Origin of the sequence: Rhizobium sp. BIGb0125 (assembly GCF_024810055.1) — a bacterium.
In the GTDB taxonomy this organism is placed as follows: Bacteria; Pseudomonadota; Alphaproteobacteria; order Rhizobiales; family Rhizobiaceae; genus Agrobacterium.
The window spans coordinates 230686-287536 of sequence record NZ_JANUDV010000001.1 but is presented as its reverse complement, the minus strand read 5'-3'; the positions used below and the strand labels follow the sequence as shown (position 1 = coordinate 287536).

Genomic DNA, 56851 nt, shown 5'->3' with positions numbered 1-56851 from the left:
GGTAATTGGCCAGCGCATTGTTAAAGGCAAGTTTACGAAAGCCGCGGACAGGATCGTAAATGTTCATGGTCTCTCCTTCAAACGAGCCTCAGTCATCCTCCAGTGTCAGGCGGAACTGTGCCGCCTCCATATCCTTCGGTGGCTGCAGCCCCAGATGTTTCCATGCCGTTGCCGTCAACACGCGGCCGCGTGGCGTGCGCTGAATGAACCCCTGCTGGATCATGTAGGGCTCGATAATATCCTCAATCGCATCACGTGGTTCTGACAATCCGGCGGCAATAGTTTCAATACCCACCGGACCGCCACCAAAGTTGACGGCAATCATCGTCAGATAACGCATGTCGAGCTGGTCGAGCCCCATATTGTCAACCAGAAGACGGGTCAGTGCCTGATCTGCGATTTCCCGCGTAACGGCTTCCGCCTTGGCAACCTCGGCAAAGTCACGCACTCGCCGCAACAAGCGGCCGGCAATACGTGGCGTACCACGTGCACGACGGGCAATTTCGCGCGCGCCTTCATCGGTCATGCCGAGGCCCATCAGTCGCGCACCACGGCGAACGATCAGCTCCAGCTCTTCGACCGTATAAAAGGACAGACGGACTGGAATGCCAAAGCGGTCACGCAATGGCGTGGTCAGCAGGCCAAGTCGGGTTGTCGCGGCAACGAGCGTAAACTTGGACAGGTCAATCTTGACCGAACGCGCAGCTGGCCCTTCACCGATAATCAGATCGAGCTGAAAATCTTCCATCGCAGGGTAAAGGATTTCTTCGACGGCCGGGTTCAACCGGTGAATTTCGTCGATGAACAGAACGTCGCGTTCTTCCAGATTGGTCAGCAAGGCGGCAAGATCTCCGGCCTTGGCGATCACCGGACCGGATGTCGAACGGAAATTGACGCCCAGTTCCTTGGCCATGATCTGGGCGAGTGTCGTTTTGCCAAGTCCGGGTGGTCCCACGAACAGTACGTGGTCCAAAGCCTCACCACGGTTCTTGGCTGCCTCGATAAAGATCTTCAGATTGGCGCGCGCCTCTGCCTGCCCGGTAAACTCGTCGAGCGATTGCGGGCGTAAGGTTGTGTCGATATCCTCGCCACGCTTGTCCGCCGATATCAGTCTTGTGGCATCGCTCATTCAGCGCATTCCATCTTCATTGCAGAGAATAGACGGCACCGGGTCAAAACAGATGCCTTTGATGTTGTTCTTTTGCCTTACCGGGACAGTTCCTTCAACCCGAGGCGAATAAGCTTGGCACTGTCGGCGTCTTCACCGCCATTTTTAAGCGCCGCCGCCACCGCATTGGCAGCCTGATCGCGCGAATAGCCCAGATTGGTCAAAGCCGATACGGCATCGGCAACCGGCGCAGGCGCTGCCCCCTCACCCAGTTCCTGTTTCAGACCAATCGAACCGGATGCCTCACCAGCAAAGGCAGGCGCCTTGTTGCGAAGCTCGGTCATGATGCGAATGGCAACCTTTGGTCCCACGCCGGGTGCACGCGACACAACGGTCTTATCCTGCAGCGCAATGGCATTGGCCAGTTCCGAAGGTGACAGCGTCGACAACACTGCAAGCGCCACCTTGGAGCCCACTCCCTGCACGCTTTGCAGCAGGTTGAACCATTCCCGCTCCAGCGCAGACATGAAGCCAAACAGTTTCAACTGGTCTTCGCGCACATAGGTCTCGATGAACAGCACAATGGCTTCACCCACCGAGCCAAGCCTGGACAGTGTGCGCGCTGAACAATGCGCGACGTAACAGACACCATGCACGTCAACGAGGACATAGTCATCGCCGATTTCTTCAATTGTGCCCTTGAGTTTACCGATCATGACAACGCCCGTTTAAACAGTGAAAAATATCAACCCGCCGCCAGCGCGCGACGCATGCGGTCGCCACCGCGATTATGTGCGTGGCAGATGGCAATGGCCAGCGCATCCGCCGCATCGTTACCCTTGAACTCAGCTTTCGGCATCAGGATTTTCAGCATCATGTGAATTTGCTGTTTGTCACCATGTCCGACACCTATCACCGATTTCTTGACGGCATTCGGCGCATATTCGGAGACGGGCAACCCGGCGCGTGCCGGAACGAGCATGGCAATACCACGCGCCTGTCCCAGTTTCAGCGTCGCCACAGCGTCCTTGTTGACGAAGGTCTGTTCAACCGCCGCCTCATCCGGTGTGTAGGAATGCACCACCTCGGCAAGTCCGTCATGCAACTGGCAAAGGCGCGAAGCCAGATCCATATCGCCGTCAGATGTCACTGTTCCAGAGGCGACGAAACGCAGGCTGTTGCCCAGTGTTTCGATAATCCCCCACCCCGTGCGGCGAAGGCCGGGGTCTATTCCTATGATGCGAATCGTCTGTTGCATGGTCTCACTCTATCGTCAGCAACAAATACCTGCCAGCGAGAAGTGAACAAAACGACAACATTGATAAATTTGCACTGCAGCATTTACCAACACTTAAATTCCTGTCCGCATGCTGCGCATCAAAAATAGAGGGGAATTCCGGGCACCGCCTGTCGTTCCAAATAAAACAAGAAGCATAAACTTCACTTGGCACTGGCAACCCTGTGGCCTGTTGGTCTGCGGTTGTTCCAGACAGGCATAGGCTCGTATTGATGTTAAACAGGTTTCATTCAATCTCATCAAAAGTGCTGGTCATTTTTTTGGCACTGATGTTCGTCTCCATCTCGCTCATGACCCTGCTGGCTTACCGAAGCAGCAGTAGCGTTCTACAAGAGCAGGCCCAGAACGCCATGGAAAGTGTGCTGACCTTCCGTGGCGACATGCTGAAAGAGAGGTTGGAGCAACTGCAAAACCAGGCCGATTCCATCGCAAAAATCGAAGCCCTGCAAATGGCTGTGGTTTCTATGCGTAGTGGCTGGGGAACGGTCCAGAAAAACTCCGGAGATGCCAAGGCTGAATTGAAACGGGTATTCATCTCGGAAAATCCCAACCCTGCGGATCAACGCGAAAAGCTGATCAAACCGGAAAATCCGAGTGGTTTTTATTACTCCACCCACGAAAAAACCCAGACTGACATTGCCACCTACCTGAAAGGCACACCTTTCAGCGATATCCTTTTTGCCGACACATCAGGCACCGTCTATTACTCCTATAAAAAGGACGCGTCCTTCGCGGAAAACACCACGGATGCGGCCTGGAAGGATACCGGATTGGGGGTCGCCTTTGCGCGTGCGGCAGAAAACGCCAGCAAAGCGGTTGGTGATATCGCAGCCTCCAGCTTCTCCGGCTGGAAGGTAGAACAGGCAACCGGTCAATCCGATATTTATTTTGCCGTACCAGTCATGAAGTTCGAAGCCTTCAAGGGTGTCGTCCTTTTCCGTGTTCACAGCGATGTTTTCGTACAGTTGCTTGCTAAGGGTATTGCACCGGCAAGTTCTGAACAGTCTGCCGTTTTGTCTGCTGACGGTTCGGCAATCGGCCTTGATCAGGGCAAGCTGACCAATCTCGATCCTGCACCATTTACCTTCCAGTCAAAGGCAATGGCTGAAAAGAGTATGACGGTCGCCGAAATCCAACGCGGCAATGCCAAGGCCAACGCCTATGCGCGGCCGATCGAGTTTAATGGCCAGACCTATCTTGCCGTTGAAAGCATCCTGCAAAGCGAACTGGATGCAGGCTCGTTCTCTATTGCCAGCGCTTTGGCAGTCATAGGCATATGTGTACTGATCGCCATGTGCCTGATCACGGCCGTGTTCTCCAGACGGCTGTTTGCACCGCTGTCGAAACTCGCCAACCTCACGCGCGAGGTTGCCAATGGCAACCTGCAAACTGAAATCACCGCGCAGGACAGAAAAGACGAAATCGGCACCATGGCCAAGGCGCTCGGCAGTTTTCGGGAAAAGCTGATTCAGCAGCGCGAATTGGAAGACACTACGTCCCGCACCCGTGCCGAAGCCGAGGAAACCCGCAGGCAGAACCTGGTGGAACGTGAGGCTGAGGCCGCAACATTGCAAATGGTAGTCCACTCTCTTGATCAGGGGCTGGACCGCCTTGCCAAGTGTGACCTCTCCTACCGTATTGAAAAGCCCTTCCCACAGGAGCTTGAAAGCCTGCGGCTGAACTTCAATCAGGCTTTGGCAACCCTCAGCGACACCTTGCACTCAATCGGTGGCAATTCGCAGGCTGTGCGCAGCGGCTCAGAAGAAATGCGTGTTGGATCAGACCAGTTGGCCGAACGCACGGAACGACAGGCCGCTTCGATTACGCAAACGGCAAGTGCCATCAACGCCATTACCGATGCCGTCAAACACCAGATCGCGCGCGCCGAGCAGGCAAGCAAGATCGCCAAGGATGCCAACGCCGAAACGCAATCCTCCGGGAAGATCATGGGGCAGACGATAGCGGCCATGGAAGCCATTCAGGCCTCGTCACGACAGATCAACCAGATCATCGGTGTGATCGATGAAATTGCCTTTCAAACCAACCTTCTCGCACTGAATGCCGGTGTGGAAGCTGCCCGTGCGGGCGAAGCAGGCAAAGGCTTTGCCGTGGTAGCCCAGGAGGTGCGTGAATTGGCGCAACGCTCTGCCACCGCAGCCAAGGAGATCACGGCTCTCCTGAAGAAATCGACCGACGAAGTCTCAAGCGGTGTTTCACTGGTGGAACAGGCCAGCAATTCGCTTTCCGGCATCGGCAGCCATGTTGAAACAATCAACAGCCGTATCCACGACATCATGGAATCCACCCGCGATGAGGCAACCACACTGCTTGAAATCAACCGGGCTGTTTCCAGCCTTGATTCTATGACGCAGCAGAATGCCGCTATGGTGGAAGAAACCACAGCTGCCATTCACAATCTTGCAGCGGAGGCCGGAGAAATGGACAGCAAGCTCAGCCAATTCGTGCTGGCACCTTCGACCGATGCATTCGCTGGCAACCACAGCCAACATTTGCGACGCGCCGGATAAAGTGGGTTCCCCGCTCTGATCAGAAACCGGATTGGGGCTTCAATTGAAGCCCCAATTTTTTTGATCCTTCATACAATTACGCTTTCACACTCTGGCAATAGTGTCCACGCACCTTACATCCTGCACAACAACAATTCGCATATGCAGGAGCCGCCGATGATCCCCTTTTCAATTTTAGATCTTTCCCCCATCGGCGAGGGAGAAACGGCAAGCGATGCCTTGCGCAACTCCCGTCATCTGGCCGTCAAGGCTGAGGAACTGGGTTACAAACGTATATGGCTGGCCGAACACCACGGCATGCCAGGTATCGCAAGCGCGGCAACATCGCTGGTTATCTCACATGTCGGTGCTGCTACCTCACGCATCCGCATCGGGTCTGGCGGTATCATGTTGCCAAACCATTCGCCGCTGGTCATTGCAGAACAGTTCGGCACACTAGCGGCGCTATACCCCGACCGTGTCGATCTGGGCCTTGGCCGTGCACCGGGTACCGACATGCGCACCGCGCGTGCCCTGCGTCGCAACATGGACAATGGCGTAGACACCTTCCCGCACGACATCATTGAATTGCAGCGCTATCTTGGACCAGAACGCGAGGATCAGGCGATCTTTTCCGTGCCGGGCACCGATACCAACGTGCCGATCTGGCTTCTGGGCTCCAGCCTCTACAGCGCCCATTTGGCGGCGGCCCTCGGCCTGCCCTATTCCTTCGCGTCACACTTTGCGCCTGACATGTTGATGGACGCAATTGCCATTTATCGTGAACGCTTCCAGCCATCGGCAACACTCGACAAACCCTATGTCATGGTGGGTGTCATGGCATCTGCGGCCGATACTGATGAAGAGGCGAAATATCACTTCACCTCGGCGCAACAGCAATTCATCAATCTGCGCCGTAATGTACGCAAACGTTTCCCAAGGCCAGTGGCCGATATGGATGAGTTGTGGAATGAAATGGAGCGCATCAATGTCGATCACACGTTGCAATATGCAATGGTCGGCTCGCCGCAAACTGTCCACCGTCAGCTTGAAGAATTCCTTCGGGTGACCGCTGCCGATGAATTGATTATCTCGACACCAATCCACGATGTGGATGCCCGACTGCGATCGATCGAAGTGTTCGCCGGGCTGGACGGCCTGTTCTCTAAATCCTGATAAAACCAAAAAAGCCCCGGTCGAACCGGGGCTTTTTTTAAAAAAACTCTGATGGCGGAAAAATCAGGCCGACAGCTTGGCCAGAATTTCTTCTGACACTTCGAAGTTCGAATAAACGCTTTGAACATCATCATCGTCTTCAAGGTTGCCGATAAGCTTCATCAACGACTCGGCCTTGTCTTCGTCAACAGGAACCGTGTTCTGTGGCTTCCAGATTGACTTGACGCTTTCAGCTTCGCCGAGCACGCCTTCCAGCGCCTTGGAAACTTCGTTCATCGCTTCAAAACCGCAGATGATCGTGTGACCATCTTCCGTGGTTTCCACATCGTCAGCGCCAGCTTCGATAGCAGCTTCCATTACCTTGTCAGCATCGCCAACCGATGCCTTGTAGGTGATTTCGCCAACGCGGTCGAAGGAGAAGGACACCGAACCGGTTTCGCCGAGCGCGCCGCCAGCCTTGGTGAAGATCGAACGAACATTCGATGCCGTGCGGTTACGATTGTCCGTCAGAGCTTCAACAATGACAGCCGTGCCGCCTGGACCGTAACCTTCGTAGCGAACATAATCGTAGTTCTCAGCATCAGCGCCCGATGCCTTTTTGATGGCGCGGTCGATGTTGTCTTTCGGCATCGACTGGGCCTTGGCGTTCTGAACGGCCAGACGCAAAGCAGCGTTCATGGTCGGATCTGGCAGACCGGTCTTGGCCGCGACGGTAATTTCACGGGCGAGCTTGGAAAATATCTTCGAACGAATCGAATCCTGTTTTCCTTTGCGATGCATGATGTTTTTGAACTGTGAATGGCCAGCCATGGCACCCCTGATCCGATAATTTGTTTGGAATGCGGCCTTATAAGTGTGAAGCGCCTTTCATTCAAGCCTGTTGGCAAACTGAAATGCCATCACGTACTGGAACGGAACGCAATGTTCGTTCGTTTTCTGACCGGAAACAAAAAAATGCGGCATTAACGCCCATTTGGGAAAAGGCAGAAAGGACAACAGAATGGTAAGTCTTAGCGAAGCTCGTGAGGCACCGGCCCAACAGCTGTGGGACGAGATCAACTCCGTTCATGCTGGCATGCTCGGCCTAGAAGGTCTTCACGCGCATATGCAGCCAATGGCACCCCATGCCGACCCGAAAACAAACACGATCTGGTTTTTTACCAAAACCAATACGGATTTGGTCAACCAGCTTAAACCGGGCTCGAGAGCGCATTTTTGTCTCGTTGGCAAAGACCACGACTACCACGCCTGCCTTTCAGGGAAGCTTGAACAGCGCAAGGATCTCGGCAAGATCGACGAATATTGGAATTCTGTTGTCGCTGCCTGGTATGAACACGGCAAGCAAGACCCGGAACTGACCATGCTGGCCATGCACATTGATGACGCAGATATCTGGGCATCGACCGACAGCACGTTGAAATTCGGATGGGAAATCGCCAAGGCTAATTTGACCGATAACAAAATGCCGGATGTCGGCGTTCGCCAGCATCTCGCATTTGCATAACAAGACGCAGACAAGCGACATCAATCAAGGGCATGCGGTTTCCGACCTGCATGCCTTTTTCATATCTCCTCACATACCCTGAGGCACAAGTATGGTCGGCTTTTTCGGTAGCGAACGCATGGAAACCGTAATGACGGGATCCGTTGCATAGGCAATATCAAACGACGCGCTGAACATGCTGACGAACTGTTCAAGCGGTGGCCCAGTGCGATGCATGGGCAGGATCAGCGCTGAACGCAATCGTTTGACCACCCGGCTCATACTATCCGCGCCCATGGTCAAACCGCCGTCCACCGGCACCATCAGAATATCGAGACGGCCGATTTCGGCGTAATGTGTGTTGGTTAGCTCATGGTGCAGATGCCCAAGATGGCCGATGCACAGGCCGGCAACCTCAAAGATGAAGATCGAATTGCCGTTCTTCTGAAAGGACTCGTAGTCCGCCCAACCGCTGCGAATATCCGTCGTGACGTTTCTGATATAAACGTCATCCACCATCACCTGATGTTCAGCCTTTTCACCCGCCTTATCGCTCCAGCCATGCAGGACATATTCAATGCCCGGGTCCGGTTTCAGTGTGTAATGGGTGGTGTGGGCACGGTTCATCGTCGCAACGGTTGGCGTACGCTGCGGCCTATAGACCCCGTTATAATCGGTTGCGATCCGCACACCGGCCGGTGTCTCAATTTCATAGGTCGAATGGCCGATAAAGGTGATTTTCACCTCTTCCTTGGCCGACTGTTGCACAAGTTTCACGTCTGGAAGTTTGAAGCTGGCGAAGGTCACGCCAGGAATGTTCTGTGCGATTGCCTGACATTGGCTGACAGGTAATCTTGCTGCCTGTTGGGCGAATGATGGTCCCGCCACTGACAGAAGTCCGGTGAATGCACTTAAAAGCACGCGCAGCATCATGCCGCTCTCCTGAACTGGTTTCCCGTCAGAAAGATGCGGCAGAACAGGCAAACCGTCCAGCGGCAAGCCAGAACTGCCTTTCACAATCTCGTCATCGAGACGCTATTGCAAATGCTATCGACGTTTAGAGGATCAGGCCCAGAAGGACGGAATGGTTTCTGCCAAACGTGGTCCGAGACGCAGAGGTGCAATCTTTTCAGCCAGACCTGTACTGTCTGAGATTTCCACACCAACGCCGCAAATCGTGGCAGGCCCACTCGCCGCCTCAAAACGACCCTTTGGCATCTTGGAAATGAACCGGTTGATCGGCTCTTCTTTTTCCATGCCAAGCGAGGAATCGTAGTCACCGCACATGCCGGCATCCGACATATAGGCTGTTCCGCCATTCAGGATCTGCGCGTCAGCAGTCGGAACATGCGTATGCGTTCCAACCACGAAGCTGGCACGGCCATCGACGAAATGTCCGAAGCACTGCTTTTCACTGGTCGCTTCGGCATGGAAGTCGAAGATAATGGCATCCGCCTGCTCTTTCAGCGGGCAGGCAGCCAGAATGTTTTCTGCTGACTTGAAGGGGTCATCCAATTCAGGGTGCATGAAAACGCGCCCCATAATATTGGCCACCAGCACGCGCGCGCCATTGCGAGCATAAAAAATTCCGGAACCTTTACCTGGTGTGCCATCAGGATAATTTGCCGGGCGCAAAAACTGGTCATGGCGCTCACAGAAAGATACGGCTTCCTTTTGGTCCCAGACGTGATTTCCGGTTGTCACCACATCGGCACCGGCATTGATCGTTTCGAGGTAGATATCCTCGGTGATACCGAAACCACCGGCCGCATTCTCACCATTCACGATCACAAAATCGAGCTTCAGATCAGAAACCAAACCCGGCAGTCGGTCCCAAACCGCTGTCCGACCTGTTTTTCCAACCATGTCACCCAAAAACAAAAGCCGCATGCAAACATCCACTACTCGAAATATCGGAAGCCGTTTTCAGTCAGAACGGCATGAAGGCGCACATCATGCGGCTCCGCTGGCACTGATGGCACTTCCTGGCAGGCAAATGCAACGCCCACGAGCACGGGATTCAGGCCTTTTTTGTGCAATTTATCGATGGCACGGTCATAATGACCAGCACCATAGCCAATGCGATTGCCCTGACCGTCAAAAACCGCAAGCGGCACCAGAAGAATATCCGGATCCAGCACAACAGAATTTTCCCCCGGCCCACGCGTGCCGAAACCGGTATCAACGAGCGGAATGTCGGGATGAAATTCACGAAACACGATAGTCTGGCGATCCAGAACCACTGGCAGACACAGTCGAACATCCTTTTTTGCCAATGCAGTCAGCAGCGGTAAAAGGTCGACTTCGGAACGGATTGGCAAAAACCCTGAAATGATCGCACCGGGCTTGAAAGCAAGCCCGGCCAGGCCGTGCCTGGCAATCAAAAGGCTTTTCTCAACGCGCTCATCTTTTCCAAGCGCATCGCGCGTGGCAAGTCTTTCGCCGCGCAGCCTTGCTTTTACCAGTGGATCGCCGGACATCAGGCAGCCCGGCTCACGAGCACCTTATCGATACGATGACCATCAAGGTCGATAACTTCAAAGCGCCAGCCGTTGCGGGTGACGTGCTCACCCAATTGCGGCAGACGACGGAATTCGCCCAGCACTAGACCGGCAACGGTCTCAAACTCGGCATCGTCATCAATCTGGAAGCCCATGAGATCGGCAAACTCGTCGGCAGGCATCCAGCCGGCAACGAGGAAGGATCCATCTTCACGTTCAACCATTGCAGGCTCTTCGTCGTCCTCTTCCTGAAACGCACCTGTGATGGCTTCAAGAATGTCACCGGAACTGATGATACCTTCGAAATGGCCGTATTCGTCATAGACCAGCACCATATGCACCGTGGAGCGGCGCAGCGACTGGATGACATCAACAGCACTCGTCAGGTCGGAGACGACGGGAACTTCACGCATCGCTTCACGAACATTGAGTTCTTTGCCGGATGCAAAAGCGTCGAACGCGTCTTTAACAAACAGCACGCCAAGGATTTCATCCGACGAGCCGTTACGGACCGGCAGACGGGATCTCTGCGTGCTGCGAAGCTGCTCACGAATTTCCTCAGCGGTGTCTTCAATGTCGATAACCTCGACATCGCGACGTGGTGTCATCAGACCACGGGCGTTACGGTCCGCCAGTCGCATAACACCCGATATCATCGCCGATTCCTCGGTTTCGATAACACCGGCACTGTGGGCTTCGGCAAGAACAGTACGGATTTCATCATCGGTGACAGATGCGCCAGTATCGCCGCTATGACCCAGCAGGCCGAGGATCAGCTTGCCGGACTTGTCCAGCAGCCAAACCAGCGGCGCACCGATTTTGGACAGCAGCATCATGGCCGGAGCGACGCGTGCTGCAACCCGCTCCGGGTCGCGCAAAGCGATCTGCTTGGGCACCAACTCACCAACAATCAGCGAAAGATAGGTAATGGCAACAACGACAGTACCAACACCAAGCGCATCGGCGAGCCTGTCGGAAACGCCCTGTGCCAACAACCAGGCGGTAAAGCGCGCACCTAGTGTTGCACCAGAGAAGGCACCGGACAGAATACCGACAAGGGTAATACCGATCTGTACCGTGGAAAGAAATCGGCCGGGATTTTCCGACAGACTAATGGCGATTGCGGCTCCCTTACTACCCTGAGCGGCAAGCACCTTCAGCCTCGCCGGTCTGGAGGAAACCACGGCGAGTTCTGACATGGCAAGCACACCGTTCAGGACGGTGAGCAGAACCACGATAATAATTTCAGTAAACAAGTTTAGCTCTTTGGGCTGTTGAACGTCGCATCACGGCTGGAAACAGCAGAAACCCTAGGGGATTAAACGGATACGCCATGTCGGATAATAAGGAATAAAATTATCAATGCAATGACCGCCAATATAAAATATCAGCGTAAACTCATGATTATTTCTACATTGACGATAATATTTATCGTTCGCAACCTGTGGGAAAGACGCCGCAACAGGCGATTGATCCAAATGCCTGAACAGGTATCGCGCCATCAAAGCATCAACATCCCGGAAAGAGCCGAAGATGAAGGACCGAAAACGGTCTTGCGCCGCCAAGCGACGACTGTAGCAAACATCACTGAGAGAGGAGTGAAGCGCGATCCACGGCGACCGATGGAGGTTTACGATCCTGGGTGCCTACAAACGTAGGTGGGCGCCGTGTGTCCAGTCCCACGGGACTGGTCAGGGACAGCTCCCTTTGGATCGAGTATGGCCCCAGGGATTGTGATTCCTGTCGAGAAGCGCAGACCGCACATCAGATATAGAGTGTATCAAATCGCTTTGCCAGAGGCAGACGTAATTGAGGCACGGAAAATTGTCTGCGGATCAGTTCGGCTGGGCCTGCGGCTTTGGCCGCGACAACAGTTTTTCGGTAACACCGTTAAGCCGCGACGTCAGATCGCCAATGGCCTGCACCAGCAAGGCATCGGTCTGGGCGCGGTTTTCTGCAGCACCATCGCGGTGTTGCTTGAGGTTATCGACCTGCTCCTGCAGCGATGCCAGTTTGCGGTTCACTTCCGACAACTCGTCCGTCACCATGATGCCAGCCATCACGGTCAGGCGCAGATCGCCAATTTCGCCAAACTGGTTCTTCAAATGGCCAACATATTGATCGAACCGCGAGGCGAGTTCGGTCAAATGACCCTCCTGCCCTTCTTCGCAGGCCATGCGATAGGCCTTGCCATCGATCATAACGGTCACTTGCGCCATTCGATTACCTTTTTACCTCAGCGATCCAGAACCGCACGTATGGTTTCCATCGCCGTCACCAATCGACGCGACACTTCGCGATTGACTTCCTCGAGCCTATTGGCACGGAACTCGGATTGGTCCAGTTCTTGAGCCAGCCGAGAGCGATCCGTGTGTACACGGCGCACTTCGCTATCGATATCGCCCTGCTCACGTTGACGCTCGATACGCATGTCGATTGCGTTTTCAAGGCCTGTAATCGCGGAGCCAAGCTCCGACAGCGCCAGTTGTAGTGTCTTGTCCGCCGCCATTTTCTTATCCGGTTTGACGCAGCCGCGACGAATCGTCCGATTGCGTCCTCTTCAGCCAGGATACGATATTCCCAGAGTAACAAGCACGTCAATCAAACGTGGGATAATGCTATAATATAGCCTGTGGACGGAGATTTATGCCGCCCTGCCAATCGTCAATCACGCTCAAGTCTAAAGCACAGTGTTTTTTTATAGCATCGACGACGGCAAACGCGCGTGCTTTTATTGACTTGGCTGTACCACCTGCTATGGATCAGCCGCTTTCTGGATAGTATCTCGAAACTATCACCTTTCACCCGAAACAAAGCGGAAAAGCCATGATCTCTCGCGACAAACATAACCGGATGGCGAATGCGATCCGCTTCCTTGCCATGGATGCTGTGGAAAAGGCCAATTCCGGCCACCCCGGCCTGCCGATGGGAGCCGCAGACGTAGCAACGGTCCTGTTCAGCCGTTATTTGAAATTCGATCCCAAAAATCCTTTGTGGCCAGATCGCGACCGCTTCGTGCTGTCTGCCGGTCATGGCTCCATGTTGCTGTACGCCCTGTTGTACCTGACAGGCTACGAAGACATGACGATCGATGAGATCAAGCGTTTCCGCCAGTTGGGCTCCAAGACCGCCGGTCACCCGGAATATGGTCATGCCACCGGCATCGAAACCACCACCGGCCCGCTCGGCCAGGGCATTGCCAACGCCGTTGGTATGGCAATCGCCGAAAAGAAGCTCGAGCAGGAATTCGGCACCGACCTGCAGAGCCACTTCACCTACGCCCTGTGCGGTGATGGTTGCCTTATGGAAGGCATCAGCCACGAAGCCATCGCTCTTGCTGGCCACTTGAAGCTGAACAAGCTGGTCCTGTTCTGGGACAACAACAACATCACCATCGACGGTGAAGTTGGCCTGTCTGATTCCACAGACCAGATCGCACGCTTTAAATCCGTTCACTGGAACACCATCGAAATCGACGGTCATGATCCAGACGCGATTGCCGCGGCCATTGAAGCTGCCCAGAAGTCGGACCGTCCGACCTTCATCGCCTGCAAGACCGTGATCGGTTTTGGCGCGCCGAACAAGCAGGGCACACACAAGGTCCACGGCAACCCGCTGGGAGCTGAAGAAATCGCCGCTGCCCGCAAGCACCTCAACTGGGAAGCTGAAGCGTTTGTCGTGCCGGAAGATGTTCTGGATGCATGGCGCCTCACCGGCCTGCGCTCCACCAAGGCACGCCAGGAATGGGAAGGTCGCCTTTCCGCCACTGAAAATGCCAAGAAGGCTGAATTCACTCGCCGTTTCGCGGGCGACCTGCCGGGCAACTTCAACAGCGCCATCGACGCCTTCAAGAAGAAGGTCGCCGAGAACAACCCAACTGTTGCGACCCGTAAGGCTTCGGAAGACGCTCTTGAAGTCATTAACGGCATCCTGGCCGAAACGCTGGGCGGCTCTGCCGACCTGACGCCGTCGAACAACACCAAGACCAGCCAGATGAAGTCCATCACGCCTTCGGACTTCTCGGGCCGTTACATGCACTACGGTATCCGCGAACACGGTATGGCTGCTGCCATGAACGGTATCGCCCTTCACGGCGGTCTCATTCCTTACTCCGGCGGCTTCCTGATCTTCTCGGATTATTGCCGTCCGTCCATTCGTCTTGCTGCTCTCATGGGCATCCGCGTCGTTCACGTTCTGACACATGATTCCATCGGTGTTGGCGAAGACGGTCCAACCCACCAGCCGGTCGAACATGTTGCAGCACTGCGCGCCATTCCAAACCTGCTGGTCTTCCGCCCTGCGGATGAAACCGAAACCGCGGAATGCTGGCAGATTGCTCTGGAGCATAAAGACCGCCCATCGGCACTTGCGCTGACCCGTCAGAACCTGACGCCAGCCCGCAAGGAATATGAAGAAAAGAACCTTTGCGCTTACGGTGCCTATGAACTGGTTTCCGCAAGCGACGCCAAGGTTTCGATCTTCGCGTCCGGTTCTGAAGTCGAACTGGCACTCAAGGCCGCAGAAACATTGAAGCAGAAGGGTGTTTCCACCCGCGTTGTTTCGGTTCCTTGCTTTGAGTTGTTCGCTGAGCAGCCAGAAACCTACCGCAACTCAGTGATCGGCAAGGCACCTGTCAAGATTGCCGTCGAAGCTGCAATCCGTCAGGGCTGGGATTACTTCATCGGTTCGGATGGCGCATTTGTCGGCATGAACTCCTTCGGCGCATCCGCACCGGCCAAGGATCTCTTCAAGCATTTCGGCATCACGGTGGAAGCCGTTGTTGCTGCAGCCGAAGCAAAGCTAGCGTGAGGGCCCCAAGCCCTCACTATTTCCCACTACAAGCATTTTTTGATCGGGAGTATGTAAATGACTGTAAAAGTAGCCATTAACGGCTTTGGCCGTATCGGCCGTAATGTCCTTCGCGCTATCGTTGAATCCGGCCGCACTGACATTGAAGTTGTCGCAATTAACGACCTTGGACCAGTAGAGACCAACGCGCACCTGCTGCGTTACGATTCGATCCACGGCAAGTTCCCAGCCGAGGTAAAGGTCGAAGGCGACACCATCACCGTTGCCGGTGGCAAGCCAATCAAGGTTACCGCAGTTCGTGACCCAGCCCAGTTGCCGCACAAGGAACTCGGCGTCGACATCGCTCTGGAATGCACAGGCATTTTCGTTGCACGCGACAAGGCTGCTGCTCACCTGACAGCTGGCGCAAAGCGCGTTATCGTTTCGGCCCCTGCTGAAGGTGCTGACCTGACCGTCGTATTCGGCGTCAACCATGACCAGTTGACCAAGGACCACCTGGTCATTTCCAACGCGTCATGCACCACGAACTGCCTCGTGCCAGTCGTGAAGGTTCTCGATGACGCCGTTGGTATCGACCATGGCTTCATGACCACCATCCACTCTTACACGGGCGACCAGCCAACGCTGGACACCATGCACAAGGACCTGTACCGCGCTCGCGCTGCTGCCCTGTCCATGATCCCGACCTCGACCGGTGCTGCCAAGGCTGTTGGCCTCGTGCTGCCTCACCTCAAGGGCAAGCTGGACGGTACGTCGATCCGCGTTCCGACACCAAACGTTTCGGTTGTCGACTTCAAGTTCGTTGCAAAGCGTGACACGACAGCTGCAGAAATCAACGAAGCCATCAAGGCAGCCTCCAATGGCGCCCTGAAGGGCATCCTCGGCTACACCGAAGAGCCGCTGGTTTCGCGTGACTTCAACCACGACAGCCACTCCTCGATCTTCGCAATCGACCAGACCAAGGTTCTGGAAGGCAAGTTCGTCCGCATCCTGACCTGGTACGACAACGAGTGGGGTTTCTCCAACCGTATGTCCGACACGGCTGTTGCCTTCGCAAAGACCATCTAATCAGCTTTCACTCTGATGATGAGAACCCGGTAGAAGCAATTCTGCCGGGTTTTTCTTTTTCCAACATCAACGCGTCGACACACACGCTTCGACAACCCCGCAAACATAAATTTATTGCAGTGCAAAATTTTTTACGAAATGGACACTAACTTTCCGTCTTCCTGCCTTGCTGTGGTCCATTTTGCTGCAGAAAAAAGAAGGCAGGGATTGGTTGCGCATCATGTGCTTCATGCCCTGCCCGTATCAATCGATACACCCCGCCTTGCCCTGCCTTGACCAGTAAACCCTGCTGTCAGAAGGCCGTCCAACCCGTGGCGCATTGACTGCTGACGTGCACGGCATGCCTGATGACACAGCACTGCTGAAGGATTAGGGCATTGGAATCATTTTATATTCTTCTTTTGGCAGCAACCGTTCTTGTTCTTGTCGCTGCGTTTTCCAGTCTCATTGCTTTCCGCTTCGGCGCACCCTTGCTGTTTCTCTTCCTGCTTATCGGTCTTCTGGCTGGATCAGATGGGCTCGGCATTCACTTCGAAAACAACCCGCTCGCCTACATGCTCGGGTCCGTGGCGCTTGCCGTCATCCTGTTCGACTCAGGCTTCGGAACCAACCTGCAATCCTTCAAGCTATCGGCAGCCCCCGCCATAACTCTCGCCTCCGTCGGCGTGGTCCTGACGGCAATCTTTTTTGCCGGCGCGGCTTCACTGCTGCTCGGGCTCTCATGGATCGAAGGGCTGTTGCTCGGCGCCATCGTTGCTTCCACGGATGCAGCTGCAGTTTTTTTCCTGCTGCGCATTGGCGGCATACATATTCGCGATCAGGTCCGCTCCACACTGGAAGTCGAATCCGGCACAAACGATCCCATGGCGATCTTCCTGACGCTTATGCTGGTTGAGGTTATTTCCAGCGGTCGCGGCATGTCGGGTCTCGATAGCAGCATCCTCCTGCTGTTCATCGAAGAAATGGGCCTCGGTGTGCTGGTCGGACTTGCCGGCGGTTACATGATCGTTGCCGTCGTCAATCGTTTTGCCGTGGATCGTGGGCTCGCACCGATCTTTGTGCTGGCTCTGGCGATGCTGGTGTTTTCATTCACCGGCACGATTGGCGGCAGCGGCTTCCTTGCCGTCTATGTCGCCGGCATCGTGGCCGGTAATCGCAAGATTTTCGCCAAACATGCTATCCGGCGCTTCCACGAAGGCATGACCTGGCTTTCACAGATCATCATGTTCCTGATGCTCGGACTTCTGGCCACGCCGTCGCAATTTCCCGCCATCATCGTTCCAGCCATACTCCTGGCCTTGTTCCTGATCTTCATAGCCCGCCCGCTGGCCGTGTGGCTGAGCCTGATGCCGTTCAATTATACGCAGCAGGAAACCTCCTTCATCGCCTGGGTTGGCCTGCGCGGTGCGGTTTCCATCCTGCTTGCCATCATGCCAATTCTAGGCGGGCTGGAAAACGGCCAGATATTCTTCAATGCAGCCTTCATCATCGTTCTTGTGTCTTTGATGCTGCAGGGTTGGACCATCAAACCCGTCGCCATGCGTCTCGGACTGATCGTGCCGCCACGCATGGGCGAGGTCGATAAGCTGGAGGTCGATTTGCCCGGCACAGCCAATCATGAACTGATTTCATACCGTGTGACCAAAGAAAGCCCTGTGCTACACGGAGAGCGCATTCCACGCTGGGCAATGCCGTCGTTGGTCATTCGCGATGGCAAGTCCATCCGTTACCAATATGCAGGTCGGCTACGGGAAAATGACCAGATCTATCTGTTCGTTGCCCCTGGCTACTCCCGCCTGCTCGACAGACTGTTCGCCAGCCGCATTCCGGTTGCTCCAGATGATGCCGACTTTTTCGGAACATTTTCGATCTCGCCCAACGGTTTTGCCCGCGACCTCGACACGTCCTATGGGCCAGATCTGTTGGCAACCTCTGAGCAATCGATGACCATTGTCGAACTGATTGAAAGCCGCCTTGGCGGCAAAGCGGAATATGCCGACCGTATTCGTCTGGGCTCAATCGTCCTGATCGTTCGCAATCTCGATGAAAACAACGCCATATCGAGTGTTGGTTTGTCGCTTGAGCCGGTAGAACCGGCCACGCACCTGCCGGTTTTCATCAATCTTCGCGAAATCATTCACCGCGTCCAAACCCACTTTGCCAGTCGTGAGGTGAAAGGTTCCTAGGATGTTTGGCCGCAGTATCAAAAATGACACTTGAACCGCTTGCGTCCAAAAGCAGTCATAGTATGGTCCGGCAATATTTTTCCACAACGCATAGATCAGGACCGACACATGCCCGCCTTTAAGACCCTTGACGATCTGAACGACATTTCGGGAAAACGCGTTCTTGTACGCGTCGATCTCAACGTACCGGTTGCCGACGGCAAAGTAACGGACGCTACCCGCATCGAGCGCGTTGCACCGACCATTCTCGAGCTGTCGAACAAAGGTGCCAAAGTTATTCTGCTTGCGCATTTCGGTCGTCCGAAGGGTGAGCCGGTCGCCGACATGTCGCTGGGCCTGATCGTGCCGGCCGTGCAGGACGTTCTTGGCAAGCCTGTTCAATTTGGTGCCGATTGCATTGGCGATGCCGCAGCTGAAGCCGTTGGCAAACTGGCAAATGGCGATATCCTGCTTCTGGAAAATACCCGCTTCCACAAGGGCGAAGAAAAGAACGACCCGGCATTCGTTGAGGCGCTTGCCAAAAACGGCGACATCTACGTCAACGACGCGTTTTCTGCGGCACACCGTGCGCACGCTTCGACCGAAGGCCTTGCCCACCACCTGCCATCCTATGCCGGCCGCACCATGCAGGCCGAACTTGAAGCACTGGAAAAGGGTCTCGGCAAGCCGTCGCGTCCGGTTGTTGCCATCGTTGGTGGCGCCAAGGTCTCCAGCAAGATCGACCTGCTGATGAACCTTGTCAAAAAGGTAGACGCGCTGGTGATCGGTGGTGGCATGGCCAACACCTTCATTGCAGCTCGCGGCACCAATGTCGGCAAGTCGCTGTGCGAACATGACCTGGCCGCGACCGCCAAGCAGATCATGATTGAGGCAGCAAGCTCTGGCTGCGCAATCGTTCTGCCGGAAGATGGCGTTGTTGCCCGCGAGTTCAAGGCCAATGCTGCCAACGAAACTGTCGACATCAACGCAATTCCTGAAGACGCGATGGTTCTGGACGTTGGTCCGAAATCCGTCGAAAGCATCAAGGCATGGATTTCCCGCGCTGAAACACTGGTCTGGAATGGCCCGCTTGGCGCATTTGAAATCGCTCCATTCGACACGGCAACGGTTGCGGCCGCCAAACATGCTGCTGAATGCACCAAGTCCGGCAAGCTGGTGTCGGTTGCTGGCGGTGGCGACACCGTAGCTGCCCTTAACCACGCAGGTGCTGCAGACGACTTCACCTATGTGTCGACTGCCGGTGGCGCGTTCCTCGAATGGATGGAAGGCAAGGTTCTTCCAGGCGTCGCGGTGCTCAGCAAGGCCTGAGATCAACCTATCATTTGATACTTTTGCAGCCGGACAAAATCTTTTGTCCGGCTTTTTCTTTTTGGGTGTACAATGGGCCAACAACTTTCAAACGATTGAAATGATTTCAATCGTTTCAATGAGTTAGCGTGCCATTTTCCTCGTCGTAAACATCTGTTATCGCGAAAACATTGTGCCTTGGGAGAATAGCAATGACCGAACGCCTTGAAGACATCGCAATTAAAATGGTTGCCGACGGCAAGGGTATCCTGGCTGCCGACGAATCCACATCCACAATCAAAAAGAGATTTGACACCATCAATCTGGAATCCACGGAAACCAGCCGCCGCGACTACCGCGAGATGCTGTTCCGTTCCGATGATGCCATGAAGAAGTACATCTCTGGCGTCATCCTTTACGAAGAAACCCTCTACCAGAAAGCTGCCGATGGCACGCCTTTCGTAGACCTCATCAAAGCTGCTGGCAGCATTCCAGGTATCAAGGTTGATATCGGCGCCAAGCCAATGGCTTACCACCCGCACGAATTCATCACCGAAGGCCTCGACAACCTGTATGAACGCCTGCGCAAATATCACGACGCTGGTGCACGTTTCGCCAAGTGGCGCGGCGTTATCACTATTGGTGAAGCGCGTCCGAGCTGGGGTTCGATCAAGGCCAACTCCCAGTCGCTCGCACGTTATGCAGCTCTCTGCCAGCAGGCCGATATCGTTCCGATTGTCGAGCCGGAAGTGCTGATGGACGGTGAACCTGGCACCCACGATATCGATCGTTGCGCTGAAGTAACCCAGTGGGTTCTGCAGACCGTGTTTGCAGACCTGTTCGACGCCCGCGTCAATCTCGAAGGCATGATCCTCAAGCCGAACATGATCATCGACGGCAAAAAAGCACGCAAGGCAGGCGTTGAAGAAGTTGCGGAGAAGACCGTCAAGGTTCTCAAGGCAACCGTACCGGCTCTGGTACCGGGCATTGCATTCCTCTCTGGCGGCCAGTCTTCGGAAGAAGCAACGGCGCACCTGTCGGCCATGAACTCCGGTTACGACCTGCCTTGGGGACTGACCTACTCTTATGGTCGTGCCCTGCAGGACACCGCGCTCAAGACCTGGGCCGGCAAGTCGGAAAACGTTGCTGCTGGCCAGCGCGCATTCACGCACCGTGCAGAAATGAACAGCCTTGCCGCCACCGGCAGCTGGAAAAAGGAACTGGAAAAGGCTGCCTGATAAAGGCATGTTTCCAAAACCATCAAAGCCGCCCTCCGGGGCGGCTTTTTTGTTGCCATACAGAACCCTTGAGGCTGGAAATGGCAATATGCACGGAAAGGCGTTTCAAATAGCCTGGGTCCTGTACCCTCGTGACCACCCACCCGTCAGCAACACGACAGTCGTGTGTCTGACGTGGTCTTGGCCCGCGAAATTGCACATCAATCCGCCGTCGAACCTGGAGAGACAGTATGCTGATACAGAAACTCAGGCTTCAGCGCGGATGGTCACAGGAGCAATTGGCAACCATAAGCGGGTTGAGCACACGCACCATTCAACGGTTGGAGCGCGGCCAGCCCGCCAGTCTCGAAACCATGAATACTCTGGCAGCAGTCTTCGAAGTCGATTTGTCCCAACTGACAGATCAGAAGGAAGCCGAAATGCCGAATTATGTCGCAAGTCACACCGAGGCAGAGGAAGCGATTGCCTTTGCTAAGGTTCGCCGCATCAAGAAATTCTATCTGCACCTCATTCAATATGTCGTCGTTCTGTGCGTATTGACCGTGATCAATCTGCTTACCAACCCCGGATATTTCTGGGTGATCTGGCCGGCTCTCGGCTGGGGTATTGCGCTTGCGTCCCATGCCCTCAAGACCTTTGAACTTATTCCCTTCCTGAATGCGGACTGGGAAAAGAAACAGGTCGAAAACCACCTCGGGCGTAAGCTTTAATCGACAATCGGAAAAGTCCGACGCGATGGCTGGTCCATAACGAAGATTGCAATTTTGCAATTCGCTTTCCTGCCTTCAATGGGCAGGAGAGCGGCCCGTTACGGCCTGATCAACAAAACAATTGACCAGATAACGAAGGCTGCGACAGCAATCTTCCAACAGTCGCTACGCTTTTTCAGGCCCGGATATCCAAGCGGCCTGATGATCTGCACCAACATTGCCAAAAGCAAAAAAAGACCTATCGCTTTTGTCATCGCATAAACCTTTTGTCTTTATCCATATCCCGTCACAGGGTGGACATCTTTGACGTGCAGCAGGGAAAGTGCAGTATCCCTTTCACCTACCCTTCATCAAAGACAAACGCGATAACGACGAGCGGAAAAAATGAGAGTGTTGCTATGAGCAGAAATCTTCTACCCGTATTCGCACTTTTATCCAGCACTCTGTTTTTGTTTTTAGGCAATGGTCTTCAAGGTCTTATCCTGCCCCTCCGCGGCGCAGAAGAAGGCTATTCCAACGAAATCCTTGGCTTTCTCGGCACATCCTGGGCTGCAGGTTTTGTGATTGGCTGTTTCATTGCGCCAAATATTGTCCGCAGAGTAGGCCACGTTCGGGCCTTTGATACATTTCTTGCGCTGATATGCCTTACGGTTCTGACGACCGGCCTGATCATTGACGACGTCTGGTGGATTGTTCTGCGCGCCATTACCGGTTTCTGCACCGCTGGCACCTCGATGATCATCGAAAGCTGGCTGAATGAACGCGCCACCAATGAAAGCCGTGGCACGATCTTTTCGCTGTATATCGCCATCACCTTGATGGGTGTAGTGGGTGGCCAGTTGCTGGTGCCAATTGGCGACATCAGCAACACCTCGCTGTTCATGATTTGCGGCATTGTCTACTGCATCGCCATTTTGCCCGCGACCTTGTCCAAAGCAGAAAGCCCCAAACCGTTGCAAACTGTGCGGTTGGATCTGCCTGCCCTCTATAAAAACTCACCGGTCTCATGCGTTGGAATATTGATGATCGGTATTGCCAATGGTGCCTACGGTACACTGGGCGCTGTCTTTGCCTCCCGTGCGGGATTGGAACCAACCATGATCGCTGTCATGGTCAGCGTCACGATCTTTGCCGGTGCCATTGCCCAGTTTCCGGCAGGACGCCTCTCTGACAGAATTGACCGTCGTTATGTCCTGGCCGGTCTTTCAGCCCTCGCGGCCTTTGCAGGCCTTGCCGTGGCGCTGTTCCAGCCATCCAACGTCTATGTCCTGATCAGCATGATCGCCATCTATGGCGCAGCCGCAAACGCGCTTTACCCAATCGCCGTTGCCCACGCCAACGATTACGCGTCGCCTGAAGATTTCGTCAAAGTTTCTGGCGGCCTGCTGCTGCTTTTCGGCATCGGCACGATTATCGGACCAACGATTGGCGGCCCGATCATGACCGCAGTCGGACCCTACGAACTGTTTCTGGTCACAGCCGTTTCTCACCTTCTCATCACCGCCTATGCGATGTTCAGAAGTAAGAAACGTGCAGCGCTGACCACCGAGGAGAAGGACAACTTTTCGACGATGCCAGCCGTTACCTCTGCGCTGGCAACACCGGAAAGTGCCGTACTTGACCCACGCGCCGCCCAATCTAACGATGACGACGTCGCTAAAGGAGCCGGAATATGAATATATCGGATGACGATCGCCCCAAGAGGCTTGCAGCCCATGAAATCGGCTGTGACCTCACGCTGCTCTCGGTGGATGAACTCAGCTACCGTGTAAAGTTACTTCAGGAAGAGATTGAACGTCTGGAAGAAGAGAAGAAGAAAAAGTCAGCAGGACGGCTCGCCGCCGAGAACTTCTTCCGGTCATAAATATAGAGAAAAATCCGTAAACGTTGATTTTTGGATCAGTCATTCGTTTACCATTAAGACTTTATAAACCTTTTTGAGAGATAACTATACCTATCCAGAGCTTCTGGATTTCAGGCAGCTTCTCCAACTGGCGAATTGGTCTGATTTTTCTCCCTGTTTTACCTTGAGAGCCGCTTTTGCGGCTCTTTTTTTATGGTCCGCTTTGGCCATCAAAACTGTGGGTATTAACCCTTCTTTAATAATCAACTTGCGCATTTGAGTTATTGGTATCATCCTCAAAAGCAGAAAAAAGGGAACCGTATTAAGATTTACGGATTCTATTACCTGACAAAAGTGATGCGTGAGCAGGGATATTAAGAAATGTCAGAACAGGTTTTGAATACTATCAGCTTTGCGGGGCATGCCGCAGCATCCAACCAGTTCAAGACTCTTTATGCCGAGGGCATGACGCTGGTTGAGGAAACAGCGTCCTATCTCGACGGCGCCGGACGCGCAGCGTCCAAGGTGCTGCCGCGCATGGCCTCCGTGCTTTACGCAGCAGAATCGATGCGCCTGACCACCCGTCTCATGCAGATGGCGTCTTGGCTTCTTCTGCAACGCGCCGTCAACAATGGTGAAATGAGCCGTGACCAGGTTCTGAACGAAAAGAGCAAGGTTCGCCTCGACAGCTTCAACGTTGATCGTAACGCACCAGGCTGGAATGACCTGCCAGAATCGTTCCGCGATCTCGTGGAACGTTCCCTGCGCCTCCAGAATCGCGTCGCCCTGCTCGATCGCGAAATCTATCGTCCTGCAGAAGCCGCGAAGGTGCCTGACAATGAAAACAGCGTTCAAGCCCAGCTTAACCTGCTGCGTACGGCCTTCGTGAACAACTGATCCGCTTCACATCACATGTCATGAAAAAAGCAGGCTCGTAGCCTGCTTTTTTTGTTTTTGCCATCAGAGGCAATACCAACACCTGAGACATAGCGTCTCATGCACCCCCTATTACAGGACAAACAAAAAGCCCCCGAACGATGTTCGAGGGCTTTTTGTATTCAAATCCAAACGGATTAGAGACCGAGGCCGCCAAAACGCTTGTTGAACTTGGAAACGCGGCCAGCACGGTCAACGAGCTGCTGGTTACCACCGGTCCATGCCGGATGGGACTTAGGGTCGATTTCGAGGTTCATGACCGCGCCTTCGCTGCCCCAAGTGGAACGTGTTTCGTATTCGGTGCCATCAGTCATGACCACTTTGATCACGTGATAGTCGGGATGGATTTCAGCCTTCATGACAATCTTCCTGCTGTGTGACTGCGGTCCATTTGCCGCAATTGCGTCAACGGAGCCAATTCAATAAATGGAACCGCAGCACATTTATTCCACGGCTTCCCAATTCGATGCCGTGCCTATACATGAAGGTCGTCCAGATAACAAGTGCCTGGCGATCTATCGCTAAGTGATGAAAGTGCCAAAAAACGACCTGTTTGCAAAAAGCAAACACAGACGGCGGTTGTGAGGCAAAACAGGTAGCAGGAGTGGTTACGTGGAAGCGACACAGGAACAGAAATCGGCACGGCGCAAGGGTCTGAAACCGCTTGCCAGCCTGCTGCCTTACATGAAGCGTTACCGCGGCATGGTCGCAGCAGCCCTGTTCGCACTTGTTCTTTCAGCGCTGACCACATTGGCCCTGCCACTTGCCGTCCGTCGCATCATGGACCACGGTTTCGAAAATGCCGATGGCGCCATGATCAACAACTATTTTGGCATGCTGTTCGGTCTTGCCATTGTTCTCGCTGTCGCCAGCGCCATGCGCTATTATTACGTCTCCGCCATTGGTGAGCGGGTTGTCGCGGATGTCCGCAAGGACGTTTTCAATCATATCACGACACTTTCGCCGGCGTTTTTTGATATCAACCATTCCGGTGAACTGACCTCACGCCTGACTGCCGACACCACGCTGATCAAATCCGCGTTCGGTTCTGCAGCTTCGCAGGCGCTACGCAACACCCTGCTCTGTTTAGGTGGCGTGGCAATGATGGTTTACACCAGCCCCGGCCTGTCCGGTCTGGCGCTTTGTGCCATACCACTGATCGTGTTCCCGCTGATTGCCTTTGGTCGTTCTGTTCGCAAACGCTCGCGCGCCACGCAGGACACACTGGCCGCCTCATCCGCCTTTGCAACGGAAACCATTGGTGCTGCCCGCACCATTCAGGCCTTTAATGCCGAATCGCTGGCAACTTCAAAATACGGCGCTGCCGTCGAAAGCGCCTATCGTGACGCACGCTCTTCGATCAGCGCCCGTTCGGGCCTGACCGGTTTTGCCATTGCCATGGTATTTGGCAGTGTTGTCGCCATTCTCTGGTACGGTGCCCACAGCGTGCTGAACGGCACCATGTCGGCTGGTACCCTTGGCCAATTCGTACTTTATTCTGTCATTGCCGCCAGTGCGCTTGGCCAATTATCCGAGGTCTGGGGTGAATTGTCGCAAGCCGGTGGTGCCGCAGAGCGCCTGTCCGAACTGATGCAGGAAGTTCCCGCCGTGCGTGCGCCGCAGACGGCAAGCGTCATGCCAACGCCGGCCCGAGGTGAAGCCGCATTTGAAAATGTCAGCTTCGGATATGGCACCAAGGAAATCCTGCGCGACCTGTCTTTCCACGTTGCACCGGGCGAAACGGTTGCCATCGTCGGTCCGTCAGGCGCCGGTAAGAGCACCATCTTCTCGCTGCTCCTGCGTTTCTACGATCCAGCATTCGGCCGCATCGTGATTGACGGGACAGATATTCGCACGACCTCACCACAGGATCTTCGCTCCCGTATTGCCATCGTGCCGCAGGACGTGACTATCTTCACCACCTCCATCCACGAAAACATTGCTTTTGGTCTGCCAACTGCAACCCGTGAACAGGTGCGTGCAGCAGCCGTGGCCGCACAGGCCGACAATTTCATCAGCAAGCTGGAAAACGGGTATGACACGCAGCTTGGCGAGCGTGGCATTACCCTCTCAGGCGGCCAAAGACAGCGTATTGCGATTGCCCGCGCCATCCTGCGCAACGCCTCGATTTTGCTGCTCGACGAGGCTACCTCGGCGCTGGATGCGGAAAGCGAAACACTCGTGCAGAAAGCCTTGGACGGTTTGATGCAGCAGCGCACGACGATCGTCATCGCGCATCGACTTTCCACCGTGCTGAAAGCAGATCGTATTCTGGTATTAGAGGACGGCAAGCTGGTTGAAGAGGGCACCCACCAGAGCCTGATCAATCACGGCGGACTTTATGCCAAGCTGGCGCGTCTGCAATTCCAGACCAGCGAAGTGACCCATATCGAGGTGGCAGAGTAATCCTCTGCCACACTCTTATTTTATCTCTCTGTGAGTTTCAGTTCGATGCGCCGGTTTTGCGAACGTACTTCCGGAGTATCGCCTTCGGCAATCGGCTGATATTCACCGAAGCCTGCCGCAACCAGACGGTTGGCTGGTACACCCTTTGAAATCAGGAATTTGACCACCGAGGTCGCACGGGCAGAAGAAAGCTCCCAGTTATCTGCAAACCGGCCAGTGCCAGCCAGCGGCACATTATCAGTGTGACCGTCTACGCGCAGAACCCAATTGATCTCGGCTGGAATTTCCTTTGCGAGATCAATCAGCGCCATGGCCAGCTTTTCCATTTCAGCCTGTCCTGCCGGATTGAGATCATTGCCCCCGGAAGGAAACAGCACTTCCGACTGGAACACAAAACGGTCGCCGACAATGCGGATATTCTCGCGATCGGACAGAATTTCACGCAAGCGTCCAAAAAAGTCGGAGCGATAGCGATTAAGCTCCTGTACGCGCTGCGCCAGCGCCACATTGAGGCGCCGTCCAAGATCAGCAATCCGCACCTGTGAAGACGCGTCCTTGGCCTCCGATGCCTGAAGCGCTGTCTCAACAGACGCAATCTGTGCTCTCAGTGCCGCGATTTGCTGGTTGAGAAGTTCGATCTGGCTCGCAGCCCGCGCACTGACCTGCTTCTCCGCATCCAATTCACCTGTCAGCGCGCCGATCCGCGAGTTGGCGGCAGAACTGCTGCCCGTACCGGCATCCAGCAAGGCCTGCAACCGGGTTCTCTCCTGCTCGGAAACAGCAAGGGTGGACTGCAGATTGGCCAGCGTATCTTCAATGTCCTGCTTGTTGCCCTGTTCAAGGGCTAGAAGTTCGGTCAGCTCAGATATCTGGTTGTTGAGACGGGTAAGAACTTCATCCCGGCCAGTGATTTCGCGCGAAAGCACAAATTGTGCCAGCACGAAAACGGTAAGCAGGAACATGATGGCCAACAACAGTGTGGACAAGGCATCCACAAAGCCCGGCCAATAGTCCACGCCCCGCTCACGGCGACGGTTGCGAGCAAGAGCCATATTTATTTGCTCCCGCCGTCACTAGGCCTGTCAGCCGCCGCAGAGGCGTTTAGATCAGCGTTGACGCGTGCGGTCAGCCGATCCAGCGTTCGCCGCAGCGCCTTGGCCTCATCCTGCTGTGCTTCCATCCAGTCGCGCAGCATTTGCTGTTCGCTCCGCATGGTCTTGACCAGGCCCTGCACACCTTCCGCCAGATTGGACAGCGCAGCCAGCGAGCGTTCGCCGGAGGCATTATCGCCCTGCGATGATTTCGAAAGATACTGCGCAATCTGCAGCAGCTCTTTCTTTATCTGAGCAGGCGACGACAGTGCTTCGGAACCGGTATCCGTCACCGTCGAAAGCCAGTTTTCAAGATCAGTGTAAAAGCGGTTTTGTGCCCTGCCTGCCTGCAGGTCGAGGAAACCGAGAATGAGCGAGCCGGACAGACCAAGAAGCGATGACGAAAACGCCGTGCCCATGCCAGATAGCGGCGCTGTCAAACCTGATTTCAGCGACGCCAGAACGTCATTGGCATCCCCCGCATTCGGGTCTAGCGACTGAATGACGTTGCTAATCGATCCAATCGTGCCAATCAGACCCCAGAATGTGCCAAGCAGGCCCAGAAACACCAGAAGGCCGATCAGATAACGCGATGTATCACGTGTTTCATCCAGACGGGTAGCAATCGAATCTAGAATGGACCGCTGGATGACGGGCGACAGTGTGATGTCGCCCCTGCGCCCGATCAGCGCATGCATAGGCGCCAAAAGCTTCGGAATGCGCCCGGCCTTGTCGACGCTGCCCGTCGCCTGAAAGGCGTTGAACCAGCGGACTTCCGGCCGTAGGCTCAAAATCTGCGTAAACACCAGAATGATACCGATCAGCAGCACGCCAAGGATGAAGCCGTTGAGACCCGGATTGGTCATGAACGCCTGATGCGCCTGCCGGTAGAGAATGGCGGCCAGGAAACCGACGATGATGAGGAAAATGAACATCGTCCAAAGAAACGGCGTGGGGCTGGATAGCCGATACTCAAGGCCGTGCTTAACCGGCCTCTCGACCCCCATATCGAGCATTTCAGTATTCGCCATAATACCCATTCCCTTCGGCTACAGTGTTGGCGAAGCTAGTGGAAAAATGCGACGAATTGAAGTGGAAAGCAGCAAATGCTCAAGCCGTCTGAGCGGAATAAGGCAGCCAAACGAAAATGCCCGCCAGCAGCACTAAGGCCATTGGCGGGCATCTTGCAATAATCAGACCCTGTAAAGGCTTACTTCGCGGGAACCGGACGGTTGACGACCTCGACAAGTGCCTTGTGGATATATTCGTTACCAGCCACAACGGTGGACGAGGTGAACATGTCCTGTGTGCCCTTCATGTCGCTGACAAAACCACCAGCTTCACGAATCAGCACGATACCGGCCGCAATATCCCATGGGGAAAGGTTGGCTTCCCAGAAGCCGTCAACGCGACCGGCTGCAACATAGGCCAGGTCAAGCGCTGCAGCGCCCATACGGCGAATACCCGAAACTTCACCCATGACGTGACGCAGTTCGACCAGGAACTTGCCATGGTTGCCACGGCCCAGATGCGGCACGCCGCAGGCAATGACGCAATCCGGCAGCGTCTTGCGGGCAGCAACGCGAATACGACGGTCATTGAGGAATGCACCACCGCCACGCTCTGCGGTGAACAGCTCATCGGTTGCCGGATTGAAGATCACACCGGCAACAATCTCGCCATTACGCTCCAGCGCAATCGATACTGCAAACTGCGGGATACCATGCAGGAAGTTGGTGGTGCCATCCAGGGGATCAACGATCCAGCGGTGCGCGCCATCAGTACCTTTTTCTTCGCCGCCTTCTTCACCCAGAAAGTCATAGGTGGGGCGTGCCTTCAACAGTTCGTCACGAACGATTTTTTCGGCCTTGAGATCGGCCTGCGATACGAAATCGCCTGGGCCTTTGACAGAGACCTGAAGGTTCTGCACTTCGCCGAAATCGCGCGATAGCGATTTACCCGCCTTGAGAGCGGCCTGAACCATGACATTAAGAAGGGCAGAACGGGCCATTACAATTTCCCTGAAAGCCGAGCCGAACCTAGCCACATACAAGGGCCGGAGCAGACGGTTATGAATGCTGATTGAAAGATTTGGGGTTCAAGACCACAAAATGACCGGAAATTCAAGGGTAAAGGCAAGAAAGGGCAATAGTTCAGCTGCGCCGGAACTTGTTTGCCGCATCAATTGCCTGTTTCTGCTGCTCATCTGTGAGGCCAAGATAAAAGTCCTCAAGCGCCAGATCCTTCATTCCGGCACGCCGTGACAGCACATACCACTTCGCAGCTTCAACCGGGTCTGGCCGTGTGCCAAGTGCCTGAATATAAAGGTGCGACAGCTTGTTCTGGGCGGCGACATTACCTTTCAAGGCGGCACGCTGCATCCAATTATAACCCTCATTGTAGTCACGCGGACCACCAACGCCGTTTACCAGCCACACACCCATATCAAGTTGTGCGGTATCAAAGCCGGCCTTTGCCGCACGCAGCATCCAGTCACGCGCCTGTGCCCTCTTTTCTGGGCCTATATCGCTGACCGAGACGTAAATCTGGGCGACGGCATATTGCGCATCGGCAACGCCCTGCTCAGCGGATTTTTCATAATAAGGCAAAGCCTCCGACAAACCTTTTGCGCCGGGGTTTTCCGAAACAAGGATCTGCGCCCAATTGAACTGCGCCGATGCATTGCCAGCATCTGCCGCCTTTCTCATGAACTCGTCGGCTTTCGCCTTGTCACGGGTAACGTTCCTGCCTTGCATCAACAGCAGCGCATACTGGAACATCGCAGCAGGATCGCCACCATTGGCCGCCTGACCATACCAGAAGGCTGCCGTCTTCGGGTCACTGGCAATGCCAAGCCCCCGTGACATCATTTCAGCGACCAGTGTTTGTGCCGCAGCATCACCAGCCTGTGCGCGGGTCAGCGCCTTGTCCAACGCCGTTACATATTCACCGCGCTGGAAAGCGCCGTAAGCTTCGTCAATCTTGCCCTTGAATTCTTTCTCGGGCGGCAGTGGCGGCAGATCAGCCCCCATACGGTCAAAAAGCGTTACGCCCTGCGATGGCTGGATGCCATCACCTTCCGGCGCATCCACCCTGCCCTTGCGGATGACATCGGCGTCCTTTTCCAGCGGACGCGAAACCGCATCCGGCGCGGATTGGGAAAACGCCTCGCCACCGCTGGCTATAAGCAGGGTCGATGCAACTATGCCGGTCAGAAACCGATATGAAAACTTTCGATACATGCCCCTATCAATCTTCAAACCGTGGCGCTTTTTCGTCAAGCAAGGCATTGATTTCAGCAACCGCCTGCGCAGGACCTGCGGTGTGCTCAAAAACCGCACGGCCCATTGCCACAAACTCTGCGCCGGTTTCTGCAACAGCAGCCGCAGACGCTGTGTCAGTGCCACCCATGACCATGCATGGAATTTCAATCATGGATGCCCACCATTCTGCAAGCGCCAGATTTTTAGGATGGGCTTCCGGCTTGATATCGCCGTCAAATTTGCCAAAGAAAATATAGTCCGGGCCCGGCTCGCCAATTTCCAGCGCCTTGTGACGGTCGTCCGCGTTGCCACCGCCGACAATCATCTTGGGCGTGAATTTCTCCACAGCTTCAGCGACATCGGCCACCGGCCCATTGATATGCAAACCATCCGCCTTGGCACGGCCAGCAATACGGGTGTCACCGGCGATTAGCGCCGCAGCACCAGCGCCTTGAATGACCGGCACCAATATTTCGGCAAATTTCTGAAACGCGCCCTCAGGCTGCGCATATTGCGGCACGATGACCGAGGCCACGTCACCACCACGCAGAGCTTCGCTCAGCGCAGTTTTTTGCGCTTCGGCATCAGTATTGTCGTTCAGGATCAGAACGAGGCGGCAGCGGTCGTCATGTACACTCATAAGGTCATCCATTCCGGAAACGTGCAGCCGTTTAAAATCCGCACTCGTTTTTATTTCCTAAATCCGATAAACCGGACAGAAATCAGGATCAACCCACCCTTTTCATCATGCTTGATATGTATTTCTTCGCCGCAGCGATTCCAGCCGTCGCTTTGGTTGGATTATCGAAGGGTGGATTGGGTGGCGCCTTGGCCTTGATGGGCGTACCGCTTATGGCACTTGTCATGCCACCGGTACAGGCCGCAGCGGTCTTTCTCCCCATTTTGATCGTCATGGATATGGTGGCACTATGGTCGTGGCGGCACTTTAACCATCGCCAGACACTTCTTCTTCTGCTACCCGGCGCCATAGTTGGCATCGCAATTGGTTGGGCAACCGCCGCCATCATCCCGCCGGATGCCTTGCGCCTGCTGATTGCCATCATAACCATTCTGTTTGTGCTGCGGTATTTCTATGACAGCTGGAAATCCAAGCCGGGACAAACCATACCACCCAAACCGCAAAACCGCATTCTGGCTTCCATTTTCTCAACCCTGTCGGGATATGCCAGCTTTGTGGCCCATGCTGGCGGCCCGCCATTCCAGATCTATGTGCTGCCCCTGAAACTCGACCCGAAGATCTATACTGGCATGAGTGTGCGGTTCTTCGCGATCATGAATGCAGTCAAACTGATCCCATATTTTGCACTTGGCGGACTAGACAGCACCAATCTCACTGCCTCAGCCAGCCTGCTACCTGTTGCACTGATGGCAACGCTTGCTGGCGCAAGGGTCGTCAAATACCTCAAACCACAGGTATTTTATCCGCTGATGTATGGCATGGCGCTCTGCGCTGCCTTAAAGCTTCTATGGGATAGCCTGCCGATTTAACAAAATCCTGCAGGACGGCTGAGCCCTCAGCTGCGCTGGCCAGCCAACTTTTCCGAGAGGTCCTGAAGTTCTTTTTGCGCTTCGCGATTGGAAGGATAGATATTCAGATATCGTTCCCACGCCTTTATCGCCAACTCATCACGGCCCGATGCCTCGAGAATGTCCGCCATGCTGGCCAGAGCCAGAAAATGCCGTGGCTCATCATTCAGAACCCGGTTGATATCCGCCATCGCCTTTTTTGTATCACCATCGGCGAGATGCAGCTGCGCCCGCGCAAAAATCGCCTCAAAATATTCAGGCTCAAGCAGAATGGCCTGATCGAGAAAATCATAGGCGGCAGATTTGCGCTTGTCTTCAACCGCTTCAGCGGCCCACTGCGTGAGAAGATTGACTGTTGGGCTTTCAGAATCAGCCCACTCTCCCACGATCTGCATAGCAATGCTTTTGCCCTTGTCGGCATTACGCTCTTTTTTCAAACCATCAAAAAGCGAATCGACTGTCTGGGAAACACTGTCCTGCTGTGGCGCGACAGTTGCGGGAGCAACGTCCTGCGCAAAGGCAACAGAACCAATCGCGGTTACAAAAACCGCAGGAAGGACAAATAGGCTGTAAAAATGAAATCGGCGCATTGGGATATGGTAATCCCGTCGCGCCGAATATCAAATCATAATTTATGCAGTATCAACAATGTGAACCGGCCTGTTTGACAAGGACGGATCAACCTCGCAGCAATCAGCCCTGACGAGCTTTGAAGCGTGGGTTCTGCTTGTTGATGATGTATACGCGGCCCTTGCGGCGAACCAGGCGGTTATCGCGGTGACGGGCCTTAAGCGCTTTAAGCGAATTCTTGATCTTCATTTTACTGGTCCGCAGTTCTGCGAGACATTCTGTCTCGCGTGGTATCTAACAATCAAAAACGCGCAACGAGGCGCGCTCTTTTCGGTTGGCAGGCAAATACCCTGTCGCCCCCGCCCTGTCAACACGCAAAGCCGTGTTTCCAGTTCAGGAGCGTTGTTTTACAGCACCTTTCAGTTCCGTAACATGCCCCATCTTGCGGCCTGCACGGGCTTCCGACTTGCCATAAAGGTGCAGGACGCAATCACTTTTGCCGAGCCATTGCGGCACGGAATCCACATCATCACCAATCAGATTGGTCATAACGCAGTCGGAATGACGTCGGGAATCAGCAGCAGGCAGCGCGCTTATGGCGCGAATATGCTGCTCAAATTGCGAAACTGCACAGGCAGCTTCCGTCCAGTGGCCGGTATTGTGGACACGTGGCGCAATCTCATTGGCTACGAGCGAGCCGTCGGGCAACACAAAGAACTCGATGCCGATAATTCCGACATAGTCCAGAGCGTCAAGAATTTTGCCCGCAGCATCAACCGCTTGACTGGCGGTCGATTCGGAAATGGAGGCCGGTACGGTCGAGGTGTGCAAGATGCCGTTCAGATGGACATTTTCGGCAGGGTCGTAACAAACCACCGAACCATCCTGGAAACGAGCCGCAATGACGGAAATCTCACGCTCGAAATTTACAAGGCTTTCGAGAATCAGAGCACCACCACCCAACGCGTCAAACGCGCCGTCAGCACTTTCGCCACGGAAAAGCTTCTGTCCCTTGCCATCGTAACCAAACCGGCGGGTCTTCAACACGCCCTTGCCGGAAAATTCGGAAAGCGCCTTCTCCAGATCAGACTGGCTATCAACAGCGTGAAAATCAGCGGTTCTGATTCCACAGCCATTGATGAATGTTTTTTCGACCAGACGATCCTGCGAAACGCTGAGTGCCTTCGGCGGCGGGTAAACCGCAACCGTCCGCGCCAGCTCTTCAGCAGCACCGACCGGCACGTTTTCGAATTCATAGGTGACGATATCGCAAAGAGAAGCGAGTTCCGCCAGCGCTACGGCGTTATCATACGCCGCTACGATCTGGCGGTTGCAAACCTGCGCCGCCGGACAATCGGCCTGTGGTTCAAGGATAATGGTTTTGAAGTTTAGACGGGCAGCAGCCATGGCCAGCATACGGCCAAGCTGGCCACCGCCAATAATGCCGATGGTCAAAATATTCATTGAGGATTATCCATCGGGTACTCAGCAACCGAGGCTGTCTGGCGGGCACGCCATGCATCCAGCCGGTCTGCAAGATCTTCGTCAGACAGCGCCAGAACCGCAGCGGCCAGCAGCGCGGCGTTGACTGCGCCGGCCTTGCCGATGGCCAGTGTGCCGACAGGAATGCCGGCGGGCATCTGAACGATCGAATAAAGACTGTCCTGTCCGGACATGGTTTTGGACTGCACCGGAACGCCAAAAACCGGCAAAGAGGTCATTGCAGCGGCCATGCCCGGCAAATGTGCAGCACCACCGGCACCTGCAATAATTATCTTGAAGCCTTCATCACGTGCGCCTGTTGCAAAATTGAACAGCCGTTCAGGCGTGCGATGCGCAGAGATAATACGCGCCTCATATTCAATATCCAGGGCATCCAGTGTGTCGGCAGCGTTCTTCATGGTCTCCCAATCCGACTGGCTGCCCATGATGATTGCGACTGGCGGCGTTTCTGTCGTCATGCTTACCGGCTCCCTGTCAGGCAATAATGTCGGGAATGATCTGGTCTTCGATCTGGCTCATCTGATCCTTAACCACCAGTTTTTTCTTCTTCATCCGCTGAACACGCAAGGCATCGCAATTGGTCTGGATCATCGCATTGATGGCGACGTCGTAATCTTCATGTTCCTGCCGCAATCGCGCCAATGCCAATCTGATATCTGCCTGTGACTGATCGGGCATTTCTGCATCCCCACTCTATGATCCCGGCTTTGCCGGTGTTCTGACATTCGCTGACCTGCCTCTACCACCAAATGCCGGTAACGGGAAGTTATCCATTGCGACCAAATTGCCCAGATGTTGCCCTGATTTCGCCTTCGACAATCCTAACAATCCGTGTCACATTAGTTTCGTAAACCTGAAACTCCAGCAGTGGAGTGCTGGAAGTAGGTCACAAAAGAAGGAAGGACGTGCAGCATGACCATACAGGCTCATATCGCATCGCTCGAAAAGAAACACGGAGCTCTTGAGGACGAGCTCGAAAGTATTCTTGCTTCCCCGTCATCGAATGACCATGAGATTTCGGAACTAAAGCGACGCAAACTTCGCCTGAAGGATGAATTGCAAAAACTCAAAAAAGATACACGTCATTAAAAATATGCTTCCGCGGCGCCAATGAGCGACAGGAAGCTGAAGTGTAAGAAGAACTGGCCGTCTCGCAGGAGACGGCCAGTTTTTTATTGCCCGTTGAAGGACACTTATTCCATGCCAAGGGCAGCCATGTAGGTCTGCAGAATGGATTCTTCTTCCAGACGCTCATTGGCGTCCTTCTTGCGAAGGCGGATAATGGTGCGGATGGCCTTGGTGTCGTAACCACGGCCCTTGGCTTCGCCCATCACGTCCTTGATGTCGCCCTGGATAGCCGCTTTTTCTTCTTCAAGGCGCTCGATCCGCTCGATGAACTGGCGCAGCTCGGCAGCGGCTACGGTTTCTGTTGTGCTGGTCTCATCCATCGTGAATTCCTTCATCTTGTCTGTTCTTGAGCCCGATCGGGCATGTTTCATCCGGCACATGTCAACGGAACGACGTCCAGAACATGGCACCAATTTTTTCCCGCTGTGAACTGCCGACTGGAAACGCCCGCGTCAAGCCTGTTCGACAGCGCGAACCTTCATTCCTTTGGCTTATTTATTTCAAATGCTGATTTTTGCGCATCTGACGCCTCATGCTGGTGCTGGTTCTTCCAGTCCTCATAAGGCATGCCGTAGACGATTTCCCTGGCCTCGTCCTTGCTGATCTCGACACCGGCATCTGTTGCCGCATCGCGATACCAGTTTGAAAGGCAGTTACGGCAGAACCCGGCCAGGTTCATCATATCGATGTTTTGCACATCGCTTCTTTCACGCAGGTGCTGAACGAGCCTGCGGAAAGCAGCCGCTTCAAATTCAATCTGCTGTCTGTCGTCCGGTGTCGTCAAAACGTCACTCCCCTTTTCAGGCATAAGGTCCGGTCCGAGATTGGAATAGCTGGTATTCGTGCAACGCCGGATCGCTGTTCATTGCGGCAAAAATAGGAGCAAGCCTGTCAGACCATGAGGTAATTCCTGCCTCATCGGCGATCAGATCCTGCCGCACCTCCAACAGCGCATGTGCAAGACCCTTGCTCATGCAGTGCTGATACATGCAGTCGCCTTTAAGCGCACCATCATAGGGTTCGTTGTCGCCAACCAGAATATCGCCGGGCAAACGCAGCGCGTCCAGAAGCGGGTGAACCGCGCGATAATCCGTGTCCCACAACACCGCAGCATGCCATGGGCGCGGCGTCTGTTTCCAGAACGGCGTATAGGAATGCAGCGAAAACACCAGCGGCGCCTTGCCAGTCGCCTGTTTTGCCTGACCGAGAACCTTGTCGACAGCATTATGGTACGGACGGTGGTAGGTCTCGATACGCCGGTTCCATTCTTCATCCGAAATCGGATGGTTGCCGGGAATGATGGCGCCATCGGAAATTTTCATGATCAGCGTCGGATCGTCCTCACCGCGATTGGGATCAATCAGCAGCCGGGAAAAGCGGCTCATGACCGCAGGCACACCCAGCTTCTTTGACAGGGAGCGGGTCAAGCCCTCAATACCAATGTCAAAAGCAATATGTCGTGAAAATGCACTCTCTGGTAAGCCAAGCTGATTATACTGTAGAGGAACTGTGTTCATGGCATGGTCCGCTATCAGAACCATGCCTTTGTCATAATCACCATCTAGGATTTCAAATGCGGGGAAGTCTTGCATCGTCAATTTCTTGAAAGCATTCGTGGGAGCGCGTTTGATGACATGGCTGGCCCAACAGCGCAAGCCAAACGGGAGTGCCAGCTCTCAACAGCCATCAGAATGCAGACACACACCGAATATAATCGATTAGACTTGCGTTGACATTCGCCGCCCGTCGCGCCAAGAAAGTGTATCATGAATAACTATGGAAACCGGAGGGAAGCCATGCGCAAAACCATCTCCTCTCTCCTTCGAGTACCTGCCCGGCTCAGCGCCGCAACACCTGCCATTGGCGCCCTTCTGGTCGCTCCGTTCCTGTTCGCAGCGCCTGCAAAAGCAGATTTCCGTGTTTGCAACAGCACACAGAACCTCGTTGGCGTGGCTATCGGATATCGTGCCGAAGCGGGTTGGGTCAGCGAAGGATGGTGGCAGGTTCCGGCCTCTACATGCGCCACGTTGATCGAGGGCGAGTTGCAATCACGATATTATTATCTTTATGCGGAAGATGCTGCACGCGGTGGTCGCTGGACTGGCGATGTCAACATGTGCGTGGCTGAAAACGAGTTCAAGATTGCAGGCATCGACGATTGCTACGCTCGCAGTTTCCAGCGCATGGGTTTCAAGGAATATGATACGGGGCGCCAAGGAAGCTGGATGGTCCAGCTTTCGGATACGCCCGGCACACAGGAAAGTCAGCACTGATGAGGCGTAACCGCAAAGTCAAAATTCTTGCAACACTTGGTCCGGCTTCCGGCGAAGAAGCCATGATCGAAAAGCTGCACCTTGCTGGCGCAGACCTCTTCCGCATTAACATGAGCCATGCAAGCCATGAACTCATGCGTACGCTCGTGGCGCGCATTCGCTCGGTTGAAAGCCGTAATGGCCGCCCGATTGGCATTCTCGCCGATTTGCAGGGACCAAAACTACGCGTTGGCAAATTTGCCGATACCAAGGTTGATCTCGTACCGGGACAGACCTTCACACTGGATAGCAACGAGGAGCCGGGCGACAAGAACCGCGTTTTCCTGCCGCATCCTGAAATCCTGGAAGCCGTGAAGCCGGGCGACCGCCTGCTGATCGATGATGGCAAGTTGCACCTGCGCGCTGAAAAGTGCGACGGCAAGAGCATCGTTGCCACGGTTGTCGCTGGCACCAAGATTTCTGACCGCAAGGGTATCAGCCTTCCCGACACACTGCTCGGCGTTGGCGTGTTGACAGACAAGGACCGTGTGGACCTTGATGCGGTTCTGGCAACCAATGAAATTGACTGGGTTGCCCTGTCCTTCGTGCAGCGCCCGGAAGACCTTGCAGAAGTTCGCAAGATTGCCCGTGGTCGCGTTGGCCTGATGTCGAAGATCGAAAAGCCACAGGCTATTGAGCGAATCGAAGAAATCATCGAGCTGTCTGACGCTCTGATGGTTGCCCGTGGTGACCTTGGCGTTGAAATGCCGCTAGAAACTGTGCCTGGCCTGCAAAAGCAGCTCATTCGCGCATGTCGCCGCGCCGGCAAGCCGGTTGTTGTGGCAACACAGATGCTGGAATCGATGATCACCGCGCCGGTTCCGACTCGTGCGGAAGTCTCCGACGTGGCAACAGCCGTGTTCGAAGGCGCCGACGCCATCATGCTTTCGGCAGAATCAGCCTCGGGCGACTATCCTGTCGAAGCGGTTTCAACCATGGCATCGATTGCCAGCACGGTTGAACTCGATCCGCATTATTCCGGCATCATCTATGCGCAGCGCGCCCAGCCGGAAGCAACCGGTGCCGACGCGATTTCGCTTGCTGCCCGCCAGATCGCTGAAACACTGAAACTGTCGGCTATCGTTACCTACACGTCCTCGGGCACCACCGGTCTGCGTGCGGCCCGTGAACGTCCACAGGTTCCGATCATCGCCCTGTCTCCGGTCATTCAGACGGCTCGCCGCCTCTCTGTTGTCTGGGGTCTGCACTGCGTGGTCACTGGCGACGCAGACAATCTGGATGACATGGTCAACCGCGCCTGCCGGATCGTTGTGTCGGAAGGCTTCGGTAATCCAGGCGACCGTATTATCATCTCCGCAGGTGTACCGCTTGGCACGCCTGGCGCAACCAACATGGTCCGTATCGCCTACATCGGCTCCGACGGCCAGAGCGGCGTTTAACACACCAGTTGCGGCATACTCCTAATCTATCGAGTATGCCGCCTGTTTTAAAAAGCCCAATCAACCAGACAACAAAAAAGCCCGCTGACACGATCAGCGGGCTTTTTTAATGAATGGCTTTATGCGTTACGGCATTCTGGTTGGTGTGCTGAAGCGGCTGGAGTCGATTGCTGCGGCACCCTGCTTGAAACCGGAAGAGGCGTTCGAAGCTGTCATCTCGTTGTTCAGAATACGGTTGCTGACAACACGTGGAGCCTTCACGTTACGCGGAGCCTCACCCTTGGTCTTGTTGAGCGCCCAGCCGGAAATCAGGTCCTGGGTCAAGCGACCACCACCGGTCATCGCCTGCTCGGAGATCGCAGCTTCCTGCTTGCTTGGACGGCCACCCTTGGCAGGCAATCCAGCGCGCAGACCATTATCGGCCGTGCCCTTCACATCGAAAGCATCACCAAACTGCGCAGCAGTTGGCTTGGTCGCCTGCACGGCAGCAGCTGGAGCAATCGAAGCAACCTGCTGCTTTTGCTGAGCTGGCTTCTGGTTGTGGATCAAGTCAGCAACATTATCTTTCGCAGCAGGCGTGGCCGGAACCGGTGCGGAGGCAGACTGTATGCTATCGCGTGCACTCTGACCACTACGCTCAAGCGCAGCAACCACGATAGGCGAAAGAACAGCTTCTTTCTGCTCGGCCTCGTCTGCCTGTGCTTCAGTATCTGCATCAGCCACGGCAATCAGCGATTCGACACTTGCAGGACGGTGAGATGGAATTGGCGCCATGATATTGGGTTCACCAGACGCCTGCGGATCAACAGCAGCTGTCATCACACCATTTTCAGCATCGCCACGCATACCGCGCGGTCCGAGCAGGGTCGGAACCGGGATTTTGTAGTCGCCCAGATCTGCAAACTGTGGGTTCGCAGGTGTTGGCGTTGCTGGAAGTGCGGCCTGCAAAGCTTCTTGCGCCGCATTACGCGTCGGAGAATACAGCGCCGTTGCCAGACCGGTATTGGCCTGCTGGGTGTTCAGCGAAGGACGCGAAAGCGGAAGCGGAGCATCGATATTAACGCCCGGAGGCGGTTCTGCGCTTGCTACAGCAACAGGCTGCTGCGCCCGCTCCACAGGAGCAGGACGCTCTTCAGGTGCTGGTGCTGCAATGCTTTCTGCATCTTCATCCTCGTCGCCACCTCCGCCAAACAGCGCAGACAACAGGGTTCTCTTCTTGCCACCGGAGGATGATGTCGGGCCTGCACCGGCAGTGCTTGCCACCTGAACGGACGACGAGCTGACACGACGCTTGTAGTCGGCCAATGCCTGATCATAACCCGGCAATGGCTTACCATCGGCAGGCAGGTGAATAGTATTGCCCTTCGGGAAAATGCGCACGAGGTCCTGACGGCTCATGCGTGGCCAAGCGCGAACGCTGCCGACATCAAGATGCACGAAAGGAGAACCGGAGGTTGGATAGAAGCCCACGCCGCCGATCTGCATCTGCATGGCGACTTCACGAAGACGGGAAAGTTTTACGCCAGGAATATAAAAGTCCATGGCCTTGCCAAGCGTGTGCTGGCTGTTCTTTGCAACACCCTTGGTGCGCGACCGCAACATGCCATTGGTCTCTGGCGAGCGGAACGCAGACACAACATTGATATATTCAGTCGCGCCACTGCGCTGATAGACTTCCCAAACAAGGTCAAAAAGTCTCGGATCCATCTTGGTTGGCTGGTTACGACGCCAGTCGCGGAGGAAGCGATTAAGCTCCTGAAGACCCTTCTGATCATACTTTCCATTACGCTTGAAGGTGATAACCGCCTTCTCTTTCGTATGGATGTAATACAGCTTGAGGCTACGGGTCTCGGCTGCCGCCGGAGCAGCAGACAAGGACAATGCAGGCAATGACATCAGAGCAGCCATAACCAGGGCGATACCACGCCCGGAAAGCTTCTCTCCCACATGCTTGAGCCTGTCACACACGCTTTTGCCCGAGCGCGCTATATTCCGCTTCAAATCTGGCAATTCGATCCCCGTCTGATAGACAACCCACCATAGTGTCTCAGATGAACGTAAATTACGGTGACACGATGGCAAATTTACCACACATATACAACCTTCCTCTTTATAGTGAATATTACGCTAATAAGAGGTTTACAGATGGTAAGGGAATATCCTTGCCTGACGGTTAACGCAAGAAGTCATTGGTTTTTAAGCAGCTTCGTTGAGTGGATCGTCCGGATCGATGCCATAATCCTTCAGTTTGCGATAAAGCGTGGAACGTCCAATCCCCAGTTTTCTGGCAACTTGACTCATCTGACCACGATAAAATCTTAAGGCAAAGCGGATCAATTCTTCCTCAATGTCGGCCAATTTGCGCACATTTCCATTGTCATCAACGCTGGAAATGAGGTTGCCGCCTGAAAAAACAGGGGAGGATTGGCTGTCTTCGGCGGAAAAAGCCTCCATCACCGAAAGGATATCAGGGGTGCGCGACATCGGGCGTGGTTCCGGCGCTGGCGTGCTCAGCAACATGCGGTCACTGATACGATGGCTAAGGTCATGCAACTCGTCGGACGACGCAAATTCCGGCATCTGCAGCGCGATCTGCGGGAAATCGTCTTCCGTCAATTCATCGCCCTGCGCCAGAACAACAGCGCGGAAAATCGCATTTTCAAGCTGACGAATATTGCCCGGCCAATCGTAAGCCGTCAGCAATGCAAGCGCACTGGCATTGACGCCCATGGCATGTGGCAGTTTCTGTTCGGCAGAAAAACGCTCTGCAAACACCCGCGCCAGATATGGAATATCTTCCTTGCGACGACGCAATGCTGGAATGGTGATGGGGAACACATTGAGGCGGTAATAAAGGTCTTCGCGGAAACGACCTTCTTTCACCTCTTCAATAAGGTTCTTGTTGGTCGCCGAAATCAGGCGGACATTGACCTTCTGTACCTTGGCAGAACCGACCGTCTCTATTTCTCCCTGCTGCACGGCGCGCAGCAGCTTGACCTGCACTTCAAGCGGTAGGTCGCCAATCTCGTCGAGAAACAGCGTGCCACCGTCGGCTTCCATGAACTTGCCGACATGTTTTTCGGTCGCGCCAGTAAAGGCACCCTTTTCGTGACCGAACAGAATGCTCTCAACCAAATTTTGCGGAATAGCACCGCAGTTGACGGTAATGAATGGTTTGCCAGCGCGATCACCGGCCGACTGGATGGCACGCGCCACCATTTCCTTGCCGACGCCGGATTCACCTTCCAGCACCACAGGAATATTGGACTGCGCTGCGCGCTGCGCCAGTTCGACAACCCGCAACATGGCAGGGCTTGCCGATACGATATCGTTAAAGCCAACCGCGTGATGACGGCTGCGACGGCCCGTTCGGGCTTTTGCTTCACGCTGATCAAGCTTCAGGGCATTGGCAATGGCCGCGCCAATACGTTCGGGTGAAACCGGCTTCACCACAAAATCAAATGCACCTGCGCGCATAGCCTGAACGACGGTATCAATGCCTCCCTGCCCGGTCTGAACGACCACTGGCACATCGATACCCTGTTCGCTGATCGCCTTGAGGAAGGAAAGCCCATCCATTTCCGGCATCATGAGATCAAGCACGACAACGCTGATTTCGCCGCTATGCTGCTTGAGCAGTTCGAGACCGGCTCTGCCGTTTTCGGCGATCATGGCGGCATGGCCATAACGTTCAACCGCGTTTTTGAGCAGGCGACGCTGAACTGGATCGTCATCGATAACGAGAATTTGCGCGATCATCTTGGGCTCCCGGTTTCCGGTTTATGGACCCACTTCATGCAGACCCTTTGACGTCACACTTGCATAAAAGGCTTGAACATCCAGTTTTGAGAATTGCTTGCATTTTATCTATTGGCGGGGGAAACAAGAGGCGAAATTTTGTGAGATGCACAGCTGATGAGGACAGAAAATGACATTTCCGACGCAAGGCAAACACCGCACGTTCTCGACTTCGGTTGCAGGTGGGCAGGCATTCGATCCAGCCCTTGGAGAACTTCCTGTCTGGAAATTGTCTGATCTTTATCCTTCGGCAGATTCTGCCGCACTGAAGCAGGACATCGAAAAATCAGCAGCAGATGCCAAGGCCTTTGAAGACAAGTGGAAAGGCAAGCTGGATCAAGCAGCAGCCAAGACCGGCAACGAAGGCATTGGTCAGGCGCTGCGAGAATATGAAGCGCTGGATGATCTGCTCGGCAAGATTGGCTCTTTCGCGGGTCTCACCTATTTTGCCGACACGGCAAACCCGGCCAATGGCAAGCTGTATGGCGACACACAATCCAAGCTCACCGACATCTCGGCACATTTGCTGTTCTTTACGCTGGAGCTGAACCGGCTTGATGACGCGACGCTTGAAAGCGCCATGCAGAACGACACGGTTGCCGGTCACTACCGCCCATGGCTGGTGGATTTGCGTAAGGACAAGCCGCACCAGCTGGATGACAAGCTGGAGCAGCTGTTTCTTGAAAAGTCGATGACCAGCGCTGCAGCCTTTAATCGCCTGTTCGACGAGACCATGGCCGAACTGCGCTTCGACATTGACGGCGCAGAACTGCCGTTGGAAGCCACGCTCAACCTTTTGCAGGACCCGGAACCAGAAACCCGCGCCAAGGCCGCCAAGACGCTGAGCAGCACATTCTCCAAGAACATCCGTATCTTCACGCTGATCACCAATACGTTGGCCAAGGATAAGGACATCTCCGACCGCTGGCGCAAGTTTGACGATATTGCCGACAGCCGTCACCTGGCCAACCGCGTCGAGCGCGAAGTGGTTGACGCACTGGCAGCCGCTGTTCAGCAGGCTTATCCCCGTCTGTCCCATCGTTATTACGCCATGAAAGCCAAGTGGCTTGGCATGGAACAGATGGAATATTGGGATCGCAATGCGCCCCTGCCCGACACCTCCAACACGCTGATTTCGTGGAATGAAGCAAAGGACACGGTTTTGACCGCTTACGGCGACTTTGCGCCGGAAATGGCAACAATCGCCGCCCGTTTCTTCGATGAACAATGGATCGATGCGCCTGCCCGCCCCGGCAAGGCACCGGGTGCGTTTGCCCATCCGACAGTTCCCTCTGCCCACCCTTATGTCCTGGTCAACTATCTTGGAAAACCACGCGACGTCATGACGCTTGCCCACGAGCTTGGTCACGGCGTGCATCAGGTCCTGGCCGGCGAACAGGGCGCATTGATGTGCTCCACACCGCTGACGCTGGCGGAAACCGCATCCGTCTTTGGCGAAATGCTGACCTTCCGAACCCTGTTGAAAAACACCACCGACAAGCGCGAGCGCAAGGCCATGTTGGCGCGCAAGGTGGAAGACATGATCAACACCGTCGTGCGCCAGATCGCCTTTTACGAATTTGAGCGTAAGGTTCACACCGCCAGAAAAGACGGCGAACTGACCTCAGAGCAGATCGGCGAATTGTGGCTGTCGGTGCAGGCAGAAAGCCTTGGCCCGGCTATTCGTATTTCGGAAGGCTATGAAAGCTGGTGGGCCTATATCCCACACTTCATCCATTCGCCTTTCTATGTCTACGCTTATGCCTTCGGCGATTGCCTCGTGAACTCGCTCTATGCGGTCTACCGCAATGCGGATGAGGGATTTCAGGACAAATATTTCGCGCTGCTCAAGGCTGGCGGTACCAAACACCATTCAGAGCTTTTGAAGCCTTTCGGTCTTGATGCGACCGATCCATCGTTCTGGAGCAAGGGCCTGTCGATGATCGAAGAATTGATCGATGAACTGGAAGTTCTCGACAAAGACGAAAATCCTTAAATTTCGGGCAAGCTTCATAGTCCTGAATGCGTATGAAAATTCGTCCCCGCGCCAGCGGGGATGAACACTTTTTGGCAAGCGGATGAAACAGCGATGAAACGCAAACCAGTCGATCTGACCTTGATGGAAACCCTGCGATGGGAGCCGCAAACCGGCTTTCAGCGTCTGGAGCAGCATCTTCGCCGCCTGGCACGGTCAGCCGATGCGCTTGGTTTCCGCCAACCGGTCGACGCCCAGAAGACGTTGGAAAAAAGCGTTGCCGGAGAGGCAGCCCTCAGGGTCAGCCTTGTGATGAACTACAAGGGACAATTGGACATCACCACCTCAGACCTGCAGGTTCTGCCTGAAGGTACCGTCTGGAAATTGAAAGTTGCCAACAAAGCACGGCTGGACTCCAGCGACACGTTTTATCGTCACAAGTCATCCCGCCGTGAGCCTTATGAAACCGCGCGCGCCGAATTCCCGATTTCAGAAGCAGACGAGGTCTTGCTGCTGAATGAACGCGGTGAGGCATGCGAAGGCTCTTCCACCAGCCTGTTTGTCGAAGATAGCGAAGGCCAATTGCTGACCCCACCGCTGGACAGCGGCGTTCTACCCGGCGTGTTGCGCGCCGATTTGATAAGAGAACGGAGGGCACGTGGTCAGGCGCTCAAGCTGGAAGACCTGCAGGGACGACGTATTTTCGTCGGCAATTCGGTGTATGGCCTTATTCCTGCACAGCTGATTTAGGACGCAAGAAACGACGCAACGATTTCGCGCGCTGCGCATTTACCGGCTGCGTATCTGCGAAGATGCGAGTTTTTGTGCAACGCATATCTGAAATCTATTGTTGTTTGACGTGATTGAAACCAATGCATCCTTGCAACGCACCATTCTTCACGGCATGTTTTCACACCATAAATATCGAATCGCAGGGAGTTTACGCATGAAGATCAAGACCGGCATTGCTCTGGGCCTGGTTTCCATAACATTGGCATCGTGCGTTTCCGCACCGCCCCCGCGTTCGATGGCTCCGGCCGCACCACAGAGACCTGCTGTTGATGGCCGGTGGGTGGATCGCAACGGTATTGTGTCGACGTTCCAGAACGGAACATTCTCCACCCATTCGACCGACAGCAATACGCTGCTGGCCTCGGGCAACTACAGCATGATTTCGCCGACCCTGATCGAAATCAACATGACCTCGCTGCTACGTAACACCCAGTCGAAGGTTAATTGCGCCATGGTTTCGCAGTCTCAGCTGAACTGCACCACGGATAGCAACAATCAGTTTTCTCTGTCCCGTCAGGGCTGATTCATTCCTGTTATATTTACGGTTTAAAGAGTGCGCGCATGAGAAGTGTGTTCGCAAGGAAAAGCTGTGTCACAATTTAGCTTGCAGTTCGTGCGGCCAAATGGAAACATCTGCTTCGGGTGAACAGCTCATGAGACATTAGCGGCCTCTGCAAAATGCGGTGGCCGTTTATATCGTATTGATACAGGAGAGAAAAATGCACAGACTTACCAAACTCGGCTTGCTGGCCGCATCGGTTGTTACGCTGTCGACAAGCGCCGCCTTTGCCGATTACGAACTCAACATCCTCCATATCAATGACCTGCATTCACGCATCGAAGCGATCAATAAATTCGATTCGACTTGCTCTGAAAGTGAAGCAGCCAAGAATGAATGCTTTGGCGGCATTGCCCGGGTAAAAAGCGCCATTGACGCTCGCCGTGGCGAACTCGGCAACGCCAACACGCTCGTTCTCGATGCTGGCGACCAGTTCCAGGGCTCGCTGTTTTATACACAATATAAAAGTGGCCCAGTTGCCGAATTCATGAATGGCATCGGTTTTGACGCCATGGCCATCGGTAATCACGAATTCGATGATGGCCCTGAAGAACTGCTGAAATTTATCGACGCCCTGAAATTCCCGATCATCTCTGGCAACACCATGGCGGGTGACAGCTCCATCCTGAAGGACAAGTTCAAGGGTTACGTCATCAAGGAAATGGGCGGCGAGAAAGTTGCTGTTGTTTCAGTTCTGGCCACAGACACGGACGAAACCTCTTCGCCAGGCGACAAGATTCTGTTTGCCGACGAAATTTCCTACCTCAAGGGTGCGGTAAAGGAAATTCAGGATCAGGGCGTCAACAAGATCGTGCTGCTGTCGCATGTCGGTTACGTCAAGGATCAGGAAATCGCCAAGGAAGTTGATGGCATCGACGTTATTGTCGGCGGCCACAGCCACACACTTCTGTCCAGCACGGATGACAAGGCCGCCGGCCCTTATCCGACACTGGTCAAGAACCCATCGGGCGTCGATGTTCCAATCGTCACGGCTTATGCCTATTCCAAGTATCTTGGTGACCTCAAGGTAACCTTCGATGACAACGGCGTCGTCAAGTCTTGGGAAGGCGCACCAAAGCTGCTCGACGCATCGGTTACCCCTGATGCCGGCTACGTGACCCGCGTTTCGGAACTGGCACAGCCGCTTGAAGAGCTAAAGAAAAAGGAAATCGGCTCGACCACGGAAAGCATCGATGGCTCGCGTGAAGTTTGCCGCGCCAAGGAATGCACCATGGGGAACCTGGTGTCCGATGCGCTGCTCGACCGCGTGAAGGATCAGGGCATCTCGATTGCCATCCAGAACGGTGGCGGTCTGCGTGCCTCCATCGACTCTGGCACCATCACCATGGGCGAAGTGCTGACGGTTCTGCCATTCCAGAACTCGGTGGCCACCTTCCAGCTCAAGGGCTCCGACATCAAGGAAGCACTTGAAAATGGCGCAGGCCAGATCGAAGAAGGTGCAGGCCGCTTCGCACAGGTTGCCGGTCTGAAATACTCCTTCGACCGGTCCAAGGCACCCGGCAGCCGTGTAGTTTCCATTGAGGTCAAGGAAGGCGATGCCTTCGTACCGCTGGATAACGACAAGGTTTATGGCGTCGTCTCGAACAACTACATGCGTTCGGGCGGTGACGGCTACAAGGTATTCGCAAGCAAGGCGATCAATCCTTACGATTTCGGGCCAAGCCTTGAAGATTCCGTTGCAGCCTACCTGACGGCAAACAACCCGTACAAGCCTGCAACAGACGGCCGTATCACCGACGTAACCTCTGCTGACTATGTTGCTCCTGCCAAGGAATCTGCCCCTGCAACTGCTGCCGCACCGGCTGCCCCTGCTCCAGCTGCGACAGCACCTGCGGCTCCGGCCCCTGCAGCACCAGCGGCAACTGCACCGGCAGCAACCGCTGAAAACCTTGCCAAGTATGTCGTCACCAAGGGCGACTCGCTTTGGAAGATCGCCGTTGAAAAATACGGTGACGGCACCCTGTGGACAAAGATTGCCGAAGCCAATGCGCTGAAGCGTCCAAACCACATCGAGGTTGGCGCCGAGCTGGAACTGCCAGCCAAGAACTAAGCAGAGAAGACAATTTGCCGCATATGACACAGCCGGCCCTTCATGGGCCGGCTTTTGTTTTTTACAGCTCTATAAATATATGAAAAACCGGTATTATTTGACATATGTCATATCAATAACCGCCACCTGCCCTTTTATGGGAGGCGAAAAGCAATTCCGGAAGATGTTCACGGTGAACCATTTTCCGTTAGAAGAGTGAACCGTTGCAGCAATACGAACGTATTGCACACAACCTATTGATGTTCAGGAATTTATGTATGGTAGCCAGCACTTCAGTCATTCCGGCAGATCACCCTCCTGTTTCCTTCGGCAAGGTCGGCGTACTTCTCGTCAATCTCGGAACTCCGGATGGAACCGATTACTGGTCCATGCGCCGTTATCTCGCAGAGTTTCTTTCGGACAAGCGCGTCATCGAATGGTCGCGCCTGTACTGGTACCCCATCCTCTACGGCATCGTGCTCAACAAGCGCCCGCAGAAGGTTGGCAAGGCTTACGAAGAAATCTGGAACAAGGACCTGAACGAAAGCTATCTGCGCACCTATACCCGCAACCAGTCCGATCTGCTTGGCAAGATCCTCACCGACCTGCCAAATGTGGTTGTCGACTGGGGCATGCGTTATGGCCAGCCATCCATTGCCGAGCGCATTGACGCGCTAAAGGCCAAGGGTTGCGAAAAGCTGCTGATTTTCCCGCTTTACCCGCAATATGCCGCTTCCACGACGGCAACGGTTAACGACAAGGCATTCGAACATCTGATGAAACTGCGCTGGCAGCCTGCCGTTCGCACCGTTCCTCCCTATCATGATGACGACGCCTACATTGAAGCGCTTGCCAACTCGGTGAAGTCACATCTTGCCAAGCTGGATTGGGAGCCAGAAAAGATAATTGCCTCGTTCCACGGCATTCCGCAGTCCTACTTCAAAAAAGGCGACCCCTACCATTGTCATTGCGCAAAAACGGCACGTTTACTGCGTGAAAAACTGGGTATGGACAAAAACCGCTTCCTGCTGACATTCCAGTCGCGTTTCGGACCTGAGGAATGGTTGCAGCCCTACACCGACAAAACGGTTGAAAGACTGGCGCAGGAAGGCGTCAAGCGCATCGCGGTCATGAACCCGGGTTTCGTTTCCGATTGTCTGGAAACACTGGAAGAAATTGCCGGTGAAGCGGGAGAGATATTCCTGCATAATGGCGGCGAACATTTCACACATATCCCATGTCTCAATGACAGCGAGGATGGCATGCGCGTTCTGGAAACAGTTGTGCGTCGGGAATTGCAAGGCTGGGTATAAGCGCATAAGACTTTCTACGGAAAGTTTAACATGCATATGGAGGAACCGATGGTTCTCGGAGGGTTTGATATTGTGGTGTTGGTGGGGGTGGCGCTGGTCATTCTGGTCCTGTTTGCGGGTATAAAAACCGTACCACAGGGTTTCCGTTATACGGTGGAGCGCTTCGGTCGTTACACACGTACGTTGGAACCAGGCCTCAACATCATAACGCCCTTCATCGAGTCCATCGGCGCTCGTATGAACGTCATGGAGCAGGTGCTCGACATTCCGACCCAGGAAGTCATTACCCGCGACAACGCCAGCGTCTCTGCGGACGCCGTTGCCTTTTATCAGGTTCTTAATGTTGCGCAGGCCGCTTACCAGATCTCCAATCTGGAAAACGCCATCCAGAACCTGACCATGACCAACATCCGCTCGGTAATGGGCTCGATGGATCTTGATGAATTGCTGTCCAACCGTGACGCCATCAATGACCGGTTGCTCCGCGTCGTGGATGAAGCCGTTGGACCATGGGGCATCAAGGTAACCCGCATTGAAATCAAGGACATCGCACCACCGAAGGATCTGGTTGATTCGATGGCCCGCCAGATGAAGGCCGAGCGCGAAAAACGTGCGCAGGTTCTGGAAGCTGAAGGTTCGCGTGCCGCGCAGATCTTGCGTGCGGAAGGTTCCAAGCAGTCGGCCATCCTGCAGGCGGAAGGTCAGCGTGAAGCAGCGTTCCGTGACGCTGAAGCCCGCGAACGCCTTGCCGAAGCGGAAGCCAAGGCAACCCGCATGGTGTCGGAGGCCATTGCTGCGGGTGATGTCCATGCCATCAACTACTTCATTGCGCAGAAATACACCGAAGCCCTGTCGGATATCGGGACTGCCAACAACGCCAAGATCGTGCTGATGCCGATGGAAGCCTCGGCGCTGATCGGTTCACTGGGCGGTATCGGAGCAATTGCCAAAGAAGTGTTCGGCAGCGACGGCACACAACGCCAGCCGGAACCCCGGCCACGCCCTGCAGCGCCTTCGCGCACAGCACCTCAGGTCAATCCATTCGCACCGCCGTCGGATAGATAATCATGATAAAACAGGCCATAGCAGAGCTTGGTCCATGGAGCTGGTGGATCACCGGCTTCATCCTGTTTGCCGCAGAACTTGCCGCTCCGGGCGTATTCCTGATCTGGATCGGTGCAGCGGCTATCGTTGTTGGTGCATTGTCACTGCTGCTCTGGGACGCAACATTGTGGTCATGGCAGGTGCAATTCGTGCTGTTTGCAGCACTCTCTGTTGCCTTTGCCCTGATTGGTCGCCGTTACTTCGGCAAGCCAAATGCAGCCTCGGACGAACCCTTCCTCAATCAGCGTGAAGCAAGCCTGATTGGCCGCACGGCAACACTGATGGAACCGATTGCGGAAGGTCGCGGACGCATAAAACTGGACGATACGGTCTGGCCGGTCAGCGGCCCGGATCTGCCAGCCGGAACGCGCGTGCGCATCATGGCTGCACATGGGCGCAACCTCACCGTCGAGTCCGTGGAATAAGTCAGAAAAAACCTTGCGGCTTAGGCAACTCCGAGCCGCAAGAAATCGTGGAAATGCACCAGCCCAAGCGGCCGGTTTTCATCATCCACCACGATCAGCGCGCCAATCTGATGCTTTTCAAGGAAGGCAAGTGCGCTGGTTGCCAGCATGGTGGTCTTAACCACCTTCGGCGTGCGGGTCATGATGTCGTCAACCTGCAATCCTGAGAGATCGCGCGACAGATTACGGGCAAGGTCACCCTCGGTGACGATACCGCACAATCGGCCATCCTCATCAAGAATGCCGACACAGCCAAAATGTTTGTGCGACAGAACCTTGACCGCCTCGGGCATCAATGTGCCCTTGGCAACCAGCGGAACCCGCTCACCGGTGTGCATGATATCACCGACCTGCGCGAGGCTCGCACCCAGTTTTCCACCTGGATGAAACACCCGGAAATCGCCGGCCGTGAACCCGCGCGCTTCCAGCAGTGCAACGGCAAGCGCGTCACCCAAGGCGAGCTGCATCAATGTCGACGTGGTTGGCGCCAGACCATGCGGGCAGGCCTCCTGCTCATTCGGCACCAACAGCACGATGTCGGCCGCCTTGGCGAGCGAAGAATTTTCCGAACAGGTCAGTGCAATCAACGGAATGGAAAACCGCCGGGTGTAATCGATGGTGCTACGCAGCTCTGCACTCTCACCACCCTTGGAAATGGCCAGCACCACATCATTGCCAGCAATCATACCAAGATCACCGTGGTTTGCCTCGGCGGCATGCACGAAAAAGGCGGGTGTTCCGGTCGACGCAAATGTCGCCGCCAGCTTGCTGCCAATGTGCCCACTTTTGCCAACACCTGTGATGATGACACGGCCGTCGATCGAACCAATCGTCTCGATTGCCGCGTTAAACGGCTGGGCAAGACCATTCTGCAGCGCCATTTCCAGTGCTTCAAGACCCTTCCGCTCGATATTGATCGTGCGCAGGGCCGAGTCGATGGCGAGATTATCGATGAGTTTCACAGATCTTTTAATCATGCCGGACTGTTACTCCTTTCGAAAAAAACTGTCCAGCGGTCAAAACCAACCTGGCACCCGCATTATAATCGCCGCAATCCCGGCATGCGAAACCAGATGTTAACCACATGACTTTACCTTTGGGTAAGATTTGGAAATTTGCCGGAACAGCCATGCCGAAACCCACAGACAGCGCGGCCAGACGCCTTAAAGCGTGGCGCAATGCAGCCGCATTGCTGGTGGCATGCACATGTCTGTATGAACCGGCCATCGCCTTTGCCCAAAGCACAAAAGCCACGCCCGTCCTCAAAAGACGGACCGACAGCCGTGTCGCCACAGCCCTGCAACAAAACCAGGCGGAAGTAGAGGCCGAAGCCACCGGCGTTGATCCGGCAGCGGCAAACCCGACCGACCCAACAACGCTGACCACACAAAGCATTGCCCCACCTGTCAATGCGGGCGATGCCATCACCGACGAGCCGGACGAGGCAAGTGCACCCTATGAGCAGCAGCTCAATCCTTACGAACCGACCATAGATGGTGGTGACGTTGATCCAACGGCTGCGACGAACCTGACACCCGGTATCCGGTTGGGAACGATGGTGCTGCGCCCGACAATCAGCCAGACGCTGAACACCGAAAAACAGAAATCATCCAGCAGTTCTGATCGTCGCAACTACATGACGACAGGCATTCGCGGTACTCTAAACAGCGACTGGTCGCGCCACTCCTTGACGGTAACGGGCGACGGAGCCTGGGAGCGCAATTTCGGCAGCGATAAAAGCGGCGAGGAACCACGCGCCTCGATCAATGCCGACCTGCAGCTTGATCTGGCAAAAGACACAACCGTCAACATAACCGGCGGCTACAACTTCAGCCGCGAAGATACTGATGACCCGAACGCCCTGAACAATGCATCCGTTCAGTCAGGTGTCCATGAATTTACCGGCGGCGTTGCCGTGGCGCGCGATCTTGGCCGTATACGCGGACTGGCGGCCATTGAACTGCAACGCAACGTCTATTCTGCCGCCAAGGCGCTGGATGGCAGCTCGATTGATCTGAGCGCCCGCGACCGCACCGGCGGCGATATTCGCTTGCGGGCAGGTTATGAACTGTCACCTGCTCTCATTCCGTTTCTCGAGGTCTCATCCGGCCTGACCCGTTATGACGACAAATTCGACGATACGGGTTATGAGCGCTCTTCCAAATCCTACGGCGCCAAGCTTGGTACGGAGCTTGATCTCGGTGAGAAACTTCGTGGCGAACTGGCACTCGGTTATCTGCGTAAAAGCTACGACGACCAGAGATTGGGCTCCATAAATGCATTCAGCGTTGATGGCGATCTCTCATGGTCGCCGCAGCGCGGTACGGACGTGAGCCTTGGCCTGCGCACAACCATCGAAGATTTTGCTGGTGGCTCGCAGGGTGGCTGGATATCTCATCGCCTGACGGCAGGCCTGACCCATCAGTTGCGCAACAACCTGGTGGCGCGCCTCACCGGACAGGTCACCCGCCGCAACTTCCCATCCGGAGATACGCGGGACGTGACGGAATATTTCACCTCTGCCGGGCTGACATGGAGCCTCAACCGTTATCTCGATCTGACAAGCGATATCAGTTACCAGACGACACCGGCCTACGACACCGGCACATGGCGGATTGGCGCAGGTATCGCTTTCAAGCGTTGAACGCGCCGCAGCGGTTGCTTCAAATCGAGACATAAAAAAATCCCGGCTTTCACCGGGATTTTCTGCTTTTCTGACTGTGCCGCCGCTTATTTCAGCTTGGCGAGCAGTTCCTTCAGAGGACCTTCGATGGACGGGCGAATATCGCTCCGCTCCAGCGCAAATGCCAGGTTGGCAAGAATGAAGCCATCCTTTGCACCGCAGTCATAGGTCTGACCCTGGAAATGGTAACCGAAGAAATCCTGGTCCTTGGCAAGCGTTAGCATGCCATCGGTAAGCTGGATTTCATTGCCGGCGCCACGTTCCTGCGTTTCCAGAATGTTGAACACTTCCGGCTGCAGAATGTAGCGGCCGTTGATGTAGAAATTGGAAGGTGCAGTGCCCTTGGCTGGCTTTTCGACCATTTCTGTGATCTTGAAGCCGTCGCCAGCCTTTTCGCCAACGCCGACGATACCGTACTTGTGCGCCTGATCAGGGTCGCATTCCTGCACGGCAATAACGTTGCCACCGGTCTGGTTGTAAACGTCGACCATGCCCTTGAGGCAGCCCTTTTCGGAATGCATGATCATGTCAGGCAACAGAACCGCAAATGGCTCATCACCAACGATGTCGCGTGCACACCATACCGCATGGCCAAGGCCAAGTGGTGCCTGCTGGCGTGTGAAGCTCGCTGTACCTGCCTTTGGCAAAAGGTCTTCGAGCAAAGTCAGCTCGACCTTTTTGTTGCGCTCGCGCAGCAGCTGCTCGAGTTCGAATTGAATATCAAAATAGTCTTCGATGACCGCTTTGCCGCGACCTGTAACAAAAACAAAATGTTCTATGCCTGCTTCAATGGCCTCATCGACCACGTACTGCAGAACAGGCTTATCAACAACAGTAAGCATTTCCTTCGGAACAGCTTTCGTTGCCGGCAAGAAACGAGTTCCCATACCTGCGACCGGAAAAACGGCCTTCCGAATTTTCGTATTTTCTACCACGCATCCCTCCTGAGAGACTAATTGGATAATATTCCCCGCGCAGCGCTATATTCCAAAACTTTTTAAGATTTGCAAAGGGTGACGCTACGAACGGTTAATGGTAAAGAATTTGTTGACATTAATTTGTTATCACATCGTGAAGCCCGATGCGTATCTCGCCATCGAAATGAAATTCGAGAGACGAAAGACTGACGATGAAAAAGCTGATCCTTTCAGATGTCCGTAAATTTGGCTGCATGGTTTTTGCAGGCTTAGCAATAACTTTGACCCCAGCGTCTGCCAGCGCTGATGCTGGTTTTCGAAAATGGATCAACGACTTTTATACCACTGCCGCTAAAAGTGGTATTACCAAGGCGACATATCAAAAGGCTTTTTCAGGCGTTACTGAACCAGACCCTGAAGCCTTGCGCAAAGCAAACTTTCAGCCGGAATTCAGCACGCAGATCTGGGACTATCTGGATTCACGCGTAAACCCGTACACGGTTCGCATTGGTCGCGAAATGAAGGCCAAGCACGCCTCGACGCTGAATGCCATCGAGCGTCACTTCAACGTCGATAAAAACATCCTGCTCGCCATCTGGTCAATGGAATCGAATTATGGTGCCGTTCTGGAAAAGCCAGAACGCCTGCATCACATTCCAACCACGCTGGCAACGCTTGCCTATGCCGATCCGAAGCGCGCAAAATTTGCCAGAACGCAGCTGATTGCCGCCTTGCAAATTCTCCAGAACGGCGACGTGTCGGCGAAAAACCTCACCGGTTCCTGGGCAGGTGCGATGGGCCACACGCAGTTCATTCCTACCAGCTACCTGCTTTACGCGGTTGATGCGGATGGAAACGGAAAACGCGATATCTGGCACTCCATTCCTGATGCTCTGGCAACCGCCGCCAACCTTCTGGCGAAAAATGGTTGGGAGCCAGGCAAAACATGGGGTTATGAAGCCGCTGTCCCCTCAGGTGCCGGTCGCTATGAAGGCCAGACAAAAACTCTGGCGGAATGGGCAAAGCTTGGCTTCGCCAGACCGAATGGCAAAACGTTTCCACGCGGCTCCGACAGAGCGCAACTGGTCATGCAGGGCGGAAAATCCGGTCCTGGCTTCCTGATGATGAAAAACTTCTTCACCATCAAGAAGTACAACGCTTCCAACAGCTACGCGCTTGCTGTCGGTCTTCTGGCAGATGAAATTGCCGGTTATGGCGGCATGCAGCAGCGTTGGCCACGCCCCGATGGCACACTCGACATTCGTGAGAAATTCGAGTTGCAAAGCCGCATGAAGGAACTCGGCTATTATGATGGGGAAATCGACGGCAACTTCGGTTCCGGCTCGAAAGCAGCCATCAGCGCCATCCAGCAACGTCTGGGCATGACCAATGACGGCGAACCCTCGCAGCGACTTCTGCGTGCACTGAGGAACTGACAACCCTGAGGCAGGCTTCCGGTTATAGGCAAGCCTGTGATATGGTATGTCATACGAGGATGCATCATGAATAAGCAGGCAAAGATCAACAAGCCAGCCCGACTTCGCGCAGGTGCGAGTGCTCTGTGTGTGCTTGTTGTCCTGCCTCTTTTTCCCTCACCTGTGTTCGCACAGGAACGTGAGCGACCACGTACTCTCATGGATATGCTGTTTGGCGGGCGCCAGCGCGAAATGCGTGACGGCCGCCAATTGCGGGAGGAGGAACCGCGCGTAAGACGTCCCCCTCCCCGCGAACGCTCCGTTTCGCGCCCGCAGACACCGCGCACGACACCATCCGTCACACAGATGCGCACCACAGCCCCGGCCGCACCGGTTACCAAACTTGAAAAT

Annotated in this window: 55 protein-coding genes, 1 other RNA gene and 2 pseudogenes (2 of these 58 running past the window's edge); 27 read left to right on the top strand and 31 right to left on the bottom strand. The window is 54.7% G+C overall.

From position 1 onward, the window contains the following. The 4 genes from M2418_RS01280 to ruvC form a co-directional block, all read right to left on the bottom strand. Nucleotides 1-67, bottom strand: the 5' end (the start) of a protein-coding gene (locus M2418_RS01280; RefSeq protein WP_259143175.1) for a DinB family protein. The gene continues 512 nt to the left of window position 1, outside the view; 67 of the gene's 579 nt are visible here — the first part of the coding sequence; it begins with the start codon at nt 65-67; its stop codon lies off the left edge, out of view. A gap of 21 nt (nt 68-88) precedes the next feature. Then, nucleotides 89-1129, bottom strand: a complete 1041-nt coding sequence (gene ruvB / locus M2418_RS01275) for a Holliday junction branch migration DNA helicase RuvB (protein WP_192488141.1) — start codon at nt 1127-1129, stop codon at nt 89-91. A gap of 77 nt (nt 1130-1206) precedes the next feature. After that, nucleotides 1207-1824: a Holliday junction branch migration protein RuvA gene (gene ruvA, locus M2418_RS01270; RefSeq protein WP_259143167.1), complete on the bottom strand. Its 618-nt coding sequence runs from the start codon at nt 1822-1824 to the stop codon at nt 1207-1209. 29 nt (nt 1825-1853) lie between these two features. Then, entirely contained in the window at nt 1854-2366 is a 513-nt protein-coding gene (gene ruvC, locus M2418_RS01265; RefSeq protein WP_192488139.1) for a crossover junction endodeoxyribonuclease RuvC, read from the bottom strand. A gap of 251 nt (nt 2367-2617) precedes the next feature. Here ruvC and M2418_RS01260 point away from each other — a divergent pair, with 251 nt between their 5' ends. Both M2418_RS01260 and M2418_RS01255 read left to right on the top strand, forming a co-directional pair. Further along, nucleotides 2618-4933: a methyl-accepting chemotaxis protein gene (locus tag M2418_RS01260; RefSeq protein ID WP_259143160.1), complete on the top strand. Its 2316-nt coding sequence runs from the start codon at nt 2618-2620 to the stop codon at nt 4931-4933. A gap of 156 nt (nt 4934-5089) precedes the next feature. Beyond that, nucleotides 5090-6088 (top strand): LLM class flavin-dependent oxidoreductase, encoded by a 999-nt coding sequence (locus tag M2418_RS01255; protein ID WP_259143158.1) that lies wholly within the window; start codon nt 5090-5092, stop codon nt 6086-6088. A gap of 63 nt (nt 6089-6151) precedes the next feature. On the opposite strand, the gene M2418_RS01250 is transcribed toward M2418_RS01255, so the two are convergent. Further along, complete coding sequence (locus M2418_RS01250; protein WP_250982188.1) at nt 6152-6898, bottom strand: YebC/PmpR family DNA-binding transcriptional regulator; 747 nt, start codon at nt 6896-6898, stop codon at nt 6152-6154. Nucleotides 6899-7088: 190 nt separating this feature from the next. Here M2418_RS01250 and M2418_RS01245 point away from each other — a divergent pair, with 190 nt between their 5' ends. Then, nucleotides 7089-7592, top strand: a complete 504-nt coding sequence (locus tag M2418_RS01245) for a pyridoxamine 5'-phosphate oxidase family protein (protein ID WP_192488135.1) — start codon at nt 7089-7091, stop codon at nt 7590-7592. Between the two features lie 69 nt (nt 7593-7661). Here the strand turns inward: M2418_RS01245 and M2418_RS01240 are convergent, their stop codons facing one another. The 7 genes from M2418_RS01240 to M2418_RS01210 all read right to left on the bottom strand — a co-directional run bounded on the left by M2418_RS01240 (nt 7662) and on the right by M2418_RS01210 (nt 12581). Then, complete coding sequence (locus M2418_RS01240) at nt 7662-8504, bottom strand: MBL fold metallo-hydrolase (protein ID WP_259144736.1); 843 nt, start codon at nt 8502-8504, stop codon at nt 7662-7664. A 132-nt stretch (nt 8505-8636) separates the two neighbouring features. Continuing rightward, nucleotides 8637-9461: a TIGR00282 family metallophosphoesterase gene (locus tag M2418_RS01235; protein WP_192488133.1), complete on the bottom strand. Its 825-nt coding sequence runs from the start codon at nt 9459-9461 to the stop codon at nt 8637-8639. 11 nt (nt 9462-9472) lie between these two features. After that, nucleotides 9473-10051, bottom strand: coding sequence for a 5-formyltetrahydrofolate cyclo-ligase (locus tag M2418_RS01230; RefSeq protein ID WP_259143136.1), 579 nt, complete (start codon nt 10049-10051; stop codon nt 9473-9475). Then, nucleotides 10051-11313: a hemolysin family protein gene (locus M2418_RS01225; protein WP_192488835.1), complete on the bottom strand. Its 1263-nt coding sequence runs from the start codon at nt 11311-11313 to the stop codon at nt 10051-10053. The genes M2418_RS01230 and M2418_RS01225 overlap by 1 nt, the downstream gene beginning before the upstream one ends. Before the next feature lie 362 nt (nt 11314-11675). Beyond that, nucleotides 11676-11834: non-coding RNA, 6S RNA (gene ssrS / locus M2418_RS01220), on the bottom strand. A 73-nt stretch (nt 11835-11907) separates the two neighbouring features. Beyond that, entirely contained in the window at nt 11908-12291 is a 384-nt protein-coding gene (locus tag M2418_RS01215; RefSeq protein ID WP_192488131.1) for a cell division protein ZapA, read from the bottom strand. Nucleotides 12292-12308: 17 nt separating this feature from the next. Next, nucleotides 12309-12581, bottom strand: coding sequence for a DUF4164 domain-containing protein (locus tag M2418_RS01210; protein ID WP_192488130.1), 273 nt, complete (start codon nt 12579-12581; stop codon nt 12309-12311). 317 nt (nt 12582-12898) lie between these two features. On the opposite strand from M2418_RS01210, the gene tkt reads away from it, so the two are divergent. The 9 genes from tkt (at nt 12899) to M2418_RS01165 (ending at nt 24110) form a co-directional block, all read left to right on the top strand. Next, on the top strand, nt 12899-14881 hold the full coding sequence (gene tkt / locus M2418_RS01205) for a transketolase (RefSeq protein WP_259143127.1): 1983 nt from the start codon (nt 12899-12901) through the stop codon (nt 14879-14881). Between the two features lie 57 nt (nt 14882-14938). Further along, the gene (gap, locus tag M2418_RS01200; RefSeq protein ID WP_250982194.1) at nt 14939-15949 is read left to right on the top strand and encodes a type I glyceraldehyde-3-phosphate dehydrogenase; all 1011 of its coding nucleotides are present in this window, start codon (nt 14939-14941) and stop codon (nt 15947-15949) included. Nucleotides 15950-16326: 377 nt separating this feature from the next. Continuing rightward, on the top strand, nt 16327-18135 hold the full coding sequence (locus M2418_RS01195) for a potassium/proton antiporter (RefSeq protein WP_259143117.1): 1809 nt from the start codon (nt 16327-16329) through the stop codon (nt 18133-18135). 108 nt (nt 18136-18243) lie between these two features. Next, nucleotides 18244-19443 (top strand): phosphoglycerate kinase, encoded by a 1200-nt coding sequence (locus M2418_RS01190; RefSeq protein WP_259143116.1) that lies wholly within the window; start codon nt 18244-18246, stop codon nt 19441-19443. 191 nt (nt 19444-19634) lie between these two features. Beyond that, nucleotides 19635-20660 (top strand): class I fructose-bisphosphate aldolase, encoded by a 1026-nt coding sequence (locus M2418_RS01185; RefSeq protein WP_259143115.1) that lies wholly within the window; start codon nt 19635-19637, stop codon nt 20658-20660. Nucleotides 20661-20890: 230 nt separating this feature from the next. Further along, on the top strand, nt 20891-21370 hold the full coding sequence (locus M2418_RS01180; protein WP_259143100.1) for a 2TM domain-containing protein: 480 nt from the start codon (nt 20891-20893) through the stop codon (nt 21368-21370). Between the two features lie 398 nt (nt 21371-21768). Beyond that, nucleotides 21769-23046 (top strand): MFS transporter, encoded by a 1278-nt coding sequence (locus M2418_RS01175; protein ID WP_259143095.1) that lies wholly within the window; start codon nt 21769-21771, stop codon nt 23044-23046. Further along, entirely contained in the window at nt 23043-23234 is a 192-nt protein-coding gene (locus M2418_RS01170) for a DUF1192 domain-containing protein (protein ID WP_259143094.1), read from the top strand. Before M2418_RS01175 ends, M2418_RS01170 begins: the two co-directional genes overlap by 4 nt. 360 nt (nt 23235-23594) lie before the next feature. Then, nucleotides 23595-24110 (top strand): DUF1465 family protein, encoded by a 516-nt coding sequence (locus M2418_RS01165; protein ID WP_250982200.1) that lies wholly within the window; start codon nt 23595-23597, stop codon nt 24108-24110. A gap of 176 nt (nt 24111-24286) precedes the next feature. Here the strand turns inward: M2418_RS01165 and rpmE are convergent, their stop codons facing one another. Next, entirely contained in the window at nt 24287-24508 is a 222-nt protein-coding gene (gene rpmE, locus M2418_RS01160) for a 50S ribosomal protein L31 (RefSeq protein WP_192488120.1), read from the bottom strand. Nucleotides 24509-24761: 253 nt separating this feature from the next. On the opposite strand from rpmE, the gene M2418_RS01155 reads away from it, so the two are divergent. Further along, nucleotides 24762-26555 (top strand): ABC transporter transmembrane domain-containing protein, encoded by a 1794-nt coding sequence (locus M2418_RS01155; RefSeq protein ID WP_259143082.1) that lies wholly within the window; start codon nt 24762-24764, stop codon nt 26553-26555. A gap of 20 nt (nt 26556-26575) precedes the next feature. Here the strand turns inward: M2418_RS01155 and M2418_RS01150 are convergent, their stop codons facing one another. From M2418_RS01150 to M2418_RS01130, 5 genes are all read right to left on the bottom strand, one after another. After that, the gene (locus M2418_RS01150; protein WP_259143078.1) at nt 26576-27607 is read right to left on the bottom strand and encodes a peptidoglycan -binding protein; all 1032 of its coding nucleotides are present in this window, start codon (nt 27605-27607) and stop codon (nt 26576-26578) included. Between the two features lie 2 nt (nt 27608-27609). Further along, a complete protein-coding gene (locus tag M2418_RS01145; protein ID WP_259143075.1) occupies nt 27610-28677 on the bottom strand; it encodes a flagellar motor protein MotA in 1068 nt (355 codons plus the stop codon). A 179-nt stretch (nt 28678-28856) separates the two neighbouring features. Then, nucleotides 28857-29657 (bottom strand): inositol monophosphatase family protein, encoded by an 801-nt coding sequence (locus M2418_RS01140; RefSeq protein WP_192488117.1) that lies wholly within the window; start codon nt 29655-29657, stop codon nt 28857-28859. Between the two features lie 142 nt (nt 29658-29799). Continuing rightward, complete coding sequence (locus tag M2418_RS01135; RefSeq protein WP_259143053.1) at nt 29800-30888, bottom strand: tetratricopeptide repeat protein; 1089 nt, start codon at nt 30886-30888, stop codon at nt 29800-29802. 7 nt (nt 30889-30895) lie between these two features. Further along, complete coding sequence (locus M2418_RS01130) at nt 30896-31549, bottom strand: thiamine phosphate synthase (protein ID WP_259143050.1); 654 nt, start codon at nt 31547-31549, stop codon at nt 30896-30898. Nucleotides 31550-31656: 107 nt separating this feature from the next. Here M2418_RS01130 and M2418_RS01125 point away from each other — a divergent pair, with 107 nt between their 5' ends. Next, a complete protein-coding gene (locus tag M2418_RS01125; RefSeq protein WP_405049358.1) occupies nt 31657-32418 on the top strand; it encodes a sulfite exporter TauE/SafE family protein in 762 nt (253 codons plus the stop codon). Nucleotides 32419-32444: 26 nt separating this feature from the next. On the opposite strand, the gene M2418_RS01120 is transcribed toward M2418_RS01125, so the two are convergent. The 5 genes from M2418_RS01120 to M2418_RS01100 all read right to left on the bottom strand — a co-directional run bounded on the left by M2418_RS01120 (nt 32445) and on the right by M2418_RS01100 (nt 35208). Further along, on the bottom strand, nt 32445-33047 hold the full coding sequence (locus M2418_RS01120; protein ID WP_259143047.1) for a hypothetical protein: 603 nt from the start codon (nt 33045-33047) through the stop codon (nt 32445-32447). Nucleotides 33048-33150: 103 nt separating this feature from the next. Further along, entirely contained in the window at nt 33151-33276 is a 126-nt protein-coding gene (gene ykgO / locus M2418_RS01115; protein WP_003497670.1) for a type B 50S ribosomal protein L36, read from the bottom strand. A gap of 144 nt (nt 33277-33420) precedes the next feature. After that, nucleotides 33421-34491 (bottom strand): 5-(carboxyamino)imidazole ribonucleotide synthase, encoded by a 1071-nt coding sequence (locus tag M2418_RS01110; RefSeq protein WP_259143017.1) that lies wholly within the window; start codon nt 34489-34491, stop codon nt 33421-33423. Beyond that, entirely contained in the window at nt 34488-34988 is a 501-nt protein-coding gene (gene purE / locus M2418_RS01105; RefSeq protein WP_250982207.1) for a 5-(carboxyamino)imidazole ribonucleotide mutase, read from the bottom strand. Before purE ends, M2418_RS01110 begins: the two co-directional genes overlap by 4 nt. Before the next feature lie 16 nt (nt 34989-35004). Continuing rightward, nucleotides 35005-35208 carry a YdcH family protein gene (locus M2418_RS01100; RefSeq protein ID WP_192488111.1) on the bottom strand — a complete coding sequence of 68 codons (204 nt, stop codon included), beginning with the start codon at nt 35206-35208 and terminating at the stop codon, nt 35005-35007. A 234-nt stretch (nt 35209-35442) separates the two neighbouring features. Between M2418_RS01100 and M2418_RS01095 the strand changes: the two genes are divergently transcribed. Continuing rightward, on the top strand, nt 35443-35619 hold the full coding sequence (locus tag M2418_RS01095) for a YdcH family protein (protein WP_192488110.1): 177 nt from the start codon (nt 35443-35445) through the stop codon (nt 35617-35619). A 104-nt stretch (nt 35620-35723) separates the two neighbouring features. Here M2418_RS01095 and M2418_RS01090 read toward each other — a convergent pair whose 3' ends face one another. From M2418_RS01090 to M2418_RS01080, 3 genes are all read right to left on the bottom strand, one after another. After that, a complete protein-coding gene (locus M2418_RS01090; protein ID WP_192488109.1) occupies nt 35724-35978 on the bottom strand; it encodes a DUF2312 domain-containing protein in 255 nt (84 codons plus the stop codon). A 158-nt stretch (nt 35979-36136) separates the two neighbouring features. Next, a complete protein-coding gene (locus M2418_RS01085; RefSeq protein ID WP_405049357.1) occupies nt 36137-36466 on the bottom strand; it encodes a DUF1244 domain-containing protein in 330 nt (109 codons plus the stop codon). Continuing rightward, nucleotides 36459-37250, bottom strand: a complete 792-nt coding sequence (locus M2418_RS01080) for an N-formylglutamate amidohydrolase (protein ID WP_259142998.1) — start codon at nt 37248-37250, stop codon at nt 36459-36461. Before M2418_RS01080 ends, M2418_RS01085 begins: the two co-directional genes overlap by 8 nt. Nucleotides 37251-37454: 204 nt before the next feature. On the opposite strand from M2418_RS01080, the gene M2418_RS01075 reads away from it, so the two are divergent. Continuing rightward, nucleotides 37455-37931 carry a DUF1036 domain-containing protein gene (locus M2418_RS01075; RefSeq protein WP_246787748.1) on the top strand — a complete coding sequence of 159 codons (477 nt, stop codon included), beginning with the start codon at nt 37455-37457 and terminating at the stop codon, nt 37929-37931. Continuing rightward, nucleotides 37931-39370 carry a pyruvate kinase gene (pyk, locus tag M2418_RS01070; RefSeq protein WP_192488106.1) on the top strand — a complete coding sequence of 480 codons (1440 nt, stop codon included), beginning with the start codon at nt 37931-37933 and terminating at the stop codon, nt 39368-39370. Before M2418_RS01075 ends, pyk begins: the two co-directional genes overlap by 1 nt. A gap of 126 nt (nt 39371-39496) precedes the next feature. Here pyk and M2418_RS01065 read toward each other — a convergent pair whose 3' ends face one another. From M2418_RS01065 to M2418_RS01060, 3 genes and pseudogenes are all read right to left on the bottom strand, one after another. Beyond that, the gene (locus M2418_RS01065; RefSeq protein ID WP_259144724.1) at nt 39497-41278 is read right to left on the bottom strand and encodes a DUF882 domain-containing protein; all 1782 of its coding nucleotides are present in this window, start codon (nt 41276-41278) and stop codon (nt 39497-39499) included. A gap of 288 nt (nt 41279-41566) precedes the next feature. Beyond that, nucleotides 41567-41770: pseudogene (locus M2418_RS25725) on the bottom strand (helix-turn-helix domain-containing protein); the annotation flags it as partial. A gap of 170 nt (nt 41771-41940) precedes the next feature. Next, nucleotides 41941-43129: pseudogene (locus tag M2418_RS01060) on the bottom strand (sigma-54-dependent transcriptional regulator); the annotation flags it as partial. 169 nt (nt 43130-43298) lie between these two features. Here M2418_RS01060 and M2418_RS01055 point away from each other — a divergent pair. From M2418_RS01055 to M2418_RS01025, 7 genes are all read left to right on the top strand, one after another. Further along, nucleotides 43299-45164: a M3 family oligoendopeptidase gene (locus tag M2418_RS01055; protein WP_259142971.1), complete on the top strand. Its 1866-nt coding sequence runs from the start codon at nt 43299-43301 to the stop codon at nt 45162-45164. A 93-nt stretch (nt 45165-45257) separates the two neighbouring features. After that, nucleotides 45258-45893, top strand: coding sequence for an aminotransferase class IV family protein (locus M2418_RS01050; RefSeq protein ID WP_259142969.1), 636 nt, complete (start codon nt 45258-45260; stop codon nt 45891-45893). Nucleotides 45894-46089: 196 nt separating this feature from the next. Next, complete coding sequence (gene omp10 / locus M2418_RS01045) at nt 46090-46458, top strand: outer membrane lipoprotein Omp10 (protein ID WP_250982211.1); 369 nt, start codon at nt 46090-46092, stop codon at nt 46456-46458. 196 nt (nt 46459-46654) lie between these two features. Beyond that, complete coding sequence (locus tag M2418_RS01040) at nt 46655-48565, top strand: 5'-nucleotidase C-terminal domain-containing protein (protein WP_259142964.1); 1911 nt, start codon at nt 46655-46657, stop codon at nt 48563-48565. A 257-nt stretch (nt 48566-48822) separates the two neighbouring features. Beyond that, entirely contained in the window at nt 48823-49857 is a 1035-nt protein-coding gene (gene hemH / locus M2418_RS01035; protein ID WP_259142953.1) for a ferrochelatase, read from the top strand. A 48-nt stretch (nt 49858-49905) separates the two neighbouring features. Continuing rightward, nucleotides 49906-50922: an SPFH domain-containing protein gene (locus tag M2418_RS01030; protein ID WP_259144722.1), complete on the top strand. Its 1017-nt coding sequence runs from the start codon at nt 49906-49908 to the stop codon at nt 50920-50922. Nucleotides 50923-50924: 2 nt separating this feature from the next. Next, a complete protein-coding gene (locus M2418_RS01025; protein ID WP_259142937.1) occupies nt 50925-51386 on the top strand; it encodes an NfeD family protein in 462 nt (153 codons plus the stop codon). A gap of 20 nt (nt 51387-51406) precedes the next feature. Here M2418_RS01025 and M2418_RS01020 read toward each other — a convergent pair whose 3' ends face one another. After that, nucleotides 51407-52402, bottom strand: a complete 996-nt coding sequence (locus tag M2418_RS01020) for an SIS domain-containing protein (protein ID WP_259142934.1) — start codon at nt 52400-52402, stop codon at nt 51407-51409. A gap of 152 nt (nt 52403-52554) precedes the next feature. Between M2418_RS01020 and M2418_RS01015 the strand changes: the two genes are divergently transcribed. Then, a complete protein-coding gene (locus M2418_RS01015; RefSeq protein ID WP_259142932.1) occupies nt 52555-54069 on the top strand; it encodes an outer membrane beta-barrel protein in 1515 nt (504 codons plus the stop codon). An 86-nt stretch (nt 54070-54155) separates the two neighbouring features. On the opposite strand, the gene galU is transcribed toward M2418_RS01015, so the two are convergent. Then, a complete protein-coding gene (gene galU, locus M2418_RS01010) occupies nt 54156-55043 on the bottom strand; it encodes a UTP--glucose-1-phosphate uridylyltransferase GalU (RefSeq protein ID WP_250982217.1) in 888 nt (295 codons plus the stop codon). Between the two features lie 194 nt (nt 55044-55237). On the opposite strand from galU, the gene M2418_RS01005 reads away from it, so the two are divergent. Together M2418_RS01005 and M2418_RS01000 are read left to right on the top strand one after the other, a co-directional pair. After that, nucleotides 55238-56461 (top strand): lytic murein transglycosylase, encoded by a 1224-nt coding sequence (locus tag M2418_RS01005; protein WP_259142930.1) that lies wholly within the window; start codon nt 55238-55240, stop codon nt 56459-56461. A gap of 66 nt (nt 56462-56527) precedes the next feature. Next, nucleotides 56528-56851: the start of an SGNH family hydrolase gene (locus M2418_RS01000; protein WP_250982219.1), read on the top strand. It continues 897 nt past the right edge of the window; only the first 324 of its 1221 coding nucleotides appear in the window; the start codon lies at nt 56528-56530; its stop codon lies off the right edge, out of view.

Coding starts and splice junctions, on each gene's coding strand:
- M2418_RS01100 (WP_192488111.1), bottom strand. CDS start 35,208: ATGCCCGATCAGTCACAGGCAGATATCAGATTGGCATTGGCGCGATTG.
- tkt (WP_259143127.1), top strand. CDS start 12,899: ATGATCTCTCGCGACAAACATAACCGGATGGCGAATGCGATCCGCTTC.
- M2418_RS01125 (WP_405049358.1), top strand. CDS start 31,657: ATGCTTGATATGTATTTCTTCGCCGCAGCGATTCCAGCCGTCGCTTTG.
- M2418_RS01230 (WP_259143136.1), bottom strand. CDS start 10,051: ATGTCCGGCGATCCACTGGTAAAAGCAAGGCTGCGCGGCGAAAGACTT.
- ruvB (WP_192488141.1), bottom strand. CDS start 1,129: ATGAGCGATGCCACAAGACTGATATCGGCGGACAAGCGTGGCGAGGAT.
- M2418_RS01085 (WP_405049357.1), bottom strand. CDS start 36,466: ATGCCTGAAAAGGGGAGTGACGTTTTGACGACACCGGACGACAGACAG.
- M2418_RS01050 (WP_259142969.1), top strand. CDS start 45,258: ATGAAACGCAAACCAGTCGATCTGACCTTGATGGAAACCCTGCGATGG.
- ruvA (WP_259143167.1), bottom strand. CDS start 1,824: ATGATCGGTAAACTCAAGGGCACAATTGAAGAAATCGGCGATGACTAT.
- pyk (WP_192488106.1), top strand. CDS start 37,931: ATGAGGCGTAACCGCAAAGTCAAAATTCTTGCAACACTTGGTCCGGCT.
- M2418_RS01150 (WP_259143078.1), bottom strand. CDS start 27,607: ATGGCTCTTGCTCGCAACCGTCGCCGTGAGCGGGGCGTGGACTATTGG.
- M2418_RS01055 (WP_259142971.1), top strand. CDS start 43,299: ATGACATTTCCGACGCAAGGCAAACACCGCACGTTCTCGACTTCGGTT.
- M2418_RS01095 (WP_192488110.1), top strand. CDS start 35,443: ATGACCATACAGGCTCATATCGCATCGCTCGAAAAGAAACACGGAGCT.
- M2418_RS01180 (WP_259143100.1), top strand. CDS start 20,891: ATGCTGATACAGAAACTCAGGCTTCAGCGCGGATGGTCACAGGAGCAA.
- M2418_RS01005 (WP_259142930.1), top strand. CDS start 55,238: ATGAAAAAGCTGATCCTTTCAGATGTCCGTAAATTTGGCTGCATGGTT.
- M2418_RS01090 (WP_192488109.1), bottom strand. CDS start 35,978: ATGGATGAGACCAGCACAACAGAAACCGTAGCCGCTGCCGAGCTGCGC.
- M2418_RS01165 (WP_250982200.1), top strand. CDS start 23,595: ATGTCAGAACAGGTTTTGAATACTATCAGCTTTGCGGGGCATGCCGCA.
- ruvC (WP_192488139.1), bottom strand. CDS start 2,366: ATGCAACAGACGATTCGCATCATAGGAATAGACCCCGGCCTTCGCCGC.
- M2418_RS01080 (WP_259142998.1), bottom strand. CDS start 37,250: ATGCAAGACTTCCCCGCATTTGAAATCCTAGATGGTGATTATGACAAA.
- M2418_RS01170 (WP_259143094.1), top strand. CDS start 23,043: ATGAATATATCGGATGACGATCGCCCCAAGAGGCTTGCAGCCCATGAA.
- M2418_RS01030 (WP_259144722.1), top strand. CDS start 49,906: ATGGTTCTCGGAGGGTTTGATATTGTGGTGTTGGTGGGGGTGGCGCTG.
- M2418_RS01235 (WP_192488133.1), bottom strand. CDS start 9,461: ATGCGGCTTTTGTTTTTGGGTGACATGGTTGGAAAAACAGGTCGGACA.
- M2418_RS01040 (WP_259142964.1), top strand. CDS start 46,655: ATGCACAGACTTACCAAACTCGGCTTGCTGGCCGCATCGGTTGTTACG.
- ykgO (WP_003497670.1), bottom strand. CDS start 33,276: ATGAAGATCAAGAATTCGCTTAAAGCGCTTAAGGCCCGTCACCGCGAT.
- M2418_RS01245 (WP_192488135.1), top strand. CDS start 7,089: ATGGTAAGTCTTAGCGAAGCTCGTGAGGCACCGGCCCAACAGCTGTGG.
- M2418_RS01210 (WP_192488130.1), bottom strand. CDS start 12,581: ATGGCGGCGGACAAGACACTACAACTGGCGCTGTCGGAGCTTGGCTCC.
- M2418_RS01260 (WP_259143160.1), top strand. CDS start 2,618: ATGTTAAACAGGTTTCATTCAATCTCATCAAAAGTGCTGGTCATTTTT.
- M2418_RS01185 (WP_259143115.1), top strand. CDS start 19,635: ATGACCGAACGCCTTGAAGACATCGCAATTAAAATGGTTGCCGACGGC.
- rpmE (WP_192488120.1), bottom strand. CDS start 24,508: ATGAAGGCTGAAATCCATCCCGACTATCACGTGATCAAAGTGGTCATG.
- M2418_RS01075 (WP_246787748.1), top strand. CDS start 37,455: ATGCGCAAAACCATCTCCTCTCTCCTTCGAGTACCTGCCCGGCTCAGC.
- M2418_RS01140 (WP_192488117.1), bottom strand. CDS start 29,657: ATGGCCCGTTCTGCCCTTCTTAATGTCATGGTTCAGGCCGCTCTCAAG.
- M2418_RS01130 (WP_259143050.1), bottom strand. CDS start 31,549: ATGAGTGTACATGACGACCGCTGCCGCCTCGTTCTGATCCTGAACGAC.
- M2418_RS01135 (WP_259143053.1), bottom strand. CDS start 30,888: ATGTATCGAAAGTTTTCATATCGGTTTCTGACCGGCATAGTTGCATCG.
- M2418_RS01215 (WP_192488131.1), bottom strand. CDS start 12,291: ATGGCGCAAGTGACCGTTATGATCGATGGCAAGGCCTATCGCATGGCC.
- M2418_RS01175 (WP_259143095.1), top strand. CDS start 21,769: ATGAGCAGAAATCTTCTACCCGTATTCGCACTTTTATCCAGCACTCTG.
- purE (WP_250982207.1), bottom strand. CDS start 34,988: ATGACGACAGAAACGCCGCCAGTCGCAATCATCATGGGCAGCCAGTCG.
- omp10 (WP_250982211.1), top strand. CDS start 46,090: ATGAAGATCAAGACCGGCATTGCTCTGGGCCTGGTTTCCATAACATTG.
- M2418_RS01065 (WP_259144724.1), bottom strand. CDS start 41,278: ATGGCTGCTCTGATGTCATTGCCTGCATTGTCCTTGTCTGCTGCTCCG.
- M2418_RS01240 (WP_259144736.1), bottom strand. CDS start 8,504: ATGATGCTGCGCGTGCTTTTAAGTGCATTCACCGGACTTCTGTCAGTG.
- M2418_RS01015 (WP_259142932.1), top strand. CDS start 52,555: ATGCCGAAACCCACAGACAGCGCGGCCAGACGCCTTAAAGCGTGGCGC.
- M2418_RS01025 (WP_259142937.1), top strand. CDS start 50,925: ATGATAAAACAGGCCATAGCAGAGCTTGGTCCATGGAGCTGGTGGATC.
- M2418_RS01020 (WP_259142934.1), bottom strand. CDS start 52,402: ATGATTAAAAGATCTGTGAAACTCATCGATAATCTCGCCATCGACTCG.
- gap (WP_250982194.1), top strand. CDS start 14,939: ATGACTGTAAAAGTAGCCATTAACGGCTTTGGCCGTATCGGCCGTAAT.
- M2418_RS01145 (WP_259143075.1), bottom strand. CDS start 28,677: ATGGCGAATACTGAAATGCTCGATATGGGGGTCGAGAGGCCGGTTAAG.
- M2418_RS01250 (WP_250982188.1), bottom strand. CDS start 6,898: ATGGCTGGCCATTCACAGTTCAAAAACATCATGCATCGCAAAGGAAAA.
- M2418_RS01110 (WP_259143017.1), bottom strand. CDS start 34,491: ATGAATATTTTGACCATCGGCATTATTGGCGGTGGCCAGCTTGGCCGT.
- hemH (WP_259142953.1), top strand. CDS start 48,823: ATGGTAGCCAGCACTTCAGTCATTCCGGCAGATCACCCTCCTGTTTCC.
- M2418_RS01190 (WP_259143116.1), top strand. CDS start 18,244: ATGCCCGCCTTTAAGACCCTTGACGATCTGAACGACATTTCGGGAAAA.
- M2418_RS01255 (WP_259143158.1), top strand. CDS start 5,090: ATGATCCCCTTTTCAATTTTAGATCTTTCCCCCATCGGCGAGGGAGAA.
- M2418_RS01120 (WP_259143047.1), bottom strand. CDS start 33,047: ATGCGCCGATTTCATTTTTACAGCCTATTTGTCCTTCCTGCGGTTTTT.